This window comes from Pseudomonas sp. GM_Psu_1 (genome assembly GCF_026544185.1).
GTDB lineage: Bacteria > Pseudomonadota > Gammaproteobacteria > Pseudomonadales > Pseudomonadaceae > Chryseomonas > Chryseomonas oryzihabitans.
The window spans coordinates 335930-393600 of sequence record NZ_JALNUX010000002.1 but is presented as its reverse complement, the minus strand read 5'-3'; the positions used below and the strand labels follow the sequence as shown (position 1 = coordinate 393600).

The 57671-nt window shown below is 65.7% G+C and carries 51 protein-coding genes; 34 read left to right on the top strand and 17 right to left on the bottom strand.

What is annotated here, in order from left to right; genetic code table 11:
• Positions 1-131: 131 nt before the first annotated feature.
• Together cysD and cysN are read left to right on the top strand one after the other, a co-directional pair.
• Complete coding sequence (cysD, locus tag OXS31_RS04530) at positions 132-1049, top strand: sulfate adenylyltransferase subunit CysD (protein ID WP_007159501.1); 918 nt, start codon at positions 132-134, stop codon at positions 1047-1049.
• 1 nt (position 1050) lies between these two features.
• Positions 1051-2949 carry a sulfate adenylyltransferase subunit CysN gene (gene cysN, locus OXS31_RS04525; protein ID WP_267398117.1) on the top strand — a complete coding sequence of 633 codons (1899 nt, stop codon included), beginning with the start codon at positions 1051-1053 and terminating at the stop codon, positions 2947-2949.
• A 51-nt stretch (positions 2950-3000) separates the two neighbouring features.
• Here the strand turns inward: cysN and OXS31_RS04520 are convergent, their stop codons facing one another.
• Positions 3001-3315, bottom strand: a complete 315-nt coding sequence (locus tag OXS31_RS04520) for a hypothetical protein (RefSeq protein ID WP_007159499.1) — start codon at positions 3313-3315, stop codon at positions 3001-3003.
• A gap of 211 nt (positions 3316-3526) precedes the next feature.
• Between OXS31_RS04520 and OXS31_RS04515 the strand changes: the two genes are divergently transcribed.
• Positions 3527-5161, top strand: coding sequence for a Na+/H+ antiporter (locus OXS31_RS04515; RefSeq protein ID WP_007159498.1), 1635 nt, complete (start codon positions 3527-3529; stop codon positions 5159-5161).
• Here OXS31_RS04515 and dapC read toward each other — a convergent pair.
• The 3 genes from dapC to map are packed head-to-tail and all read right to left on the bottom strand — an operon-like array spanning position 5158 to position 9868.
• The gene (dapC, locus tag OXS31_RS04510) at positions 5158-6351 is read right to left on the bottom strand and encodes a succinyldiaminopimelate transaminase (RefSeq protein ID WP_181084115.1); all 1194 of its coding nucleotides are present in this window, start codon (positions 6349-6351) and stop codon (positions 5158-5160) included. The two genes, OXS31_RS04515 and dapC, sit on opposite strands and share 4 nt — an antisense overlap.
• A 24-nt stretch (positions 6352-6375) precedes the next feature.
• Positions 6376-9075, bottom strand: coding sequence for a [protein-PII] uridylyltransferase (locus OXS31_RS04505; protein ID WP_027597080.1), 2700 nt, complete (start codon positions 9073-9075; stop codon positions 6376-6378).
• 10 nt (positions 9076-9085) lie between these two features.
• A complete protein-coding gene (gene map / locus OXS31_RS04500) occupies positions 9086-9868 on the bottom strand; it encodes a type I methionyl aminopeptidase (RefSeq protein ID WP_007159495.1) in 783 nt (260 codons plus the stop codon).
• Positions 9869-10154: 286 nt separating this feature from the next.
• Here map and rpsB point away from each other — a divergent pair, with 286 nt between their 5' ends.
• The 23 genes from rpsB to ispD all read left to right on the top strand — a co-directional run bounded on the left by rpsB (position 10155) and on the right by ispD (position 35845).
• Positions 10155-10892: a 30S ribosomal protein S2 gene (gene rpsB, locus OXS31_RS04495; protein WP_007159494.1), complete on the top strand. Its 738-nt coding sequence runs from the start codon at positions 10155-10157 to the stop codon at positions 10890-10892.
• A gap of 131 nt (positions 10893-11023) precedes the next feature.
• Positions 11024-11893 carry a translation elongation factor Ts gene (gene tsf, locus OXS31_RS04490; protein WP_007159493.1) on the top strand — a complete coding sequence of 290 codons (870 nt, stop codon included), beginning with the start codon at positions 11024-11026 and terminating at the stop codon, positions 11891-11893.
• 192 nt (positions 11894-12085) lie between these two features.
• Entirely contained in the window at positions 12086-12829 is a 744-nt protein-coding gene (gene pyrH / locus OXS31_RS04485) for a UMP kinase (RefSeq protein ID WP_007159492.1), read from the top strand.
• The gene (frr, locus tag OXS31_RS04480; protein WP_007159491.1) at positions 12826-13383 is read left to right on the top strand and encodes a ribosome recycling factor; all 558 of its coding nucleotides are present in this window, start codon (positions 12826-12828) and stop codon (positions 13381-13383) included. The genes pyrH and frr overlap by 4 nt, the downstream gene beginning before the upstream one ends.
• 18 nt (positions 13384-13401) lie before the next feature.
• Complete coding sequence (gene uppS, locus OXS31_RS04475; RefSeq protein ID WP_027602572.1) at positions 13402-14151, top strand: polyprenyl diphosphate synthase; 750 nt, start codon at positions 13402-13404, stop codon at positions 14149-14151.
• Positions 14151-14966 carry a phosphatidate cytidylyltransferase gene (locus OXS31_RS04470; RefSeq protein ID WP_007159489.1) on the top strand — a complete coding sequence of 272 codons (816 nt, stop codon included), beginning with the start codon at positions 14151-14153 and terminating at the stop codon, positions 14964-14966. The genes uppS and OXS31_RS04470 overlap by 1 nt, the downstream gene beginning before the upstream one ends.
• Positions 14963-16144, top strand: a complete 1182-nt coding sequence (gene ispC / locus OXS31_RS04465; protein WP_267398114.1) for a 1-deoxy-D-xylulose-5-phosphate reductoisomerase — start codon at positions 14963-14965, stop codon at positions 16142-16144. Before OXS31_RS04470 ends, ispC begins: the two co-directional genes overlap by 4 nt.
• Before the next feature lie 66 nt (positions 16145-16210).
• On the top strand, positions 16211-17563 hold the full coding sequence (gene rseP, locus OXS31_RS04460; RefSeq protein WP_267398113.1) for a sigma E protease regulator RseP: 1353 nt from the start codon (positions 16211-16213) through the stop codon (positions 17561-17563).
• A gap of 73 nt (positions 17564-17636) precedes the next feature.
• Positions 17637-20039, top strand: a complete 2403-nt coding sequence (gene bamA, locus OXS31_RS04455) for an outer membrane protein assembly factor BamA (RefSeq protein WP_267398112.1) — start codon at positions 17637-17639, stop codon at positions 20037-20039.
• 38 nt (positions 20040-20077) lie between these two features.
• Entirely contained in the window at positions 20078-20581 is a 504-nt protein-coding gene (locus tag OXS31_RS04450; protein WP_007159485.1) for an OmpH family outer membrane protein, read from the top strand.
• The gene (gene lpxD, locus OXS31_RS04445; protein WP_169742423.1) at positions 20578-21654 is read left to right on the top strand and encodes a UDP-3-O-(3-hydroxymyristoyl)glucosamine N-acyltransferase; all 1077 of its coding nucleotides are present in this window, start codon (positions 20578-20580) and stop codon (positions 21652-21654) included. The genes OXS31_RS04450 and lpxD overlap by 4 nt, the downstream gene beginning before the upstream one ends.
• 45 nt (positions 21655-21699) lie before the next feature.
• Positions 21700-22140, top strand: a complete 441-nt coding sequence (gene fabZ, locus OXS31_RS04440) for a 3-hydroxyacyl-ACP dehydratase FabZ (protein ID WP_007159483.1) — start codon at positions 21700-21702, stop codon at positions 22138-22140.
• The gene (gene lpxA / locus OXS31_RS04435; protein ID WP_007159482.1) at positions 22137-22913 is read left to right on the top strand and encodes an acyl-ACP--UDP-N-acetylglucosamine O-acyltransferase; all 777 of its coding nucleotides are present in this window, start codon (positions 22137-22139) and stop codon (positions 22911-22913) included. The genes fabZ and lpxA overlap by 4 nt, the downstream gene beginning before the upstream one ends.
• Positions 22897-24057, top strand: coding sequence for a lipid-A-disaccharide synthase (gene lpxB / locus OXS31_RS04430; RefSeq protein ID WP_267398111.1), 1161 nt, complete (start codon positions 22897-22899; stop codon positions 24055-24057). The genes lpxA and lpxB overlap by 17 nt, the downstream gene beginning before the upstream one ends.
• Positions 24057-24692 carry a ribonuclease HII gene (gene rnhB, locus OXS31_RS04425; RefSeq protein WP_007159480.1) on the top strand — a complete coding sequence of 212 codons (636 nt, stop codon included), beginning with the start codon at positions 24057-24059 and terminating at the stop codon, positions 24690-24692. Before lpxB ends, rnhB begins: the two co-directional genes overlap by 1 nt.
• A gap of 76 nt (positions 24693-24768) precedes the next feature.
• The gene (dnaE, locus tag OXS31_RS04420; RefSeq protein WP_145153256.1) at positions 24769-28290 is read left to right on the top strand and encodes a DNA polymerase III subunit alpha; all 3522 of its coding nucleotides are present in this window, start codon (positions 24769-24771) and stop codon (positions 28288-28290) included.
• 140 nt (positions 28291-28430) lie between these two features.
• Positions 28431-29381, top strand: a complete 951-nt coding sequence (locus tag OXS31_RS04415; protein WP_267398109.1) for an acetyl-CoA carboxylase carboxyltransferase subunit alpha — start codon at positions 28431-28433, stop codon at positions 29379-29381.
• A 10-nt stretch (positions 29382-29391) separates the two neighbouring features.
• On the top strand, positions 29392-30708 hold the full coding sequence (gene tilS / locus OXS31_RS04410; protein ID WP_267398107.1) for a tRNA lysidine(34) synthetase TilS: 1317 nt from the start codon (positions 29392-29394) through the stop codon (positions 30706-30708).
• A gap of 142 nt (positions 30709-30850) precedes the next feature.
• Entirely contained in the window at positions 30851-32479 is a 1629-nt protein-coding gene (locus OXS31_RS04405; protein ID WP_267398105.1) for a CTP synthase, read from the top strand.
• A gap of 2 nt (positions 32480-32481) precedes the next feature.
• The gene (gene kdsA / locus OXS31_RS04400) at positions 32482-33330 is read left to right on the top strand and encodes a 3-deoxy-8-phosphooctulonate synthase (RefSeq protein ID WP_017639039.1); all 849 of its coding nucleotides are present in this window, start codon (positions 32482-32484) and stop codon (positions 33328-33330) included.
• A gap of 79 nt (positions 33331-33409) precedes the next feature.
• The gene (gene eno / locus OXS31_RS04395) at positions 33410-34699 is read left to right on the top strand and encodes a phosphopyruvate hydratase (RefSeq protein ID WP_007159474.1); all 1290 of its coding nucleotides are present in this window, start codon (positions 33410-33412) and stop codon (positions 34697-34699) included.
• A 166-nt stretch (positions 34700-34865) separates the two neighbouring features.
• The gene (locus tag OXS31_RS04390) at positions 34866-35144 is read left to right on the top strand and encodes a septum formation initiator family protein (protein WP_007159473.1); all 279 of its coding nucleotides are present in this window, start codon (positions 34866-34868) and stop codon (positions 35142-35144) included.
• A complete protein-coding gene (gene ispD, locus OXS31_RS04385; protein WP_027597069.1) occupies positions 35144-35845 on the top strand; it encodes a 2-C-methyl-D-erythritol 4-phosphate cytidylyltransferase in 702 nt (233 codons plus the stop codon). The genes OXS31_RS04390 and ispD overlap by 1 nt, the downstream gene beginning before the upstream one ends.
• Before the next feature lie 3 nt (positions 35846-35848).
• On the opposite strand, the gene yedF is transcribed toward ispD, so the two are convergent.
• The 4 genes from yedF to OXS31_RS04365 all read right to left on the bottom strand — a co-directional run bounded on the left by yedF (position 35849) and on the right by OXS31_RS04365 (position 39539).
• On the bottom strand, positions 35849-36097 hold the full coding sequence (gene yedF, locus OXS31_RS04380; protein ID WP_267398100.1) for a sulfurtransferase-like selenium metabolism protein YedF: 249 nt from the start codon (positions 36095-36097) through the stop codon (positions 35849-35851).
• Positions 36063-37289, bottom strand: coding sequence for a selenium metabolism membrane protein YedE/FdhT (gene yedE, locus OXS31_RS04375; RefSeq protein WP_267398099.1), 1227 nt, complete (start codon positions 37287-37289; stop codon positions 36063-36065). Before yedE ends, yedF begins: the two co-directional genes overlap by 35 nt.
• Before the next feature lie 71 nt (positions 37290-37360).
• Positions 37361-38527: a hypothetical protein gene (locus OXS31_RS04370; protein WP_077171869.1), complete on the bottom strand. Its 1167-nt coding sequence runs from the start codon at positions 38525-38527 to the stop codon at positions 37361-37363.
• A gap of 106 nt (positions 38528-38633) precedes the next feature.
• Positions 38634-39539 (bottom strand): LysR substrate-binding domain-containing protein, encoded by a 906-nt coding sequence (locus OXS31_RS04365; protein WP_267398225.1) that lies wholly within the window; start codon positions 39537-39539, stop codon positions 38634-38636.
• A 101-nt stretch (positions 39540-39640) separates the two neighbouring features.
• On the opposite strand from OXS31_RS04365, the gene OXS31_RS04360 reads away from it, so the two are divergent.
• The 8 genes from OXS31_RS04360 (at position 39641) to rpoS (ending at position 46787) form a co-directional block, all read left to right on the top strand.
• On the top strand, positions 39641-40753 hold the full coding sequence (locus OXS31_RS04360; RefSeq protein WP_027597065.1) for an S-(hydroxymethyl)glutathione dehydrogenase/class III alcohol dehydrogenase: 1113 nt from the start codon (positions 39641-39643) through the stop codon (positions 40751-40753).
• Positions 40754-40792: 39 nt separating this feature from the next.
• Positions 40793-41647, top strand: coding sequence for an S-formylglutathione hydrolase (gene fghA / locus OXS31_RS04355; protein ID WP_267398098.1), 855 nt, complete (start codon positions 40793-40795; stop codon positions 41645-41647).
• A gap of 66 nt (positions 41648-41713) precedes the next feature.
• Positions 41714-42187, top strand: a complete 474-nt coding sequence (gene ispF, locus OXS31_RS04350) for a 2-C-methyl-D-erythritol 2,4-cyclodiphosphate synthase (RefSeq protein WP_027597063.1) — start codon at positions 41714-41716, stop codon at positions 42185-42187.
• The gene (truD, locus tag OXS31_RS04345) at positions 42184-43242 is read left to right on the top strand and encodes a tRNA pseudouridine(13) synthase TruD (protein ID WP_267398096.1); all 1059 of its coding nucleotides are present in this window, start codon (positions 42184-42186) and stop codon (positions 43240-43242) included. The genes ispF and truD overlap by 4 nt, the downstream gene beginning before the upstream one ends.
• Positions 43230-43985: a 5'/3'-nucleotidase SurE gene (gene surE / locus OXS31_RS04340; RefSeq protein ID WP_267398095.1), complete on the top strand. Its 756-nt coding sequence runs from the start codon at positions 43230-43232 to the stop codon at positions 43983-43985. Before truD ends, surE begins: the two co-directional genes overlap by 13 nt.
• A 38-nt stretch (positions 43986-44023) precedes the next feature.
• On the top strand, positions 44024-44662 hold the full coding sequence (locus tag OXS31_RS04335; protein WP_007159462.1) for a protein-L-isoaspartate(D-aspartate) O-methyltransferase: 639 nt from the start codon (positions 44024-44026) through the stop codon (positions 44660-44662).
• Positions 44663-44832: 170 nt separating this feature from the next.
• The gene (locus OXS31_RS04330; RefSeq protein WP_267398094.1) at positions 44833-45684 is read left to right on the top strand and encodes a peptidoglycan DD-metalloendopeptidase family protein; all 852 of its coding nucleotides are present in this window, start codon (positions 44833-44835) and stop codon (positions 45682-45684) included.
• 110 nt (positions 45685-45794) lie between these two features.
• Positions 45795-46787, top strand: coding sequence for an RNA polymerase sigma factor RpoS (rpoS, locus tag OXS31_RS04325; protein ID WP_007159460.1), 993 nt, complete (start codon positions 45795-45797; stop codon positions 46785-46787).
• Positions 46788-47194: 407 nt separating this feature from the next.
• Here rpoS and fdxA read toward each other — a convergent pair whose 3' ends face one another.
• From fdxA to OXS31_RS04280, 9 genes are all read right to left on the bottom strand, one after another.
• Positions 47195-47518, bottom strand: a complete 324-nt coding sequence (gene fdxA, locus OXS31_RS04320; RefSeq protein WP_007159459.1) for a ferredoxin FdxA — start codon at positions 47516-47518, stop codon at positions 47195-47197.
• Between the two features lie 68 nt (positions 47519-47586).
• Positions 47587-50163 carry a DNA mismatch repair protein MutS gene (gene mutS / locus OXS31_RS04315; protein WP_267398089.1) on the bottom strand — a complete coding sequence of 859 codons (2577 nt, stop codon included), beginning with the start codon at positions 50161-50163 and terminating at the stop codon, positions 47587-47589.
• A gap of 92 nt (positions 50164-50255) precedes the next feature.
• Positions 50256-52205: an ATP-binding protein gene (locus OXS31_RS04310; RefSeq protein WP_144946865.1), complete on the bottom strand. Its 1950-nt coding sequence runs from the start codon at positions 52203-52205 to the stop codon at positions 50256-50258.
• 64 nt (positions 52206-52269) lie between these two features.
• The gene (locus OXS31_RS04305; protein ID WP_007159388.1) at positions 52270-52476 is read right to left on the bottom strand and encodes a hypothetical protein; all 207 of its coding nucleotides are present in this window, start codon (positions 52474-52476) and stop codon (positions 52270-52272) included.
• A gap of 53 nt (positions 52477-52529) precedes the next feature.
• Positions 52530-53513, bottom strand: a complete 984-nt coding sequence (locus OXS31_RS04300) for a D-glycerate dehydrogenase (protein ID WP_027597057.1) — start codon at positions 53511-53513, stop codon at positions 52530-52532.
• A 14-nt stretch (positions 53514-53527) separates the two neighbouring features.
• Complete coding sequence (locus OXS31_RS04295; RefSeq protein WP_042136037.1) at positions 53528-54811, bottom strand: MFS transporter; 1284 nt, start codon at positions 54809-54811, stop codon at positions 53528-53530.
• 43 nt (positions 54812-54854) lie between these two features.
• Positions 54855-55784 carry a sugar kinase gene (locus OXS31_RS04290; RefSeq protein WP_267398082.1) on the bottom strand — a complete coding sequence of 310 codons (930 nt, stop codon included), beginning with the start codon at positions 55782-55784 and terminating at the stop codon, positions 54855-54857.
• Positions 55777-56559: a TIM barrel protein gene (locus OXS31_RS04285; RefSeq protein ID WP_267398080.1), complete on the bottom strand. Its 783-nt coding sequence runs from the start codon at positions 56557-56559 to the stop codon at positions 55777-55779. Before OXS31_RS04285 ends, OXS31_RS04290 begins: the two co-directional genes overlap by 8 nt.
• 57 nt (positions 56560-56616) lie before the next feature.
• Positions 56617-57654, bottom strand: a complete 1038-nt coding sequence (locus OXS31_RS04280) for a substrate-binding domain-containing protein (RefSeq protein ID WP_027597053.1) — start codon at positions 57652-57654, stop codon at positions 56617-56619.
• Positions 57655-57671: the final 17 nt, after the last annotated feature.

The window sequence follows — 57671 nt, the reverse complement described above, 5'->3', positions numbered from 1 at the left end:
CCTGGCGGGCCATAACCGTTGCCTATGGTAAGGTTGAGGTTCGTCCACGGCCCGCTCTGTCCGGTGTGTCCAGTCGACTGGATGCCGCAACGGACATCTCCTAGGCCACCTTTCTGCAATCGTGAGTAGCCATGCTCGACAAACAGACGCACCTCAAACAGCTTGAGGCGGAAAGCATCCACATCATCCGTGAAGTGGCCGCCGAGTTCGACAATCCGGTCATGCTGTATTCCATCGGCAAGGATTCGGCCGTGATGCTGCACCTGGCCCGCAAGGCCTTCTTTCCCGGCAAGCTGCCGTTCCCGGTACTCCACGTGGACACCGGCTGGAAATTCCAGGCCATGTACGAATTCCGCGATCGCATGGTCGCCGACATGGGCCTCGATCTGCTGGTGCACAAGAATCCGGAAGGGGTCGCCCAGGGCATCAACCCCTTCACCCATGGCAGTGCCAAGCACACCGACATCATGAAGACCCAGGGCCTCAAGCAGGCGCTGGACAAGTACGGCTTCGACGCCGCCTTCGGCGGTGCCCGCCGCGACGAGGAGAAGTCCCGCGCCAAGGAGCGCGTCTACTCCTTCCGGGACAGCAAGCACCGCTGGGATCCCAAGAACCAGCGTCCCGAGCTGTGGAACATCTACAACGGCAAGACCAACAAGGGCGAGTCGATCCGCGTCTTCCCGCTGTCGAACTGGACCGAGCTGGACATCTGGCAGTACATCTACCTCGAAGGCATCCCGATCGTGCCGCTGTACTTCGCCGCCGAGCGCGAGGTGATCGAGAAGAACGGCACCCTGCTCATGATCGACGACGACCGCATCCTCGAGCACCTCTCGCCCGAGGAGAAGGCCCGCATCCACAAGCGCCAGGTGCGCTTCCGTACCCTTGGCTGCTACCCCCTGACCGGCGCGGTGGAGTCCCAGGCGACCACGCTGACGGACATCATCCAGGAGATGCTGCTCACCCGCACCTCCGAACGCCAGGGCCGGGTCATCGACCACGATGGCGCCGGATCCATGGAAGAGAAGAAACGTCAGGGGTATTTCTAAGATGTCGCACCAATCCGATCTGATCGGCCAGGACATCCTGGCCTACCTCGCACAGCACGAACGCAAGGAACTGCTGCGCTTCCTCACCTGCGGCAACGTCGACGACGGCAAGAGCACCCTGATCGGGCGCCTGCTGCACGATTCCAAGATGATCTACGAGGATCACCTGGAAGCCATCACCCGCGATTCCAAGAAGGTCGGCACCACCGGCGAAGAAGTCGATCTGGCGCTGCTGGTGGACGGCCTGCAGGCCGAGCGCGAGCAGGGCATCACCATCGACGTGGCCTACCGCTACTTCTCCACCGCCAAGCGCAAGTTCATCATCGCCGATACCCCCGGCCATGAGCAGTACACCCGCAACATGGCCACCGGGGCCTCCACCTGCGACCTGGCGATCATCCTGGTCGATGCCCGTCACGGCATCCAGACCCAGACCCGCCGGCACAGCTACATCGCTTCGCTGCTGGGCATCAAGCACATCGTGGTCGCCATCAACAAGATGGATCTGCTGGGCTTCGACGAGGCGGTGTTCGAGCGCATCAAGGACGATTACCTGGCCTTCGCCCAGCGTATCGACCTCAACGCCAAGGATATCCACTTCGTCCCCATGTCGGCGCTCAAGGGCGACAACTTGGTGAATCGCAGCGAGCAGACGCCCTGGTACAGCGGCAAGCCGCTGATGGAAATCCTCGAGACCGTGGAGATCGCCGCGGATCGCAATCTCGACGATCTGCGCTTCCCGGTGCAGTACGTCAACCGGCCCAACCTCAACTTCCGCGGCTTCGCCGGAACCCTGGCTTCGGGCGTGGTCACCAAGGGCGATGCCGTGGTGGTCCTGCCGTCGGGTAAGGGCAGCCGCATCAAGTCCATCGTCACCTACGAAGGCGAGCTGGAGCAGGCCGGACCTGGCCAGGCGGTGACCCTGACCATGGAAGACGAGATCGACATCTCCCGGGGCGACGTCCTGGTGCATGCCGACAACCGTCCCCAGGTCACCGACAGCTTCGAGGCCATGCTGGTGTGGATGGCCGAAGAACCCATGCGGCCCGGCAAGAAGTACGACATCAAGCGCGCCACCAGCTACGTGCCCGGCTCGCTGCCGAGCATCGTGCACACGGTTGACGTCAATACCCTGGAACGTGGCGCCGCCAGCGAGCTCAAGCTCAACGAGATCGCCCGGGTCAAGGTGGCTCTCGATGCGTCCATCGCCCTGGATGGCTATGGCGTCAACCGCACTACCGGCGCCTTCATCGTCATCGATCGCCTGACCAATGGCACCGTCGGTGCCGGCATGATCATCGCCGACCCGGTGGGCAGGGGCGGTCATGGCCAGGGCGCGCACCAGCTGCACGTCGGCACCAGCGAGCGGGCCGCGCGCTTCGGTCAGCAGCCCAGCACCGTGCTCTTCACCGGCCTGTCCGGCGCCGGCAAGACCACCCTGGCCTATGCCCTGGAGCGTCGCCTGTTCGATGCCGGTCGTGCGGTCTTCGTGCTGGACGGTCAGAATTTGCGCCACGACCTGAACAAGGGTCTGCCACAGGATCGCGCCGGGCGTCGCGAGAACTGGTTGCGTGCCGCCCAGGTAGCCCGCCAGTTCAACGAAGCGGGTCTGATCGCCCTGGCAGCCTTTGTCGCGCCGGATGCCGAGGGCCGCGCCCAGGCCCAGGCGCTGATCGGTGCCGAGCGTCTGCTGACCGTGCACGTCAAGGCGTCGCCCAAGGCCTGCGCCGAGCGTGATCCCCAGGGTCTCTACGCCGCCGGTGGCGACAACATCCCGGGTATCTCCTTCGCCTACGATGCGCCGGAAGATGCCGATCTGGTGATCGACACCGAGCAGCTGTCGGTGGAGGAGGGGGTCCAGCAGATCCTCGACGTCCTGCGTCGGCGCCAGGTGGTCTAGGGCGTCCAGCCATGAAAAAACCCGCCGAGAGGCGGGTTTTTTCATGGGCCCTTACCAGCGCGGGGGCGGGCCGTAGTAGTAGGCGCCGGGCGGCGGGCCGTAGTACACCGGGCGGGGTTCCACCACGCGATATTCGTAGACCGGTGCCGGCTCGTAGTAGACCACGCGCGGCGGCGGAGGCGGCGGGGGGCCTTCGACATAGACCGGCTCGCGGGCGTAGGAATGGGAGACGATGGCTCCGCCGACCACGGCGCCCACTACGGCACCGAGAAAGGCCGGACCGGGACCACGACCGTGGGCGGACGCCTGACCGGCGATGGCGAGGCAACCGGCAAGCACCACGACTTGAGTGATGCGACGTAGCATGATCTTTCTCCTGCGACCCGGGGAGATGAAACCGGGTATGTCTATCAGACCGCAACGGTGGCCAGTCGCCTAGATCGCCTCGGGTAAAGTTTGGGTAAAACCAAATCCGGGGACATCAGTCCCAACAACTCGAGGTCGACGTGTCCCCACTCCCGCGGGATGCATCTCCTGTATCTGGCACCGCGACCGGTGCCCTGACCACGAGACCACCGTGCAGATTCTCTATACCGCTCTGATCCTCTTGCTGATGGTGGGTGCCACCCGACTCAGCGCCCATCTGATTCCCATCCCGCTGCCGCTGATCCAGGTGGTGGTCGGCGCCTTGCTCGCCTGGCCCACCCTGGGGCTGCACGTGGCCCTGGACCCGGAACTCTTCCTGCTGCTGTTCATCCCGGCGCTGCTGTTCTCCGATGGCTGGCGCATGCCCAAGCGCGAATTCTGGCGGCTGCGTCGACCGATCTTCGTCCTGGCCTTTGGCCTGGTGTTCCTCACGGTGCTGGGTGCCGGCTGGTTCCTGCACTGGATGCTGCACCTGCCCTGGGCGGTGGCCTTCGCCCTGGCGGCGGTGCTGTCGCCCACCGATGCCGTGGCAGTGTCCAGCATCGTCCGTGGCCGGCTGCCCAGCGCCCTGCTGCACGTGATCCAGGGCGAGGCCCTGCTCAACGACGCCTCGGGTCTGGTGACCTTCAAGTTCGCCGTGGCGGCGGCCCTGACCGGCGCCTTTTCGCTGAGCCAGGCCAGTCTGGAATTCGTCATCGTCGCGGTGGGCGGCGTGCTGGTCGGTGGCGTGCTGAGCTGGCTGGTCGGGCGGGCGCGCGCCTGGATGGTGGTGAAGCGCGGCTGGAGCGATGCCGCGCCCCATGTGGTCTTCATGCTGTTGCTGCCCTTCGCCGCCTATGTGCTGGCGGAGCGACTGGGCGTTTCCGGCATCCTGTCCGCCGTGGCCGCCGGGATGATGCAGAGCCGGGTCGACATGCTGCCCCGGCAGACCGCCACCCGTTTGCTCAACCACAGCGTCTGGGGACTGGTGGAATTCGCCTTCAACGGCCTGGTGTTCCTGATCCTGGGGCTGCAACTGCCGGACATCCTGGCGGCCGCGCTGCCGGCCTCCCAGGCGCTCTGGCCGGCCGCGGGCTGGCTGACGCTCTATGTGCTGGGTGCCTATCTGGTGATCATGGCCATCCGCTTCGGAGTCATCCTCGGCTATTGGCACCTGACCCAGCCTGGCAGCGGACCCATGACCATCGCGGGCGATCCGCGCCTGATCGCCGCCATCGCCTCCCTCAGCGGGGTGCGCGGCGCCGTGACCCTGGCCGGTGTGCTGTCGCTGCCGCTGCTGCTCTCGGATGGCACGCCCTTTCCCCTGCGTGACGTCCTGGTATTCATCGCCGCCGGGGTGATCCTGCTGTCACTGGTGGTGGCGAGCATCGGTATTCCGCTGCTGCTGGCGCGGCTGCCGGAGCAATCCAACGACCTGCTGGAGCGGGAACGCTGCGAGGTGCGGATCAACGCCGCCCGCGCCGCCATCACGGCACTGGAAGACGTGGAGTCCAGCGATGCCGACGAGCCGGCGCGGGCGGCGCTGCAGGCGGAGATCAAGGCCGGCATCATCGCCGAATTCCGTGACGAGCTGAGTTCCGCCGATGACAGCGAGGATGCCCGTTCCCTGGCGCGTCTGCGGGACACCCTGGATGGCGAGCTGCGCCTGCTCGCCATCCGTGCCCAGCGCCGTGAACTCTATCGGCTGCGTATCGCCGGCGTGATCGATGACCTGGTGGTCACCGAATTCCTCCGGGAGCTGGACATCCAGGAGACCGCGCTGATGCGCGATCAGGGCAACCGCTAGCCCTGGCAGAAGCGGCGGATGCGCTCTGCCGCTTCCACGCATTCGGCCAGAGGGGCGACCAGGGCCATGCGGATCCGTCCGGCACCCGGATTGACGCCCGCGACTTCCCGCGACAGGTAGGAACCCGGCACCACGGTCACGTGTTCGCGGGCGAACAGATCGCGGGCGAAGGCTTCGTCATCGCCCGGCGTCCTCGCCCAGAGATAGAAACCGCCATCCGGCAGTGATACCTCCAGGCTGCCCTGCAGGATGTCCAGCACGGCGGCGAACTTCTGCCGATAGAGTTCGCGGTTCTCGCGGACATGGGTTTCATCGCGCCAGGCCACGGCGCTGGCCTTCTGCACCTGCACCGGCATGGCGCAGCCGTGGTAGGTGCGATAGAGCAGGAAGCGCTTGAGGATGGCGGCATCGCCGGCGACGAAGCCGGATCTCATGCCCGGCAGGTTGGAGCGCTTGGACAGGCTGTGGAAGACCACGCAACGGGCGAAGTCGGTGCGCCCCAGTTCGGCGCAGGCGGTCAGCAGGCCGGGCGGCGGGCTGGCTTCGTCGAAATAGAGTTCGCTGTAGCACTCGTCGGCGGCGATCACGAAGTCGTGGCGATCGGCCAGGGCGATGAGCTTTTTCAGCGTGGCCACCGGCAGCAGGGCGCCGGTGGGATTGCCGGGCGAACAGAGGAACAGCAACTGGCAGCGCTGCCAGACTTCATCCGGCACGCTGTCGAAATCGGGATTGAAACCCTTGTCCGCCAGGCATGGCAGGTAGTGCGGCTCGGCGCCGGCCAGCAGGGCCGCGCCTTCGTAGATCTGGTAGAAGGGGTTGGGGCTCAGCACCAGGCCGGCCTGGCTGCGATCCACCACCGCCTGGGTAAAGGAAAACAGCGCCTCCCGGGTGCCGGTCACCGGCAGCACATGACGCGCCGGATCCAGCCAGCCTGCCGGTACGCCAAAGCGCTGGCCAGCCCAGCTGGCGATGGCCTCGCGCAGCTCGGCGATGCCGAGGGTGGTCGGATAGACAGCCAGCTGATCCAGATTCGCCGTCAGCGCCTCGGCGACGAAGGCGGGGGACGGATGCTTGGGCTCGCCGATCGACAGCGGAATCGGCTTGAGCGCCGCCGGCGGGGTCACGCCGGCGAGGAGGGCGCGCAGCTTCTCGAACGGGTAGGGCTGCAGCAGGTCGAGGGTGGGGTTCATCGTCGGGTGGTCCTTCGTTCGAGGCTAGATGCTGATGCGGCTGAGTGGCGTCTGGCTGTCCGGCTCGCCCAGCTGCTTGATCAGGGCTTGCTGCAGGGCGCTGCACAGACCGGGATCCGCCAGCGGACGGCCATCGGCGTCGGTGACGTAGAAGACGTCTTCCACGCGCTCGCCGAGGGTGGCGATCTTGGCGTTGAGCACGGACAGGTCGAAGTCGAGGAAGATGCGGCCCACCCGTGCCAGCAGACCGGGGCGATCCGGCGCCGTCAGCTCGATCAGGCTCGCCGAGCGCATGGTGTCGGTATAGATGTTCACCTGGGGCGAGAAGGCGAAATGCTTGAGCTGGCGGGTCACGCGCCGGTTGATGATGCTCGGGTATTCCTCGGGATGCTTGAGCGCCTCGATCAGGCCGCCGCGGATCTGGGCGATGCGCGCGGGATTGTTGCCAATCGAGCCACCATCGGTATCCAGCACGATGTAGGTGTCCAGGGTGAACTGGCTGGTGGAGGTGATGATGCGCGCGTCCTGAATGTTCAGGTTGAGCTGGTCCATCACCGCCACGGTCACCGCGAAGAAGTCGTGCTGGTCGGCGGCATAGATGAAGATCTGGGTGCCGCCTTCGGAGTCACGCTGGGTGGTCTCGCGGATCAGCACCAGGGGCTCGGCGGTATCGCCGTGGCCGAGGATGGCCTCGGTGTGCCAGGCGACATCCAGCGCGGTATGCCGCAGGAAGTAGGTGTCACCCAGCTGCGACCACAGCTGCTCGGCGTCATCGGCATCGATGCCGCGACGCATCAGGGTGTCGAGGGCCGATTGCTGGGTGCTGCGGATCTGCTCTTCGCGATTGACCGGATTCTCCAGGCCACGACGCAGGGCACGCTTGGTCTCGGTGTACAGCTGCCGCAGCAGGGTGGCGCGCCAGGAATTCCACAGCGACGGATTGGTCGCGGTGATGTCGGCCACGGTGAGGACGTACAGGTAGTCGAGATGGGTGTGGTCGCCCACCGTCAGGGCGAAGTCGTGGATCACCTGGGGATCGGAGAGGTCCTTGCGCTGGGCGGTGGTGGACATCACCAGGTGGTTGCGCACCAGCCAGCTCACCAGGCGGGTGTCCCACTCCGGCAACTGGTGGCGGCGACCGAAGGCTTCCACGTCTTCCGCCCCCAGTTCCGAGTGATCGCCGCCACGGCCCTTGGCGATGTCGTGGTAGAGACCGGCGACGTAGATCAGCTCCGGCTTGGGCAGCTTGTGGATCACCCGCGTCGCCAGCGGATACTTTTCCGCCAGGACGTCGTAGCTCATCTTGCGCAGGTGCTTGATGAGATTGAGGGTGTGGGCGTCCACCGTATAGATGTGGAAGAGGTCATGCTGCATCTGGCCGACGATCTGGCCGAATTCGGGCAGGTAGAGTCCCAGCAGTCCGTAGCGATTCATCCGCCGAAGATTGCGATGGATGCCGGATTCGCTCTTGAGCAGTTCGATGAACAGGCTGGTGTTGCGAATGTCCTGGCGGAAGGCGTCGTCGATCAGGTGGCGGCTGTCGCGCAACAGGCGGATGGTGCCGGCGCTGGGCCCCTTGATCGCCGGATTCTGCGCCAGCAGGACGAACAGCTCCATCAGGGCGAAGGGGGTGCGCAGGAACACCTGCGGATGCACCACCTCCAGATAGCCGTTGCGGATCTGGAATCTGTTGTTGAGCGGCGTCACCGCGGCGGGCAGCTGCTCGTCGCGCAGATTCACTTCCTCGAAGTGCTGCATCACCACGTCGCTGAGCTGGGAGACGTCCATCACCACCCGGTAGTACTTCTGCATGAAGCGCTCGACCGCCAGCTTGGCGTCGTTGTCCTCGTAGCCGAGCAGGTTGGCGATGCGCCGCTGATGGTCGAACAGCAGGCGATCCTCCGGGCGACCGGCCAGCATGTGCAGGGCGTAGCGGACCTTCCACAGGTATTCCTGGGCGGAGATCAGCAGGCTGCACTCGCTCTCGGTGAGAAAGCCCTGGCCCACCAGGGCCTGCAGATTGAGGGTGCCGAATTGCCGCCGGGCGATCCACAGCAGCGTCTGGATGTCGCGCAGGCCGCCGGGGGAACCCTTGACGTTGGGTTCCAGGTTGTACTCGGTGTCGTTGTACTTGGCGTGTCGGGCACTCTGCTCGGCACGCTTGGCCAGGTAGAAGGCCCGTCCCGGCCAGAGGTGCTCGACGCTGGTGGCCGCCAGCATCGCCTGGCGCAGGTGCTCGGGGCCGGCGAGGGTGCGGCTTTCCATCAGGTTGGTGATCACCGTCAGGTCGGCCAGCGCCTCGGTGGTGCATTCGCGCAGGGATCTGACGCTCTGCCCCACGGCCAGGCCCACGTCCCACAGCAGGGTCAGGAAGCCTTCGATGGAATCGCGGAAGCGCTCCTGCTCTTCTTCGGCGAGCAGGATGAGCAGGTCGATGTCCGAGTGCGGATGCAGTTCGCCACGGCCATAGCCACCCACCGCGAGCAGGGCGATGCCGTCGTCCGGCCAGCTGAAGCGACTCCAGGCCGCGATCAGCATCTGGTCGATGAACCAGGCACGATCCTCGACCAGCCGGCGCACGCTGCGCCCGGCCAGGAAGCGGGCATCGAGGGTGGCGTTCGCGGCCCGGATGAATTTCTTGAAGGCCGCGATGGGGCTGGCTTTCAGCGAAAGCTCAGCCTGGAACTGGCCGGCGTCGAACAACTCCGAATCGACCTGGGGCATGGGCGCTCACTCACGCAGAAACGCGGGGAAAGGTTTCGTCCTTTCTGAGGGTCAGGATCTCGTAACCCTGTTCGGTGACCAGCACCGTGTGCTCCCACTGCGCGGACAGCTTGCGGTCCTTGGTGATGGCGGTCCAGCCATCGCCCAGCAGGCGAGTCTCGTAGCGGCCCTGGTTGATCATCGGCTCGATGGTGAAGATCATCCCGGCCTGCAGCTCGAGGCCGGTGCCGGCGCGACCGTAGTGCACCACCTGCGGCTCTTCGTGGAAGCCCTTGCCGATGCCGTGGCCGCAGTATTCGCGAACCACCGAGAAGCCGTTCTTCTCGGCGTGCTTCTGGATGACCTCGCCGATATCGCCCAGGCGCGCCCCGGGGCGGACCAGGTCGATGCCTTTGTAGAGGCATTCCTGGGTGATCTGGCAGAGGCGCTCGGCCCACTCGGGCACGTCGCCCACCAGGTACATCTTGCTGGTGTCGCCGTGGTAGCCGTCTTTGATCACGGTGATGTCCACGTTCATGATGTCGCCGCTCTTGAGTGGCTTGTCATTGGGAATGCCGTGGCAGACCACGTGGTTCAGCGAGGTGCAGATGGATTTGGGATAGCCCTTGTAGTTCAGCGGGGCGGGGATGGCCTGCTGCACGTTGACGATATAGTCGTGGGCCAGTCGATCCAGTTCTTCGGTGGTGATGCCGGGACGCACGTGCTCGTCCAGCATTTCGAGCACCTCGGCGGCCAGTTGGCCGGCGATGCGCATCTTGGCGATGTCTTCAGGGGTCTTGAGGATGACGGTCATCGGAAATCTCTAGGTATCACGCCGGGTGTCAGCTTTCGATCCGCTATTCTATCAGAGCCGGCGCCCGCACTGTGGTCACCGGCGCGGCCCCGGATCTCCGGTGTCCGGCAATCGCCGCTGGTGGTATCCGGCAAGGCGTGATATAAAGTCGCGCGCTTTTTCGGGGCTCCGCCCTTTAGCGCTCCTAACCCCACACACGCATCGACACGATGACCTGGGTGCTTCCCGATGGGAAGTTGGTCATTGGGATGCGTGGAGGCCCAACCCGACTACGAGGAACATCTAAATGTCTCAAGTCTCCATGCGTGACATGCTGAAAGCCGGCGTGCATTTCGGCCACCAAACCCGTTACTGGAACCCGAAGATGGGCAAGTACATCTTCGGCGCACGCAACAAGATCCACATCATCAACCTCGAAAAGACCCTGCCGATGTTCAACGAGGCCCTGACCTTCGTTGAGCGCCTGGCTTCCGGCAAGAACAAGATCCTGTTCGTCGGTACCAAGCGTTCCGCCGGCAAGATCGTTCGCGAAGAAGCCGCTCGTTGCGGTCAGCCCTTCGTCGACCATCGCTGGTTGGGCGGCATGCTCACCAACTACAAGACCATCCGTGCCTCGATCAAGCGTCTGCGCGATCTGGAAGTCCAGTCCCAGGACGGTACTTTCGACAAGCTGACCAAGAAAGAAGCCCTGATGCGCACCCGCGACCTCGAGAAGCTCGAGCGCAGCCTGGGTGGTATCAAGGACATGGGCGGTCTGCCGGATGCCCTGTTCGTCGTCGACGTCGACCACGAGCGCATCGCCATCACCGAAGCCAACAAGCTGGGTATCCCGGTCATCGGCGTAGTCGATACCAACAGCAGCCCGGAAGGCGTTGACTACGTCATCCCCGGCAACGACGACGCCTTCCGCGCCGTTCAGCTGTACCTGAGCAGCGTTGCTGATGCCGTGATCCGTGGCGGCAACAACGGCGGTGCCAACGAGCAATTCGTCGAAGAAACCGCTGCCGAAGCCGTCGAGGGCTGAGCAGGTCGACCCTAGGGTCGAGCGGTTCGACGTGCGAGAAGGGGGCCTAGCCCCCTTTTTGCCTACTGGCGTTTCATTGGCTCCGTCTCCGTGCGGAGTGACCTCGAAACCGATTCAAGAGGATTTCAAACATGGCAGAAATCACTGCAGCCCTGGTCAAAGAACTGCGCGAGCGCACCGGCCAAGGCATGATGGATTGCAAGAAGGCCCTGGCCGCTGCCGGTGGCGACATCGAGAAAGCCATCGACGACATGCGTGCCGCTGGCGCCATCAAGGCCGCCAAGAAAGCCGGTAACGTGGCTGCCGAAGGCTCCATCGCGGTCAAGGTCGCTGACGACCACAAGGCTGCCGTCATCATCGAAGTCAACTCCCAGACCGATTTCCTGGCTCTGCAGGACGACTTCAAGGGCTTCGTCGCCGCCAGCCTGGACAAGGCCTTCGCCGAGAAGATGAGCGATGCCGCTCCGCTGATCGCCGCTCAGGAAGCCGCCCGTGAGGCCCTGGTCGCCAAGTGCGGCGAGAACGTCAACATCCGTCGTCTGACCCGTGTCGAAGGCGATGTCGTTGGCGCCTACCTCCACGGTCACCGCATCGGTGTGGTCGTTACCCTGCAGGGTGGCACCGCCGAGCTGGCCAAGGAAATCGCCATGCACGTCGCGGCGAGCAATCCCCAGTTCCTGAATCCCTCCCAGGTTTCCGAAGAAGCTGTCGCCAAGGAAAAGGAAATCTTCCTAGCGCTGAACGCCGACAAGATCGCCGGCAAGCCGGAAAACATCGTGGAGAACATGGTCAAGGGTCGTATCAACAAGTTCCTGGCCGAAGCCAGCCTGGTTGAGCAGCCCTTCATCAAGGATCCGGAAGTCAAGGTCGGTGAACTGGCCAAGAAAGCCGGCGCCGAAATCGTCTCCTTCGTGCGTTACGAAGTGGGCGAAGGCATCGAGAAGGCCGAAGTGGACTTCGCTGCCGAAGTGGCTGCCCAGTTGGCTGCCAGCAAGCAGTAAGCCCGGCATCTGCCGTTGACCAGGAGGCCGCCCGCTTCGAGCGCGCGGCCTCTTTGTCAAATTGGAAGGCAGGTCTGATTTCTGCTCTTCCAAGGAGTTTTTTGCCGATTGGAGTGAACGCAACTGCGGTTGCGCTTTCCTATCGCTGGATCAAAATCCCCCGCACATGTTCATCGCCACAGGAGAGAGTGAATGGCACAGCAGATGAGTGGTCGCCAACCCCGTTACAAGCGTATTCTGCTGAAGCTCAGTGGCGAAGCCCTGATGGGAAGTGAAGACTTCGGGATCGATCCGAAGGTGCTGGATCGCATGTCGCTGGAGATCGGCCAGCTGGTAGGTATCGGTGTCCAGGTCGGTCTGGTGATCGGCGGTGGCAACCTGTTCCGCGGCGCGGCCTTGTCCGCTGCCGGTATGGATCGGGTGACCGGTGACCACATGGGCATGCTGGCCACGGTGATGAACGCCCTGGCCATGCGCGACGCCCTGGAGCGTTCCAACATTCCCGCCACGGTGATGTCCGCCATCTCCATGGTCGGTGTGACCGATCAGTACGATCGGCGCAAGGCCCTTCGTCAGCTGAAGGATGGCGAAGTCGTCATCTTCTCCGCCGGTACCGGCAACCCCTTCTTCACCACCGATTCCGCCGCCTGCCTGCGCGCCATCGAGGTCGAGGCCGACCTGGTGCTCAAGGCCACCAAGGTGGATGGTGTATACACGGCCGATCCCTTCAAGGATCCCAATGCCGAAAAATTCGAGCGCCTGACCTACGACGAGGTGCTCGACCGCAAGCTGGGTGTCATGGATCTCACGGCCATCTGTCTCTGCCGTGACCACAGCATGCCCCTGCGGGTTTTCAACATGAACAAGCCCGGCGCCCTGCTCAATATCGTGGTGGGCGGTGGTGAGGGCACCCTGATCGAGGAGGGAGCAGCATGATCAACGAGATCAAGAAGGATGCGCAGACGCGCATGACCAAGACCCTGGAAGCCCTGGGCCACGCCTTTGCCAAGATCCGTACCGGACGCGCTCATCCGAGCATCCTGGATAGCGTCATGGTGTCCTACTACGGCAGCGACACCCCGCTGCGTCAGGTGGCCAACGTCACCGTCGAGGATTCGCGGACCCTGGCCCTGAGCGTGTTCGACAAGAGCATGATCCAGGCGGTCGAGAAGGCCATCATGACCTCCGACCTGGGCCTCAATCCGGCCACCGCCGGGACCACCATTCGCGTACCGATGCCGGCGTTGACCGAAGAGACCCGCAAGGGCTTCACCAAGCAGGCGCGTGCCGAGGCCGAGCAGGCGCGGGTTTCCGTGCGCAACATCCGTCGCGATGCCCTGGCTCAGCTCAAGGATCTGCTCAAGGAAAAGGAAATCAGTGAAGACGAGGATCGTCGCGCTCAGGATGAAGTCCAGAAGCTGACTGATAAATTCGTCGCCGAGGTGGACAAGGCTCTGGAGGCCAAGGAAGCCGACTTGATGGCTGTTTGACAACGGTTGGGACGTAACATGGGCATGAGCAAGCCAGGCAAGGTGGTGCCGCGTCACGTGGCGATCATCATGGATGGGAACAATCGCTGGGCGCGCCGTCGGTTGCTGCCGGGCGTCGCCGGTCACAAGGCCGGAGTGGACGCCGTGCGCGCGGTCATCGAGGTGTGCGGCGATGCGGGCGTCGAGGTACTGACGCTGTTCGCCTTTTCCAGCGAGAACTGGCGGCGTCCGGCCGACGAGGTCGGCGCCCTGATGGAGCTCTTCCTGTCCGCCCTGCGGCGGGAGGCGAAGAAGCTGCACCAGAATGGCATCCGGCTGCGCATCATCGGCGATCGCTCGCTGTTCCATCCGGAACTGCAGGCGGCCATGGCGGAAGTCGAGGCGCTCACTGCCCATCACACCCGGTTCGTGCTGCAGATCGCCGCCAACTACGGGGGGCAGTGGGATATCACCCAGGCCGCCCAGCAGCTGGCGGCGCGGGTCCAGCAGGGTTCGCTGCAGCCGGGTGAGATCACGCCGGAGCTGCTGCAAGGCTGTCTGGCGACCGCCGACCTGCCGCTGCCCGACCTGTGCATCCGCACCGGTGGCGAGCGTCGGGTCAGCAACTTCCTGCTCTGGCAGATCGCCTATGCCGAGCTGTATTTCTCCGACCTATTCTGGCCGGACTTCAAGCACGAGGCCATGCACGCTGCCCTGGCGGACTTTGCCACCCGCCAGCGGCGGTTTGGCCGGACCTGCGAACAGGTGGAAGCGGAGCTACGCGCCTAATGCTGAAGCAGCGAGTTATCACGGCGATGGTGCTCCTGCCCATCGCCCTGGCCGGATTTTTCTGGCTGGAAGGGGCGGCTTTCGCCCTGTTCATCGGTGCGGTCGTGGTCCTGGGCGCCTGGGAATGGGCGCGGCTGGCGGGTCTGGAAGCCCAGCCGCTGCGTTGCGCCTATGCCGCCGTGGTCGCTCTGGCGCTGCTGCTCTGCTGGTGGCTCCCCGCCGGTGCCCATGGCCTGCTGTTCATCAGTCTGGCCTGGTGGCTCTATGCGACGGTGCTGGTGCTTACCTATCCCGACAGCGCTCGCGCCTGGCAGGCCTCCTGGCGGCGCCTGCTGATCGGTCTGGTGGTGCTGGTCCCGGCCTGGCAGGGGCTGATGCTGCTCAAGGCGGCACCGGGTGGCAATCTGCTGATTCTCGAAGTGATGATGCTGGTGTGGCTGGCCGACATCTTCGCCTATTTTTCCGGGCGGGCCTTTGGCAAGCGCAAGCTGGCGCCGGCCGTGAGTCCGGGCAAGAGCTGGGAAGGTCTCTATGGCGGCCTGGCCGCCGCGCTGGTGGCTACTCTGGTGCTTGGTCTGGTCCGTGGCTGGGGCCTGGGCGACCTCCTGCAGGCACTCATCGGCGCCGCCTGCGTGGTGCTGATCTCGGTAGTGGGTGATCTCACCGAAAGCATGTTCAAGCGTCAGGCCGGGCTCAAGGACAGCAGCCAGTTGCTGCCGGGGCACGGTGGCGTGCTGGATCGCATCGACAGCCTCACGGCCGCCGTACCGCTGTTCGCCCTGCTGCTCTGGTGGGCCGGCTGGGGTGTCCAGTGAGTCTCCAGCAGCTTTGTGTCCTGGGTGCGACGGGCTCCATCGGCGCCAGCACCCTGGATGTCGTGGCCCGGTATCCCGATCGCTATCGCATCTTCGCCCTCAGCGGGCATCGTCGGCTGAGCGAGCTGGCAGACCTCTGCCGGCGTTTCCAGCCGGTCTATGCAGCCGTGCCGGATCAGGCCTCCGCAGATCAGTTGGCCGCTTTGCTGCAAGGGGCTGAAGCCCGCCCAGAGATCCTGGTGGGGGAGGGTGGCCTGGAGGCCATCGCGGCACATCCCCAGGTGGATACCGTCATGGCGGCCATCGTCGGCGCCGCGGGTCTGAAGCCCACCCTGGCGGCGGTCAAGGCCGGCAAGCGCGTACTGCTGGCCAACAAGGAAGCCTTGGTCATGAGCGGCGCGCTCTTCATCGAGGCCGTGCAGGCCAGTGGCGCGACCCTGCTGCCCATCGACAGTGAGCACAATGCCATCTTCCAATGCCTGGCCGATCCGGCGACACCCGACCTGGCCCGCAAGGGCGTAAGACGCATCCTGCTCACCGCCTCGGGCGGCCCGTTCCGCGAGACACCGGCCGAACAACTGACTGGGGTGACGCCGGATCAGGCCTGTGCCCATCCCAAGTGGTCCATGGGGCGCAAGATTTCGGTGGACTCCGCGACCCTGATGAACAAGGGGCTGGAGCTGATCGAGGCCTGCTGGCTGTTCGAGGCGACGCCGGAGCAGGTCGAGGTGGTCATCCATCCCCAGAGCGTGATTCATTCGCTGGTGGACTACGTGGATGGCTCGGTGCTGGCCCAGCTGGGCAATCCCGATATGCGCACCCCTATCGCCCACGCCCTGGCCTGGCCCGAGCGCATCGACTCCGGCGTCGCAGCGCTGGACCTGTTCGAGATCGGCCGGCTCGACTTCGAGCGGCCCGACGAAGAACGCTTTCCCTGCCTGCGGCTGGCGCGGGAGGCGGCTCAGGCGGGTGGTTGCATGCCGGCTACGCTGAATGCGGCCAACGAGGTCGCCGTCGAGGCCTTTCTCGAGGGGCGACTGGGCTTTACCGAGATCCCGCAGCTGATCGAAGCGGTGCTCAAGGCTGTCGAGCCATGTCCGGCCAGCGATCTCGACACGGTCTTCGCGGCCGACAGCACCGCTCGGCGGCTGGCTCGGGAGTGGCTGTCGAGACGCTGATCCCGCGCCTCGACACCTGGCCTGCGAGTCCGCAGAATCTGCACACTGAGGTAGCGGAGGCAGCCAATGTCCATCCTTTATACGATTCTGGGAACCCTGATCGCCCTGGGCGTGCTGGTGACCATCCACGAGTATGGCCATTTCTGGACGGCGCGCCGTTGCGGCGTCAAGGTCCTGCGCTTCTCCGTTGGCTTCGGCAAACCGCTGCTGCGCTGGCACGATCGCCAGGGCACCGAATTCGTGGTGGCCGCGATCCCGCTGGGCGGCTACGTGAAGATGCTGGACGAGCGCGAAGCGCCGGTGGCGCCTGAAGAACAGCATGCCGCCTTCAATCGCAAGACGGTACGCCAGCGCATCGCCATCGTCGCCGCCGGTCCGATCGCCAACTTCCTGCTCGCCATCCTGTTCTTCTGGGTGCTGGCCATGCTCGGCTCCCAGCAGCCGCGTCCGGTGGTGGGATCGGTCACGCCTGATACCCTGGCTGCCACCGCGGGTATCCCGGCGGGCGCCGAACTGACCGCGGTCGATGACGCGGCGGTAGACACCTGGTCGGCGGTCAATCTGCGCCTGGTCGATCGCCTGGGTGAAAGCGGTCCGCTACGCCTGAGCTACCGGGTCCCGGGCACCACTGCCGAGCAGAACGCGGTCATCCAGCTCGACGACTGGCTGCGCGGCGCGGAAGATCCGGACCCGATCCAGGCGCTGGGTCTCAAGCCCTGGCGGCCGCAGATTCCGGCCATCTTCGCCGAGCTGGATCCGGCCGGTCCGGCGAAAGCCGCCGGCCTCCAGGCGGGCGATCGCCTCATCGCCCTGAACGATACGCCCATCGGTGACTGGCAGCAGGCCGTGGACTGGGTGCGGGCGCACCCGGATCAGCAGGTCAAGGTGAGCTATGAGCGGGAGGGTCAGCGACGCGAGCTGTCCCTGCGCCTGGGCGCGCGGCGCGTCGATAGCGCCGAGACCGGTTACCTCGGTGCGGGTGTGGCGCCGGTCAAGTGGCCAGCGGAAATGGTTCGCGAAATCAGCTACGGACCCGTGGCGGCCGTGGGCGAAGGTATCAGCCGAACCTGGCAGATGAGCGTGCTGACACTGGTTTCCCTGAAGAAGATGCTCTTGGGAGAGCTGTCGGTAAAAAACTTGAGCGGGCCGATAACCATTGCTAAAGTGGCGGGCGCTTCAGCTCAGTCAGGCCTGGGGGATTTCCTCAATTTTCTGGCGTACCTGAGCATAAGCCTGGGGGTTCTGAATCTGTTGCCTATCCCTGTGCTCGACGGCGGTCATCTGGTCTTCTACTTCGTCGAGTGGATTCGCGGGCGGCCCTTGTCCGAGCGTGTACAGACATGGGGCATGCAGATCGGTATTAGCCTCGTCGTGGGTGTGATGCTGCTGGCCTTGGTCAATGACCTCGGTCGCCTCTGACACTCTGCTGATTGCCGAATCTGCCGCCCCGTGCGGCAGATTCTTTATTTGCCAGTTGGAATAAAAGGGACTCATGAAACGCCTGCTGCTACCTGCGGTAATAGCCGCGCTGATGATCGGCGAGGTACACGCCGAGTCCTTCACCATCTCCGATATCCGCGTCAACGGACTGCAACGAGTATCGTCCGGCAGCGTCTTCGGTGCCCTGCCGCTCAACGTCGGCGAATCCGTCGACGACAACAAGTTGGCCGAAGCCTCCCGCTCGCTCTTCCGTACCGGATTCTTCCAGGACATCCAGCTGGGTCGTGACGGCAACGTCCTGGTCGTGAACCTGGTCGAGCGTCCCTCCATTTCCAGCATCACCCTGGAAGGCAACAAGGCGATCTCCAGCGACGACCTGATGAAGGGGCTCAAGCAGGCCGGTCTCGCCGAAGGCGAGATCTTCCAGCGCGCAACGCTGGAAGGCGTGCGCAACGAACTGCTGCGCCAGTACGTCGCCCAGGGTCGCTACTCCGCCAGCATCGACGCCGAGGTGGTGCCGCAGCCCCGTAACCGGGTGCAGCTGAAGATCACCATCAACGAAGGCGAGGTGGCGACCATCTCCCACGTCAACGTGGTGGGCAACACGGTCTTCGCCGAGGATGACCTGACCTCCTTGTTCGAGCTCAAGCCGAGCAACTGGCTGTCGTTCTTCCGCAACGATGACAAGTACTCCCGGGAAAAGTTGGCGGGTGACCTCGAGCGCCTGCGCTCCTATTACCTGGACCGCGGCTACATCAACATGGACATCACCTCGACCCAGGTGTCCATCACGCCCGACAAGAAGCACGTCTACATCACGGTCAATGTCAACGAAGGGCAGAAGTACACCGTTCGTGAAGTCAAGCTGTCGGGCGACCTCAAGGTGCCGGAGGAAGAGCTGCGCAAACTGATGCTGGTCCAGCCGGGCCAAGTCTTCTCGCGCAAGGTCATGACCAGCACCTCGGACCTGATCACCCGCCGGCTGGGCAACGAAGGCTATACCTTCGCCAACGTCAACGGCCTGCCCGAGCCCCATGACGACGACCACAGCGTGTCCCTGACCTATGTGGTCGATCCGGGCAAGCGTGCTTACGTCAACCGCATCAACTTCCGCGGCAACACCAAGACCGAGGACGAGGTGCTGCGTCGCGAGATGCGCCAGATGGAAGGCGGTTGGGCCTCCACCTATCTCATCGACCAGTCCAAGACCCGCCTCGAGCGCCTGGGCTACTTCAAGGAAGTCAAGGTCGAGACGCCCCAGGTACCTGGCACCGACGACATGGTCGACGTCAACTACAACGTCGAAGAGCAGCCGTCGGGCTCCATCACCGCCAGCATCGGCTTCGCCCAGAGCGCCGGTCTGATCCTGGGCGGCTCCATCAGCCAGAACAACTTCCTGGGTACCGGCAACCAAGTCAGCATCGGTCTGACCCGTTCCCAGTACCAGAGCCGCTACAACTTCAGCTTCACCGATCCCTACTTCACGCCGGATGGCGTGAGCCTGGGCTACAACATCTTCTATCGCAGCACCGACTACAGCAAACTGTACGACAGTGACGTCTCCTACTATTCGATCAACAGCCTGGGTACCGGTGTCACCCTGGGCTATCCGATCAGCGAGACCTCGCGCCTGACCTATGGTCTGAGCGTGCAGAACGACGAGATCAATCCCGGTACCTACAGTGCTGACGAGATCTATGATTTCGTCGAGCGCGAAGGGGACAATTTCACCAACTTCAAGGCCAGCATCGGCTGGTCGAGCTCGACGCTGAACCGCGGCGTCCTGCCGACCCGTGGCGCCTCCCAGAGCATGACCGGCCAGATCACCATCCCGGGCAGTGACCTGAGCTTCTATAAGCTCGACTATCGCGGCCAGCTGTTCACCCCACTGACCGACACTACGGCACTGCGCTTCCATACCGAGCTGGGCTATGGCGACAGCTATGGCAGCACCGATGGCCTGCCGTTCTACGAGAACTACTACGCCGGTGGCTTCAACTCGGTACGGGGTTTCGAGGACAGCAGCCTGGGTCCGCGGACTACACCTCCACGAATCAATCCAGCGACTGGTCAGACCAACTATGGGCCTCAGGGGCAGGGATATCGTGACCGCGACAAGTCAGAGGCGTTCGGTGGCAACGTTCTGATCACCGGCGGCGTGGAATACCTTTTCCCGCTGCCCTTCGTGAAGGATCAGAAGTCGCTGCGTACCGTGTTGTTCTGGGACGTGGGTAACGTGTTCTCGACGGGCAATTGTTACAAGGCGGCTGATGGCGTCGGCGGTACATCGAATTGCGGAGATATCAGCCTCTCCAATATGGCCAGCTCCGTCGGCGTCGGTGTGACTTGGGTTACCGCCCTCGGTCCGTTGAGCTTCAGCCTGGGCGTGCCGGTCAAGAAGCCGAGCAACTCCGATCCGCAGGTCTTCCAGTTCTCGCTGGGTCAGACGTTCTGACCCAGGCTACACCTTTGCGCTTTACGCAGGAGTCAACTGTGCACAAGTACACCCGCTACGCTCTGTTCGCTGCCGTTCTCGTCGCCGCTCCGGTGTTCGCCGATACCAAGATAGCTGTCCTGAACTACCAGATGGCCCTGCTGGAATCCGATGCCGCCAAGAAGTACGCGGTGGATTCCGAGAAGAAGTTCGGTCCCCAGCTGAACAAGCTCAAGGGTCTGGAAAGCTCCGCCAAGGACATCCAGGACAAGCTCAACAAGGGCGGTGACAAGATGGCCCAGGCCGAGCGCACCCGCCTGGAGAACGACTTCCGCCAGAAGGCCCGTGACTTCCAGTTCCAGTCCAAGGAACTCAACGATGCCAAGGCGGCCTCGGATCGCGACATGCTCAAGCTGCTCAAGCCGCGCCTGGACAAGGCCGTGGAAGAGGTGCTGAAGAAGGGCGATTACGATCTGGTGCTGGAGCGTGGCGCCGTGGTGGACGTGAAGCCGCAGTACGACATCACGCGCCAGGTCATCGAGCGCATGAACGCGGGTCGTTGATGAGCCATAGCACCTTTACGCTGGGCGAACTGGCGCAGTGGCTGGAAAGCCGCCAGTTGACCGTGGAGTTACGCGGTTCGTCCGAGCGCCTGGTGACCGGTCTGGCTACCCTGCCCGAGGCCGGTCCTGAGCAGTTGAGTTTTCTCGCCAATCCGCAGTACCGCCGATACCTGGCCGACACCCAGGCCGGGGCCGTGCTGCTGACGGAAAAGGACGCCGACGGCTACGCCGGTGACGCCCTGATCCTGGCGAATCCCTATCTGGCCTATGCGCGCCTTTCCCATCTGTTCGATCGCAAGCCGCGCAGCGCAGCCGGTATCCATCCCACCGCGCTGGTCGCGGCGGATGCCCAGGTCGATCCGACGGCGGCCATCGGTCCCTACGTGGTGATCGAGGCCCAGGCGCGCATCGGCGCCGGTGTCAGTCTGGGCGCCCACTGCGTGGTGGGTGCGCGCAGCGTCATCGGTGCCGACAGCTGGCTGGCACCGCGGGTCACGCTCTATCATGACGTGACCATCGGCGAGCGTGCCGTGGTGCAATCGGGTGCCGTGATCGGCGCCGAGGGCTTCGGCTTCGCCAACGAACGTGGCCAGTGGCAGAAGATCGCCCAGCTGGGTGGCGTACTGATCGGCGACGACGTCGAGATCGGTGCCAACACCACCATCGACCGTGGCGCCCTGGCGAACACGGTCATCAGCAATGGCGTGAAGCTCGACAACCAGATCATGATCGCGCACAACGTCCAGGTCGGTGAGCACACCGCCATGGCCGCCTGCGTCGGCATCTCTGGCAGTACCAAGATCGGCAAACACTGCACCATCGCCGGCGGCGTGGGCATGGTCGGTCATATCGAGGTGTGCGACCACGTGTTCGTCACCGGTATGACCATGGTGACCCGCTCGATTACCGAGCCCGGCGCCTATTCCTCCGGTACGGCCATGCAGCCGGCCGGCGAATGGAAGAAGAGCGCCGCGCGGATTCGTCACCTCGACGACATGGCCCGCCGTCTGCAACATCTGGAAAAAATCGTTGCTACCGTGACCTCGCGGGATGACGCTGCTTCTGATGCTTGATTCTGCATCGGATGTTTCCCCTTTCTGAACAGGCCTTCCCCGACCATGATGGACATCAACGAGATCCGTGAATATCTCCCGCATCGCTATCCCTTTCTATTGGTGGATCGCGTGCTGGAGCTGGATATCGAAGCCAAGCGCATTCGTGCCTACAAGAACGTCAGCATCAACGAGCCCTTCTTCACTGGCCACTTCCCCCAGCATCCGATCATGCCGGGCGTGCTGATCGTCGAGGCCATGGCCCAGGCTGCCGGCGTGCTCGGTTTCAAGATGATGAATTCCTCGCCGGCCGATGGCACCCTGTACTACTTCGTCGGATCGGATAAGCTGCGGTTTCGCCAGCCGGTGACGCCGGGTGATCAGCTGATGCTCGACGCTCGCTTCATCAGCACCAAGCGCGGCATCTGGAAATTCGAATGCCACGCCAGTGTGGACGACAAGCCGGTCTGCTCGGCTGAAATCATCTGTGCGGAACGCAAGCTATGACGTTGATTGACCCCAGGGCTATCGTCGACCCCAAGGCACGGCTCGCCGCCGATGTCCAGGTCGGCCCCTGGTCGATCATCGGACCGGATGTCGAGATTGGCGAGGGGACGGTCATCGGGCCTCACGTCATCCTCAAGGGTCCGACCGTGATCGGGCGTCACAATCGTATCTTCCAGTTCTCGTCGATCGGCGAGGATACGCCCGACCTCAAGTATCAGGGCGAACCGACCCGGCTGCGGATCGGCGATCACAACACCATCCGCGAAGGGGTCACCATCCATCGCGGTACCGTGCAGGATCGGGAAGAGACGACCCTTGGCGATCACAACCTGCTGATGGCCTATGTGCACATCGGCCATGACAGCGTGATCGGCAATCACTGCATCCTGGTCAACAACACGGCCCTCGCCGGGCACGTGCACGTCGATGACTGGGCGATCCTGTCCGGCTATACCCTGGTGCATCAGTTCTGCCGCATCGGCGCCCACAGCTTTTCCGGCATGGGCACGGCCATCGGCAAGGACGTACCGGCCTATGTCACGGTGTTCGGCAATCCGGCCGAAGCCCGCAGCATGAACTTCGAAGGCATGCGCCGCCGGGGTTTCTCGGCCGAAGCCATCAAGGAGTTGCGCCGCGCCTACAAGGTGGTCTACCGCCAGGGCCTCACCGTCGATGACGCCCTGCGCGAGCTGGAGCCGGTGGCTCAGCAGTTTCCCGAAGTGGCGGTGTTCCGCGATTCCATCCTGAGTGCGACGCGTGGCATCACCCGCTGAGTTCGCCCAGCGCCCGCTACGCGTGGCGCTGGTGGCAGGGGAGGCGTCGGGTGATCTGCTCGGCGCCGGTCTGATGCAGGCGCTGCGTGCGCAGCATCCGAATATCTCCTTCATGGGCGTGGGCGGTCCGCGGATGGAAGCCGAAGGGCTGGGGTCCGAATTTCCCATGGAGCGTCTGGCGGTCATGGGGCTGGTCGAGGTACTCGGCCGCCTGCGGGAACTCCTGGGTCGGCGCAAGGCGCTGATCAGTCAGTTGCTCGACGCCCGTCCCGATGTCTTCATCGGCATCGACGCCCCGGATTTCGTCCTCGAGATCGAAGCCCAGCTGCATCGCGCCGGCATTCCGGCCGTGCACTATGTCAGTCCCTCGGTCTGGGCCTGGCGACAGAAGCGGGTGCTGAAGATCCGCGACGGCTGCGACCTGATGCTGACCCTGTTTCCCTTCGAGGCGCGTTTCTACGAAGAACAGCAGGTGCCGGTGCGCTTCGTCGGCCACCCACTGGCCGATACCATCCCTCTGGACAGCGACCGCCTGGCCGCCCGGCAGGCCCTGGGCTTGCCGGAAGAGGGGCAGGTCGTCGCCCTGTTGCCGGGCAGTCGCGGCGGTGAAGTAGGGCGCCTGGGTGCCCTGTTCCTCGACGCTGCCGCCCAGTTGCTGGCCGTACGTCCTGGTGTGCGCTTCGTTCTGCCCTGTGCCAATGCGGCGCGGCGGGCGCAGGTGGAGCAGTTGCTGGAAGGTCGGCCGCCGCTGCCGCTGCTGCTGACCGATGGGCGATCCCATGAGGTGCTGGCCGCCTGTGATGGCGTGCTGATCGCCTCGGGCACCGCGACCCTGGAGACGCTGCTGTTCAAGAGACCCATGGTGGTGGCCTATCGGGTGGCGCCCCTGACCTATCTGATCCTCAAGCAGCTGGTGAAGAGTCCCTACATCTCGCTGCCCAACCTCCTGGTCGGGCGCAAGCTGGTGCCCGAGCTGATCCAGCACGAGGCGACGCCGGAGCGGCTGGTGGCCGAACTCCTGCCGCTGCTGGAGCAGCCGCAGCGGCAGACCGACAGCTTCGCCGCCATTCATCACAGCCTGAGGCGCGATGCCTCGGTCCAGGCGGCCGCTGCCGTGCTGGATCTTCTGCGGCAGCGTGGCTGATGCAGCTGGGCCTGGATTTCAACCTGGTCGAGGCGCTGGTCGCCGGCGTCGACGAAGTCGGTCGAGGTCCGCTGTGCGGCGCCGTGGTCACCGCCGCAGTGATCCTCGATCCGGGCAAGCCCATCCTCGGCCTGAACGATTCGAAGAAGCTGTCGCTGGCGCGCCGCGAAGCCCTGTTCGACGAGATCCAGGAAAAGGCCCTGGCCTGGTGCGTGGCCCGCGCCGAGGTCGCCGAGATCGACCGGCTGAACATTCTGCACGCCACCATGCTGGCCATGCAGCGCGCGGTGGAAGGCCTCCAGGTGCAGCCGCGGCTGGCCCTGATCGATGGCAATCGCTGTCCCAAGCTGGCGGTGCCCAGTGCGCCGGTGGTGAAGGGCGACAGCCAGGTCCCGGCGATCGCCGCGGCGTCCATCCTGGCCAAGGTGACCCGCGATCGCGAGATGCAGGTGCTGGATGCCCTCTATCCGGGCTATGGCCTGGCCGGGCATAAGGGCTATCCCACCGCCGAACATCTCGACGCGCTCCGGCGCCTGGGGCCCACGCCCATCCACCGGCGCTCCTTCGCGCCGGTGCGCGATGCCTGGCACGCCCTCGAGACCCAGGCCTCCACCCAGATCATCGCCACCTACTGACGGCCGTCGCGGCGTTCTGACCCCGGGTCGACAATCCAGTACAATCTCGCGCCTCATGCATCAAGGGGTCTCTGCCATGTCCGCATCCTTCGTCCACCTGCGTCTCCACACGGAATACTCCCTGGTCGACGGGATCGTGCGGGTGAAGGGGCTGGTCAAGGCTGCCGAAGCCGCCGGGATGCCGGCCGTGGCGGTGACCGACCAGGGCAACCTCTGTTCGCTGGTCAAGTTCTACAAGGCGGCCATGGGCGCCGGGATCAAGCCCATCGCCGGCGCCGACATCTGGCTGGCCGGCCGCGAAGGCGACGCGCCCCTGAGCCGCATGACCCTGCTGGTCATGAACGCCAAGGGCTATCGCAACCTCACCGAGCTGCTGTCCCGCGGATTCCAGGAAGGCCAGCAGGACGGTCAGATCGTCATCCAGCGCGACTGGGTGAAGGACGCCAGCGAAGGCCTGATCGCCCTGTCCGGTTCCAAGGAGGGTGAGATCGGCCTGGCGCTGCTCGAAGGCGACCTGGCGCTGGCCGATCAGCTGTTCGAGGAATGGCAGCAGGTCTTTCAGGATCGCTTCTATCTGGAGGTGCAGCGCACCGAGCGAGTCGGTGACGAAGAGCACCTGCATGCCGCCGTGGCCCTGGCCGATCGCTGCGGGGGCGCCCTGGTGGCGACCAACGATGTGCGCTTTCTCAAGGCCGAGGACTTCGAGGCCCACGAGACCCGCGTCTGCATCGGCGAGGGCCGGCCGCTGGACGATCCCCGGCGCGAGCGCAAGTACAGCGACCAGCAGTACCTGAAGTCGGCGGCCGAGATGGCCGAGCTGTTCAGCGACCTGCCCGAGGCGCTGGAAAACACCGTCGAGATCGCCAAGCGCTGCAACATCGAGATCCAACTGGGCAAGTACTTCCTGCCCAACTTCCCGATCCCCAACGGGATGACCATCAACGACTACTTGCGCCACGTCTCCTTCGAGGGCCTGGAAGAGCGCCTGGCCGTGCTTTGGCCGCGCGAGACCACGCCGAACTACGAGGAAAAGCGCCAGGAGTACGTCGACCGACTCAACTTCGAGCTCGACATCATCATCCAGATGGGCTTCCCCGGTTACTTCCTCATCGTGATGGACTTCATCAAGTGGGCGAAGAACAACGGCGTGCCGGTCGGCCCCGGCCGGGGCTCGGGTGCCGGCTCCCTGGTTGCCTACGTACTCAAGATCACCGACCTCGATCCGCTGGCCTATGACCTGCTGTTCGAGCGCTTCCTCAACCCCGAGCGGATCTCCATGCCCGACTTCGACGTCGACTTCTGCATGGACGGTCGCGACCGGGTGATCGAATACGTGGCCGACCTGTACGGCCGCGAGGCGGTGAGCCAGATCATCACCTTCGGCACCATGGCCGCCAAGGCGGTGGTGCGCGACGTGGCGCGGGTGCAGGGCAAGTCCTATGGCCTGGCCGACCGCCTGTCGAAGATGATCCCCTTCGAAGTGGGCATGACCCTGCAGAAGGCCTTCGAGCAGGAGGAGCCGCTGCGCGACTTCCTGGCGACCGACGAGGACGCCAAGGAAATCTGGGACATGGCCTTGAAGTTGGAAGGCATCACCCGCGGCACCGGCAAGCACGCCGGGGGCGTGGTGATCGCGCCGACCAAGCTGACCGATTTCTCGCCCATCGCCTGCGACGAAGACGGCAATGGCCTGGTGACCCAGTTCGACAAGGACGACGTCGAGCAGGCCGGTCTGGTCAAGTTCGACTTCCTCGGGCTGCGCACCCTGACCATCATCAAGTGGGCGCTGGAGACCATCAACCGCACGGAAGTGGAAGAGGGGCGCGAGCCGCTCAACATCGACTTCATCCCGCTGGACGACAAGCCGACCTACGCCCTGCTGCAGAAGGCCGAGACCACCGCCGTCTTCCAGCTGGAATCCCGCGGCATGAAGGAGCTGATCAAGAAGCTCAAGCCGGACTGCCTGGAAGACCTCATCGCCCTGGTGGCGCTGTTCCGCCCGGGTCCGTTGCAGTCGGGCATGGTGGACGACTTCATCAACCGCAAGCACGGCCGGGCCGAGCTGGCCTATCCGCATCCGGACTACCAGTATGAAGGCCTGCAGCCGGTGCTGGCGCCCACCTACGGCATCATCCTCTACCAGGAACAGGTGATGCAGATCGCCCAGGTCATGGGCGGCTACACCCTGGGCCAGGCGGACATGCTGCGCCGCGCCATGGGCAAGAAGAAGCCCGAGGAGATGGCCAAGCAGCGCGGCGGCTTCATCGAAGGCTGCGCCAACAACGGCATCGATGCGGACCTGGCCGGCAACATCTTCGACCTGGTGGAAAAATTCGCCGGCTACGGCTTCAACAAGTCGCACTCGGCGGCCTATGGTCTGGTGTCCTACCAGACCGCCTGGCTGAAGACCCACTATCCGGCGCCCTTCATGGCCGCGGTGCTGTCGGCGGACATGCACAACACCGACAAGGTGGTGATCCTCATCGAGGAATGCCGCCACATGAAGCTGCGCATCGACACGCCGGACGTGAACATTTCCGAGTTCAAGTTCACCGTCAACGACGGCGGGCGCATCGTCTACGGCCTGGGGGCGATCAAGGGTGTCGGTGAGGGCCCGGTGGAGGCCATCGTCGAGGCGCGTGCCGAGGGACCGTTCAAGGATCTCTTCGACTTCTGTGCCCGGGTCGACCTCAAGCGCATCAACAAGCGCACCCTGGAAGCCCTGATCCGCTCCGGTGCCCTGGACCGCCTGGGTCCGCACTACCATGACGAGCTCAAGGCCTATCAGGCGACCATCGACCAGAATCGCGCCGTGCTGCTGGCGGCCATGGAAGAGGCCATCGCCTCGGCGGAGCAGACCGCCCGCAGCCACAACAGCGGCCATGTCGATCTCTTCGGTGGCGTCTTCGCCGAACCCGAAGCCGACGTCTATGCCAACCACCGGCGCGCCCGCGAGCTCAATCTCAAGGAGCGCCTGCGCGGGGAAAAGGAAACCTTGGGGCTGTACCTGACCGGTCACCCCATCGAGGAATACGAAGGCGAGGTGCGCCGGCTGGCGCGCCAGCGCATCGTCGACCTCAAGCCGTCGCGCGAGACCCAGACCGTCGCCGGGCTGATCGTCAACCTGCGGGTGATGAAGAACAAACGCGGCGACAAGATGGGCTTCGTCACCCTGGACGACAGGTCCGGGCGCATCGAGGCCTCGCTGTTCGCCGAAGCCTTCAACGCCGCCCAGGCGCTCTTGCAGACCGACGCCCTGGTGATCGTCGAGGGCGAGGTCAGCCAGGACGATTTCTCCGGTGGCCTGCGCCTGCGCGCCAAGCGCGTGCTGGGTCTGGAAGAGGCCCGGACCGCCCTGGCGGAAAGCCTCAGGATCGCGGTGCGCAGCGAGGCGCTGGCCGGCGACCGGTTGCGCTGGCTGGGCGAGTTGTGCGGCCGTCATCGCGGCGCCTGTCCGGTCACCATCGACTACCAGGGCCCCACCGCGCGGGCGCTGCTGCAGTTCGGCGAGAACTACCGGATCGACCCGGCCGATGGCCTGATTCAAACCCTGCGTGACCAGTTCGGCAGGGAGAACGTCTTTCTGAACTATCGTTAAGTCCGAGCGCCGCGTGCGCTTCGTCCCAACCCTCGCCAGCGGCGGGCGCCGGTGACGTGGCAGGAGTCTCGACCTGTCCCGTCCGATCCCTTAAGGTAGGCGCCCCGGCCCTTGGCTCTAGATTGCACTAACGGATGCCCATGAACCCGAACTATCTCGATTTCGAACAGCCCATCGCCGATCTCCAGGCCAAGATCGAAGAACTTCGACTGGTCGGTAACGACAATGCGCTGAACATCAGTGACGAGATCGCCCGGTTGCAGGAGAAGAGCCAGGCGCTCACCAAGAGCATCTTCAGCGACCTGTCCAGCTGGCAGGTGGCTCGTCTGGCGCGTCATCCGCTGCGTCCCTACACCCTCGACTACATCAACTACCTGTTCAGCGATTTCGAAGAGCTGCACGGCGACCGCCACTTCGCCGACGATCCGGCCATCGTCGGTGGCATCGCCCGTCTGGAAGGCCGTCCGGTGATGGTCATCGGTCACCAGAAGGGTCGTGAAGTCCGCGAGAAGGTCCGTCGCAACTTCGGCATGCCGCGTCCGGAAGGCTATCGCAAGGCCTGCCGCCTGATGGAAATGGCCGAGCGTTTCAAGATGCCGATCCTGACCTTCATCGATACCCCCGGCGCCTACCCGGGCATCGACGCCGAAGAGCGTGGCCAGAGCGAGGCCATCGCCTGGAACCTGCGTGTCATGGCGCGCCTGAAGACCCCCATCATCGCCACCGTGATCGGCGAGGGTGGTTCCGGTGGCGCCCTGGCCATCGGCGTCTGCGACCAGCTCAACATGCTGCAGCACTCCACCTACTCGGTGATCTCGCCGGAAGGTTGCGCCTCCATTCTCTGGAAGACCGCCGAGAAGGCGCCCGATGCCGCCGAGGCCATGGGCATCACCGCCGAGCGACTGAAGAGCCTGAACATCGTCGACCAGGTGATCGACGAGCCCCTGGGTGGTGCGCACCGCGATCCCCAGGCCATGGCCAACAGCCTGCGCACCGCGCTGCTGGAACAGCTGGACGAACTCAAGGGCTACGACATGCCGGCGCTGCTGGAACGTCGCTACGAGCGCCTGATGAGCTACGGCATCGCCTGATCCCGCCCCTATGAGTCTGCTGGATCGGCTGCGCGCCCGCCTGGAGCGGCAGCCGCCCACCCGTCACTGGCGGGTGGGCTTTTCCGGCGGACTCGATTCCACCGTTCTCCTGCACCTCTTCGCGCGACTGCGCGAGCGCGGCCTGTTCGCCGATCTGCAGGCGGTGCATGTGCACCATGGTCTGCAAGCCGCGGCGGATGCCTGGGTCTCGCACTGCACCCGGGTCTGCCAAGCGCTGGCCATTCCTCTAGATATCCTGCACGTCCACATCGATGGCGCCGCCAGTCTCGAACGGGCTGCCCGCGAGGCGCGCTATGCCGCCTTCGCCCGGGTGCTGCCCAGGGAGGGCTGCCTGGTGCTGGGCCAGCATCGCGACGATCAGCTGGAGACCCTGCTGCAGCGGCTGGTGCGCGGCGCGGGGGTCAAGGGCCTGGCCGGCATGCCCGAGACCCGTTCCTTGGCCGCCGGTCGGCTCTGGCGACCGCTGCTGGACGAGCCGCGGCGCGCGCTGCTGGCCTATGCCGAAGCTGAGGGGCTGGACTGGATCGAGGATCCCAGCAATGCCGATACCCGGCTGGATCGCAATTACCTGAGGCACCAGGTGCTGCCGCGGCTACGCGACCGCTGGCCGGGCGTCGATCAGGTCATGGCGCGCAGTGCCCGGCATCTGGCCGAAGCCGACGAATTGCTCGGCGAACTGGCCAGCCTGGATCTGCAGCAGGCCCGGCGGGCCGAACAGCCTTTCCCCTGGATCCCCTTGCCCAGTCTGGCCCTGGCGCCCTTGCAGTCCCTGAGCGAGGCACGCCAGCGCAATGCCCTGCGGGTCTGGCTGGACAGCTTCACCCGCCAGCCCGACAGCGCCCACTGGGCCGGTTGGCAGGCATTGCGCGAGGCGGGCGAGGCCGGCGATCCCGTCTGGCGTCTCGAAGGTGGCAGTCTGCGCCGGGGGGCAGGGCGGATCTGGTGGGTGCCTGCGGCCTGGCAGGTCACGCCGTCACCCCAGGTCATTAACGGGCAGGAAACCACCCTGGAACTCCAAGGGAATGGTCGCCTGCGATTCAGCGTACCGGTCGTCGTATCCGGCTGGCGAATCGGCTATCGCCAGGGTGGCGAGCGGCTGGTCATACCGGGTCGCGGCAGCCGCGATCTCAAGCGTCTGCTCAACGAACAGGGGGTGCCGCCGTTCCTGCGCGGCCGATTGCCGCTGCTCTGGGGCGGCGACGAACTGCTGGCGGTGGCCAACCTGCCCGGTCTGGATGGCCTGCCGGGGGGAGGGCGGCTTGAGTGGCAGCCCGCAGACGGCATGGGCGGGTTTGAGCTGGGATGACCTTTAGGCTAGACTACGCTCCCGTCTTATATCGCATTTTCCGCTCGCCCCGAGTGGACGGTGTGCATTGGTCCGGCGCCAGGCCGACCGCTCTCGCTTTCATCGGCGGCTCTCCGCCTCAACGCAGATTCTAGGAATTTTCATGACGCGCTTTATTTTCGTCACGGGCGGTGTTGTTTCTTCTTTGGGGAAAGGCATCGCCTCGGCCTCCCTGGGCGCCATTCTGGAAGCGAGAGGGCTGAAGGTCACCATGCTCAAGCTGGATCCCTACATCAACGTGGATCCCGGCACCATGAGCCCCTTCCAGCACGGCGAGGTGTTCGTCACCCATGACGGCGCCGAGACCGATCTGGATCTGGGTCACTACGAGCGCTTCATCCGCACCACCGTGACCCAGAACAACAACTTCACCACCGGTCGCATCTACATGGACGTCCTGCGCAAGGAGCGTCGTGGCGACTACCTGGGCGCCACCGTGCAGGTGATCCCGCACATCACCGACGAGATCAAGAGACGCATCATCAAGGGCGCCGGCGATGCCGACGTGGCCCTGGTGGAGATCGGCGGCACCGTCGGCGACATCGAGTCGCAGCCCTTCCTCGAAGCCATCCGCCAGCTGCGGGTGGAGATCGGCGCGCGCCGCGCCATGCTGATGCACCTGACCCTGGTGCCCTACATCGCCACCGCCGGCGAGACCAAGACCAAGCCGACCCAGCATTCGGTCAAGGAACTGCGCTCCATCGGCCTGCAGCCCGATGTGCTGATCTGCCGTTCCGACCACACCGTCGACAGCTCTTCCCGCCGCAAGATCGCCCTCTTCACCAACGTCGAAGAGCGCGCGGTCATCTCCCTGGAAGACGTCGACACCATCTACCGCATTCCCTCCGTGCTGCACGCCCAGGGCCTGGACGAATTCGTCGTCGAGCGCTTCGGCCTGGAGTGCAAGCCGGCCGATCTGTCCGAGTGGGATCGCGTGGTGGACGCCAAGCTCAACCCCGAGCAGGAAGTCACCATCGCCATGGTCGGCAAGTACATGGAGCTGCTCGACGCCTACAAGTCGCTGATCGAGGCCATGACCCACGCCGGTATCCAGAGCCGCACCAAGGTCAACCTGCGCTATATCGACTCCGAGTACATCGAGCAGCAGGGCACCCATCTGCTCAAGGGCGTCGATGCCATCCTGGTGCCCGGCGGCTTCGGCCTGCGCGGCGTGGAAGGCAAGATCGCCACCGTGCAGTACGCCCGCGAGAACAAGATCCCCTACCTGGGCATCTGCCTGGGCATGCAGGTGGCGGTCATCGAATTCGCCCGTAACGTGCTGGGCTGGAAAGACGCCAACTCCACCGAATTCGACAAGGCCAGCGGCCACCCGGTGGTCGGCCTGATCACCGAATGGCAGGATTCCACCGGCGCCACCGAGATCCGTACCGAAGGCTCCGACCTGGGCGGCACCATGCGCCTGGGCGCCCAGGAGTGCCAGCTGATCGGCGGTACCCAGGTGCACGACTGCTATGGCCAGGACGTCATCGTCGAGCGCCACCGTCACCGCTACGAGGTCAACAACAACCTCCTACCGCAGATCGAGGCCGCCGGCCTGAAGATCTCCGGTCGCTCGGGCGACGGCGCCCTGGTCGAAGTGGTGGAAGCCCCGGATCATCCCTGGTTCGTCGCCTGCCAGTTCCACCCGGAGTTCACCTCCACCCCGCGTGACGGCCATCCGCTGTTCAGCGGCTTCGTCAACGCCGCCCTGCGTTACGCCAAGAAGGATTGATCATGACCGCTCAGAAGATCGTCCGCGTCGGCAACATCGAGATCGCCAACGACAAGCCCTTCGTGCTGTTCGGCGGCATGAACGTGCTGGAATCCCGCGACCTGGCCATGCAGGTGTGCGAGCAATACGTCAAGGTGACCGAGAAGCTGGGCATCCCCTACGTCTTCAAGGCCAGCTTCGACAAGGCCAACCGCTCCTCCGTGACCAGCTATCGCGGTCCGGGCATGGAAGCCGGCCTGCGCATCTTCGAAGAGCTCAAGGCCACCTTCGGCATGCCGGTGATCACCGACGTCCACGAGCCCTACCAAGCGGCGCCAGTGGCGGCGGTGTGCGACATCATCCAGCTGCCGGCCTTCCTCTCGCGGCAGACCGATCTGGTGGTGGCCATGGCCAAGACCGACGCCGTGATCAACATCAAGAAGGCGCAATTCCTCGCGCCCCAGGAGATGAAGCACATCCTCGCCAAGTGCGAAGAAGCCGGCAACGACCAGCTGATCCTCTGCGAGCGGGGCTCCTCCTTCGGCTACAACAACCTGGTGGTCGACATGCTCGGCTTCGGCATCATGAAGAGCTTCGGCTACCCGGTGTTCTTCGATGTCACCCATGCCCTGCAGATGCCGGGCGGGCGTGCCGATTCCGCCGGCGGCCGCCGCGCCCAGGTCACCGACCTGGCCAAGGCCGGCATGAGCCAGGGCCTGGCCGGTCTGTTCCTCGAAGCCCATCCGGATCCCGAACATGCCAAGTGCGACGGCCCCTGTGCCCTGCGCCTGGACAAGCTGGAGCCCTTCCTGGCCCAGCTCAAGGCGCTGGACGAGCTGGTGAAGTCGTTCACGCCGATCGAAACTGCCTAAGCGGCGGCTGAACCAAAAGGCCCAGGCGCAGCCGAAGGCTGATCCGTCAATGACCGGTAACATGGAGATCGATACAAAAATGGCTAACATCGTCGACATCAAGGGACGTGAGGTCCTGGATTCCCGCGGCAACCCCACCGTTGAAGCGGACGTGATCCTGGACAATGGTATCGTCGGTCGCGCCACCGCGCCGTCCGGCGCGTCCACCGGTTCGCGCGAGGCACTGGAGCTGCGCGACGGCGACAAGAGCCGTTACCTGGGCAAGGGCGTCCTGAAGGCCGTGGGCAACATCAACGGCCCGATCCGTGACCTGTTGCTGGGCAAGGATCCGAGCGACCAGAAGGCCCTGGACCGCGCCATGATCGAGCTGGACGGTACCGACAACAAGGCCAAGCTGGGCGCCAACGCCATCCTGGCCGTGTCCCTGGCGGCCGCCAAGGCCGCTGCCGAAGACCAGGACCTGCCGCTCTACGCCCACATCGCCAACCTGAACGGCACCCCCGGTCAGTACTCCATGCCGGTGCCGATGATGAACATCATCAACGGCGGCGAGCATGCCGACAACAACGTCGACATCCAGGAATTCATGGTCCAGCCGGTTGGCGCCAAGAGCTTTGCCGATGCCCTGCGCGTGGGTGCCGAGATCTTCCATCACCTCAAAGCCGTGCTCAAGGCTCGTGGCCTGAGCACCTCCGTGGGTGACGAAGGCGGCTTCGCGCCCAACCTGGCCTCCAACGCCGACGCCCTGGCCGCCATCGCCGAAGCGGTTAAGAATGCCGGTTACGAGCTGGGCACCGACGTGACCCTGGCCCTGGACTGCGCCTCCAGCGAGTTCTACAAGGACGGCCAGTACGACCTGTCCGGCGAGGGCAAGGCCTTCGACGCCAACGGTTTCGCCGACTACCTGGCCGGGCTGACCGAGCAGTTCCCGATCATCTCCATCGAAGACGGCATGGACGAGTCCGACTGGGCTGGCTGGAAGGCCCTGACCGACAAGATCGGCAGCAAGGTGCAGCTGGTGGGCGACGACCTGTTCGTCACCAACACCAAGATCCTCAAGGAAGGCATCGAGAAGGGCATCGGTAACTCGATCCTGATCAAGTTCAACCAGATCGGCTCCTTGACCGAGACCCTGGAAGCCATCCAGATGGCCAAGGCCGCCGGCTACACCGCGGTGATCTCCCACCGCAGCGGCGAGACCGAAGACTCCACCATCGCCGACCTGGCCGTGGGCACCGCCGCCGGTCAGATCAAGACCGGTTCGCTGTGCCGTTCCGATCGCGTCTCCAAGTACAACCAGCTGCTGCGCATCGAAGAGCAGCTGGGTGCCAAGGCGCCTTACCGCGGTCGTGCCGAGTTCCGCAGCTAAAGGTTGCGCGACCGGGGAGGCGAGGACAGAGGTCGTCGCCTTCCGCCACGTCCGACGGACCACAGGATAGATGCCCAGTTTACAAGCGTAGAGCCGGGCTTCTATCCTGTTTTCGTCTCTGCCGCCGCCTTTGCGGCATCCGCCGTCCGCGAATCCGTTATCTCCCATGCGAAGTCCCTACTGGCTGTTCCCCTTCCTGCTCCTGCTGCTTGGCGGTCTTCAGTATCGCCTGTGGGTCGGTGATGGCAGCTTCGCCCAGGTGCGCGAACTCAAGCAGCAGATCGCCGACCAGAATGGTGAGAACAAGCGCCTGCTGGAGCGCAACGAGATCCTCGAAGCCGAGGTCGTCGAGCTCAAGAAAGGCATGGAGACCGTCGAGGAGCGTGCCCGCCACGAACTCGGCATGGTCAAACAAGGCGAAACCCTCTTCCTGCAATCCAAATAATGTCCCTTCTGCCTTCCTTCTGGGCGGTCATTCCCGCCGCGGGTGTGGGTGCGCGGATGCGTGCCGACCGACCCAAGCAATACCTCGATCTGTGCGGCCGCAGCCTGCTGGAGCGCACCCTCGACTGTTTTCTTGACCATCCGCGCCTGCGCGGGCTGGCGGTGAGCCTGGCGGCGGAAGATCCCTGGTGGCCGACGCTGGCCTGTGCCCGCGACGCCCGCATCCTGCGCGCCCCGGGTGGGCGTGAGCGCGCCGACTCGGTGCTGGGTGGCCTGCTGCTGCTGAGCGAGCAGGGCGCCAGCGATGGCGACTGGGTGCTGGTGCACGATGCTGCCCGGCCCAATCTCTGCCGCGCCGATCTGGATCGGCTACTGGCCGAACTGGCCCAGGACCCGGTGGGTGGTCTCCTGGGCGTGCCGGCGCGGGATACCCTCAAGCGCGTTGGCCGCGATGGCCGGGTGAGCGAAACCGTGGATCGCAGCCAGGTCTGGCTGGCCTACACGCCGCAGATGTTCCGCCTCGGTGCGCTGCGCGACGCCCTGAGCGCCGCTCTGGCCGCGGGCGCCGCCATCACCGACGAGGCCTCGGCCATGGAGTGGGCGGGGCATGCGCCGCGCCTGGTCGAAGGCCGCGCGGACAACATCAAGGTCACCACCCCCGAAGACCTGCAGCGACTGCAAAGTGTCTTCGCCGAGGCCTAGCCCTCAGGCCCGCAGCGGCACCTCGATGAGAAAGCGGAACAGCGCGCCATGCTGTTCCACCGCCTGACAATCGTAGCCCTGGCGCCGGGTATCTTCCGGAATGCCGTGGATCGACTGGGCGCAATCGGTGATCACCTCCAGGAGATCGCCGGGCCGCAGGGTCTGCAAGGTCTCCAGGGTGGCGATGGCGTTGTAGGGGCAGTGTTCGCCCCGTAGATCAAGCGACAGCGTCGGCGTCTTGGCGAGCGTCATGGACAGGCTTCCCGGGGCGAGTGAAACGGCGGGCGTTGAGTTGGACCAGCAGCAGGCAGAGGGCCAGGCCGGCAAAGGTCAGCAGCAGGCCGCTGCCGGGGCCTGCCTGCTGCAGCAGATTTATCCTGGGATAGGGCAGGGCGAGGGCGCTGCCCAGGCGGTCCCAGTAGACCGCCACCAGGGTCCCGCCGATGACGTTGCCCAGGCCCACCACCCAGAAATGCAGCTGGCCTTCCACCGCGCGGTACATCCAGCCGGTCTCGCAGCCACCGGCGAAGACGATACCGACGCCAAACAGCAGGCCACCGATCACGGCGTTGGGGCCCATCCAGAAGATCTTTGGCGCCATGCCCAGCTGGATGGCGCCAAAGGTGCCGAGGCAGGCCACCGCCATGCCCAGCAGGATGCCGGTCGCCGCCTGGGTACGGCTGGTGGTCCAGAGGTCGCGGGCGGCGCTGGTGAAGCAGATCTGCGCCCGCTCGATCAGGCCGCCGAAGACCAGGCCGAAGAGGGTAGCCAGACCCAGTACCAGGGAGACCTCGAAGCGCCAGGCGGCGAAGAGCAGCGCCACCACCAGCACGGCGAGACCCAGCCGCGCCTGGCGACGCGCGCGCCGGGCCAGTTGCCCGGCATCGGGCAGGACGGCGGCGTGGGCGGTGACCTTCAGCGGAATGCGCAGCCAGGGCAGCAGGGTCAGCTTCACGCCAAGCCAGGCGCCGGCCCCCGTGGCCAGCATGAAGGCCCAGGCATGCAGCGAGAACATGGGGATGCCGGTAAAGAAGGCCGCCAGGTTGCAACCCATGGCCAGGCGGGCACCGAAGCCGGCGATGATGCCGCCGGCCAGGCCCTGGAGCAGCCGGCGGCGACTGGTGGGCCAGCGCAGGCCGACGTTGCCGGCCCAGAGGGCGCAGGCCAGGGCGCCCAGCAGCATGCCGATGATCATGACGCCATCGATGCGATCCAGGGGCGTGCCCTGCAGGCCGATCAGCCGGAAATAGCTCCAGTCCCTTACCGGGACGCCGAACCAGGCCAGCACATGGCCGCCCCAGCGGGTGAATTCGCCAGTCACGGCCCAGAAGGTTCCGGTCAGGGCGAAGTAGTAGGCCGAGGCGACGCCGAGGGCGATCAGCGTGGGCAGGGGCGCCCAGAAGCGCAGCAGATAGCGCTCGCGAAAGGCGGCTAGGGCAGACATGGTTACAACCTTGGCAGGGGCGGATTGGCGCTGAAGTCTAGTTCAAGCGCCAATCCGGTCCAGCGCAGCGGCTAGTAGCGATAGATGGCCGCCACGCCGGTGCCGCCCGGCATCCGCTCGCGCGGCAGGACCAGCACCTCGCCACCTTGCTGCAGGGCCTGGAAGCTGAGTTCGTCCAGCAGGTCGTCGGCATTGGCGCCCTCCGGCTTGGCGGGGACCAGCAGGCGCCGTTCCAGGTCCAGATAGCCCGGGATATGGCGATCGGCTTCCACCAGCAGGGTGTCGACCCGGGCGTCCAGCAGGGCGCCGCCGATGTCTTCCAGGCGATCCGAGGCCAGCCCCTGCCCATGACGCTGGGCGTAGGTATCCAGCAGGTCGTCGAGTCGCTGTTCCATGCGGGGCGCCATCACCGCCCAGGCCCTGGCACGCAGGGCGTCGTTGTCCAGGGGACCGGGATCACCGGCGATGCCTTCGGGCAAGAGATGGGGATTCTGGCTCAGGCGGCGAAAGGCGGCCTGGTGCTCCGGCAGCGCGGCCAGCACCAGGGGCAGGCGAGCGGTGTTGCTGTGCACCCGGGTCAGGGCGCGGTCCAGGGCCAGGAAGTAGCGCTCGCGGTCGGCGTCCTGCTCGTCATGCTTGCTGATGCCGCCGGCGTTGTGCTGCATGGAGTCGCCACGCTCGCCGGCCCGGCTGAAGCCCTGGGGCAGGCCGCGCTGGTTGCCTTCGGTCAGCTCGGTGCCGAGGGCGTCTTCCAGGGTGCGCGGCACCCCTTCGCCCAGCTCCACCTCCACCAGGTTGTCGCGGTTGCCTTCGAACAGGTGCGCCTGGTTGCGGGTCAGGCACAGCACCTGATAGCGATCCCGCGCCTGGGCCAGGCGCAGCAGCGGCTGCAGCTGGAAGTGGTGGTTGACCCGGGCGGTCTCTTCCAGGGGATCCAGTACCTTGAGCACCCGGAGCTGATCGCGGTCGCGCAGGATGGCCAGGCCGCCGCGCGGGTAGTGCCAGAAATCGGCGTTGTCCACCAGGGTCTGCAGCGGCGCCAGCAGCGCGGCGTGATCGGCTTCGGGAAAGCGCTCGACGAGATCCGCTTCCAGCTGCCGCAACAGATTCTTAAAGCGGATGACATTCTGCTCACGCTGCGGAAAGGCGCGCTCGGTGGGCATGTAGAGAGACAGGCATGGTGGGGTCGCCTCCTTCATCCAGGTGGCGAGTGCGTGATGATCGAGGGTGTCGTTCATGGGACCTCCGGCTGCAGGAGTCGCCGTGACGCCACCGGCAGGGCGGGGTCAGGACGACCGACACCCTTTCGAAGGCCGCTCGAAAGACCCGGTTCCTCCGCTGCGCTCAGCTTCCGGATGGGTGGCGAGCGCCTGGGCGCGGGGTGCTCAGGCCCTGTTTGAGGTGTTCCACCAGCAGGCGGATCTTCGGCGAGAGAAAGCGCCGCTGCGGGTAGAGCGCCCAGACCGCGCTGTTGGGCGGCTGGCGATTGTCCAGCAGGGCGCGCAACTCGCCACGGGCCAGGTGCGGCAGCACGTAGTAGTCCGGCAGCTGGCACAGGCCGAAGCCACGCAAGGCGGCGTCCAGCACCGCCTGGCCGCTGTTGCAGCGCCAGGAACCCTGCACCCGGTGGAGGATTTCGCGTTCGTTCTCGCGAAAGCTCCAGATATCGCTGGTGCCCACCAGGCAGCGATGGCGCCCGAGTTCCGACAGGGTATGGGGTGCGCCGAAGCGCTCCAGGTAGCTGGGCGCGGCGCACAGATAGAGCTCCCGCGGCGCCAGCCGCGTCGCCACCAGCCGCGAGTCGGCTAGGCGACCTAGGCGGATCGCCAGGTCGTAGCCTTCGTGCAGGAGATCGACGGTGCGATTGGTCAGGTCCAGTTCCAGGCTGACCTCGGGATAGCGGGCGAGGAAGTCGTTGACCAGGGGCACGACGAAGCGCTCACCATAGGTCACGGCGCAGGTCATGCGGATCAGCCCCTTGGGCTGGCTGGAGAGATCGCTGACCTCGCGCAGGGCTTCGTCGCGCGCCTCCTGCAGCCGGCGGCAGTGCTGCAGAAAGGTGTGGCCGGCTTCGGTGAGGGCGACGCTGCGGGTGCTGCGATAGAGCAGGCGCGCCTGCAGCCGTTCTTCCAGTCGGGCCACCTGCCGGCTCACGTGAGAGGTCGAGGTGCCGAGGCGATCGGCGGCCTGGCCGAAGTGCAGGGTGCTCGCCACGGCGACGAATTCGTCGATGCCCTCCCAGCTCATGATTGTTTCCCTGTGGCAAAAATGAATTCCAGTATGCCCGATTGTTCCAGGAATTCTGGCGTCTAAACTGGTCCTCTCGTTTTTTCGCCCCTCTGGAGTCGACCATGATCAAGTCCCGCGCCGCCGTAGCCTTCGCGCCCAACGAGCCCCTCAAGATCGTCGAAGTGGACGTGGAGCCGCCCAAGGCCGGTGAGGTGCTCATCCGCATCGTCGCCACCGGTGTCTGCCACACCGATGCCTACACCCTCTCGGGTCAGGATTCCGAAGGGGTCTTTCCCTGCATCCTCGGTCACGAGGGCGGTGGCATCGTCGAGGCGGTGGGCGAGGGCGTGACCTCGGTCGCCGTGGGCGATCACGTCATCCCGCTGTACACCGCCGAATGCGGTCAGTGCAAATTCTGCAAATCCGGCAAGACCAACCTCTGCAGCTCGGTACGCGCCACCCAGGGCAAGGGCCTGATGCCCGACGGCACCACCCGTTTCTCCTACAACGGCGAGCCGATCTACCACTACATGGGTTGCTCCACCTTTTCCGAGTACACGGTGCTGCCGGAGGTCTCGGTGGCCAAGATCCCCCAGGAAGCGCCCCTGGAGAAGGTCTGCCTGCTGGGTTGTGGCGTGACCACCGGCATCGGCGCCGTGCTCAACACCGCCAAGGTGGAAGAGGGCGCCACCGTCGCCGTCTTCGGCCTGGGCGGCATCGGCCTGGCCGCCATAATCGGCGCCAAGATGGCCAAGGCCAGCCGCATCATCGCCATCGACATCAATCCGTCCAAGTTCGACATCGCCCGTGAGCTGGGCGCCACCGACTTCATCAATCCCAAGGATCACCAGAAGCCGATCCAGGAGGTCATCGTCGAGCTGACCGATGGCGGCGTCGACTACAGCTTCGAGTGCGTCGGCAACGTCAACCTGATGCGTGCAGCGCTGGAGTGCTGCCACAAGGGCTGGGGAGAGTCGGTGATCATCGGCGTGGCCGGGGCCGGCCAGGAAATCAGCACCCGCCCGTTCCAGCTGGTGACCGGGCGCGTCTGGCGCGGCAGCGCCTTCGGCGGCGTCAAGGGCCGCAGCGAGCTGCCCGGCTATGTGCGCAAGGCGCAGAGCGGCGAGATCCCGCTGGACACCTTCATCACCCACACCATGGGCCTGGAGCAGATCAACGAGGCCTTCGAGCTGATGCACGAAGGCAAGAGCATCCGCACCGTCGTCCACTACTGATCGCCAGGCGGGCGCCCAGGGGCGCCCCCTGTCCGGGAGATGACCATGAGTCTCGAACTGCTCTCCAGCAACAAGAGTTTCGGCGGCTGGCACAAGCGCTATCGCCATCGCGCCCGCAGTCTCGACTGCGACATGACCTTCGCCGTCTACCTGCCGCCCCAGGCGGAGGCGCGCAGCGACCTGCCGGTGCTCTACTGGCTGTCGGGGCTGACCTGCACCGACGAGAACTTCATGCAGAAGGCCGGTGCCCAGCGCCTGGCCGCCGAGCTGGGCCTGGTGCTGGTGGCGCCGGACACCAGTCCGCGCGGCGAAGGCGTACCGGACGACCCCGAAAAGGCCTGGGATTTCGGCCTGGGGGCGGGGTTCTACGTCAACGCCACTCAGCAGCCCTGGGCCCGGCACTACCGCATGCACGACTATGTGGTGGAAGAATTGCCGGCGCTGATCGAGGCCAATTTTCCGGTCTCGGATCGTCGCGGCGTCAGCGGTCACTCCATGGGCGGCCACGGTGCCCTGATCTGCGCCTTGCGGCATCCCGGTCGTTATCGCTCGGTGTCGGCCTTCTCACCCATCGTCAATCCGCTGGATTGTCCCTGGGGGCACAAGGCGTTCTCCAACTACTTGGGCGAGGACCGCAGCACCTGGGCCGAGTGGGACGCCTGTGCACTGCTGGCCAAGGCCGAGGAGCGCCTGCCGCTGCTGGTCGACCAGGGCGAGCAGGATAGCTTCCTCGCCGAACAGCTCAAGCCCCAGGCGCTGCAGCGCGCGGCGGAAGCCGTGGGCCATCCGCTGGAACTGCGTCTGCAACCGGGGTATGACCACAGCTATTTCTTCGTCGCCAGCTTCATCGACGACCATCTGCGGCATCACGCAGCGGCGCTCACGACCCCCTGAGGGCGACGGGAGCTGTCCCCAGCCGGTAGAATCGACGCCCTGTCAGTCTCAAGGGCGTCTCTCTTCATGCGCATAGGTCACGGTTTCGACGTTCACGCCTTTGGCGAGGGCGACTTCATCACCCTCGGTGGCATTCGTATTCCCCACCACCGTGGCCTGGTCGCCCACTCCGACGGCGACGTGCTGCTGCATGCCCTGGCCGATGCCCTGCTGGGCGCGGCCGCCCTGGGCGACATCGGCAAGCATTTCCCCGATACCGATCCGCGCTTCAAGGGCGCCGACAGTCGGGTGCTGCTGCGTCATGTGGTCGGCCTGGTCCGCGAGCAGGGCTGGCAGGTCGGTAACGTCGACGGCACCATCGCCGCCCAGGCGCCCAAGATGGCGCCGCACATCGAAGCCATGCGCCAGGCCATCGCCGAGGATCTGCAGGTCGAGCTGGGGCAGGTCAACGTCAAGGCCACCACCACCGAACGCCTGGGTTTCGTCGGGCGCGAAGAGGGCATCGCCGTGCACGCCGTGGCCCTGCTGCTGCCGCTATGACCGAAGACCAGCTGCTCGGGCCGCGCGCCCATGGCGAGCCCTGCGGCCAGGCGATCCTCAAGGCCAGCGCCGAGGACTTCCAGGTGGACGAGGTGCTGGACATCCCGCTCAGCGGTGATGGCGAGCACCTCTGGCTGTGGGTCGAGAAGCGCGGCCTCAACACCGAGGAAGCGGTGCGCCGCCTGGCGCGCGCCGCCGGGGTGCCGCAGCGGGCGATCAGCTATGCCGGTCTCAAGGATCGCCAGGCCCTGACCCGCCAGTGGTTCAGCCTGCACCTGCCCGGCAAGGCCGATCTGGATCTGTCGGCCGCCTGTGACGAGACGCTGGTGATCCTCCAGCAGGGTCGCCACCGCCGCAAGCTGCAGCGCGGCGCCCATGCCGCCAACGGCTTCCGCCTGCGGCTGACCGGGCTCCAGGCCGATCCGGTGGCGCTGGAGGCGCGGCTGCAGGCCATCGTCGCCGGCGGCGTGCCCAACTATTTCGGTCCGCAGCGCTTCGGCTATCAGGGCGGCAACCTGGCGGACGCTCAGCAGTGCGCCCGCGAGCAGCGCCTGCCCGAGCAGCGCAATCGGCGCTCGCGCACCCTGTCCGCCGCGCGCAGCTGGCTGTTCAATCAGGTGCTGGCCGGGCGCATCGCCGATGGCTCCTGGAAGCGGGCGCAGGAGGGCGATCTGCTGGCCTTCACGGACAGCCGCAGCCACTTTCCGGCCACCGCCGCCGATCTGACCGATCCGCGCCTGGCGGCGCTCGATCTGCACCCCACCGGCCCCCTGTGGGGCGCCGGCGAGTCGCCGGTGCAGGGGCCGGCCGCAGACCTGGAGCGGCAGGTCGCAGAGGCCGCCGGAGAGCTGCCCGCCTGGCTGGCCGGTGCCGGCCTCTCGCATGAACGGCGCATCCTGCGCCTCCCCATCGGCGGCCTGACGTGGCATTATCCCGCTCCTGACATTCTGCAACTCGAATTCGTCCTGCCGGCCGGCTGTTTCGCCACCGCAGTGGTTCGCGAGCTGGTAACGCTTGGCGAGGCAGGGCAGACGGAACATCCATGCGACTTCTGATCGCCAACGACGATGGGGTGCTGGCCCCCGGTATCGCCGCGCTGCATGCCGCGCTCTCCGCCCGTGCGGAATACGAGTGCCAGGTAGTCGCGCCGCTCTATGACATGAGCGGTGTGAGCAGTGCCCTGACGCTGGACCGCCCCCTGCATCCGCAGCGCCTGCCCAATGGCTTCCTGGGCGTCAACGGCACGCCTACCGATTGCGTTCACCTCGGCCTCAATGGCCTGCTGGAAGAGACACCGGACATGGTGGTGGCCGGCATCAACCTGGGTGCCAACCTGGGCGACGACGTCCTCTATTCCGGCACCGTGGCCGCGGCCATGGAAGGACGGTTCCTCGATCGGCCGGCGCTGGCCTTCTCGCTGGTGTCGCGCAGTGCCGACAACATGGCGGTGGCGGCCGAGATCGCCGCCCGCATCGTGGCCCTGCACGAACGCTTCGATCTGCCGCCGCGCACCGTGCTCAACGTCAACATCCCGGATCTGCCGCTCGAGCAGATCAAGGGCCTGCAGCTGACCCGTCTGGGGCACCGGGCCCAGGCCAAGCCGCCGGTGCGCGAGATCAATCCGCGCGGCAAGGCCGGTTACTGGATCTCGGTTTCCGGCGATGCGGTGGATGGCGGACCGGGTACCGACTTCCACGCCGTGCTGGAAGGCTATGTCTCGGTGACGCCGCTGCAGTTCGATCGCACCTTCCGCGAGGGCTTCGCCGGCCTGTCGGCGCTGACGGAGCTGCTGGCATGACTCAGGGGCAAGAGCATATGCAAAGACACGGCATCGGCATGACCTCCCAGCGTACCCGGGAGCGGCTCATCCAGCGCCTCTACGAAGAGGGGCTGTCCAACGCCCAGGTGCTGGAGGTGATCCGCCGTACGCCGCGCCACCTGTTCGTCGACGAGGCCCTGGCCCATCGCGCCTACGAAGACACGGCGTTGCCCATCGGCCACAACCAGACCATCTCCCAGCCGTTCATGGTGGCGCGCATGACCGAGCTGCTGCTCGCCGGCGGGCCGCTGGACAAGGTCATGGAGATCGGCACCGGCTCCGGCTACCAGACCGCCATCCTGGCGCAGACCGTGGAGCGGGTGTTTTCCGTGGAGCGTATCCAGTCGCTGCAGGATCGGGCCAAGGAGCGTCTGCTCGAACTCAACCTGCGCAACGTGGTGTTCCGCTGGGGCGATGGCTGGGAAGGCTGGCCGGCACTGGCACCCTACAACGGCATCATCGTCACCGCCGCCGCGCGGGAAGTGCCCCAGGCGCTGCTCGACCAACTGGCCCCTGGCGGTCGCCTGGTGATCCCGGTAGGCGTCGACGAGGAGCAGAAGCTCCTGCTGATCGTGCGCGAGGCCGAAGGCTTCGTCCGCCACGAACTCAACGCCGTCCGTTTCGTGCCCCTGCTCAACGGACCTCTGGCCCAGTGAGAGACAGGGAACGTTACCCCGGTACCGCGCTCCAAGGCTGCCTGACGGCAGCGGCCGCTTGAGGCCGGCAGGATGGCCGGACGGTAGATGATCAGACTCTGCGGGAGGAACGGGTGAAGGCCCGAGCGCAAGGATTTCCAGGACGAGGGCGTTCAAGCTGGCTGGCGACGTTGCTCGTGGCCCTGCTGCTGACGGGTTGTTCGAGCAACGGCTCGCGAGCGCCGGTGGTCGACCGCGGCGATGGCCGCAGCAGCGTGCCCCAGGTCACCTCCGGCCAGTATCGCGTCAAGCGAGGAGACACCCTGTTTTCCATCGCCTCGCGCAACGGCTGGGAATGGCGCGCCCTGGCGGCCCAGAACGGCCTCGCTGCGCCCTATGTCATCCATGTCGGCCAGGTGATCCGCTTCGGCAATGGCGGCAGCGCCACGGGTTCCAGTCGTATCATCCGCCGGCCGGCCACGGGCTCGGCCACCCCTGTCGCTTCCGCGCCGGCACCCGGCAATCCGGTGGCGACCCCGGTACCCATTCCGCCGCCCGTGACCTCCAATCCCACCGCCGCCACCCCGGTGGTGACTCCGAATCTGCCCGCGGCACCGCCGCCGACGCCGGTGACACCGGCCCAGACGCCGACCCGTGACGTCCCCCAATCCGCCGCCGGTTGGGCCTGGCCGACGAAAGGTACGTTGATCAGTCGCTTCTCGGCCAGCAGCAGCCTAAACAAGGGAATAGACATCGCCGGCCAGGAAGGTCAGCCCGTGATGGCCGCCGCCGATGGCACCGTGGTCTATGCGGGAAATGGTCTACGGGGTTATGGTGAACTGGTTATCGTCAAACACAGCGAAACCTACGTCAGTGCCTACGGTCACAATCGTAGGTTGCTGGTTCGGGAAGGTGAGCGTGTCAAGATAGGGCAGACGATTGCCGAGATGGGTTTGACCGGGACCGACCGCGTCAAGCTCCATTTCGAGATTCGCCGTCAGGGCAAGCCGGTGGATCCCTTGCAGTTTTTGCCCAATCGCTGATTCGCTAGGCGCCGACTCGATCCCGCAGCTCTTTGGGGGCGAGTCATGGCGCATCGGCAACGTATCGATACGCCCTGGCTCGAAGCACAGACGAGCAAGGGTTACTCAAGATGATCCAGAACAAACAAGAAACCGAGTACGATCTCGGCGACGATGTCCTGCTTCTCGATTCCAATCCCTTCGGTGAGGAATCCGCCGATACCGCCATGACCAAGGCCCTGTCCGGGCGCGGCAACCAGGTCCTGCGCGGTGCCAAGCTGGCCGACTATGGCCGTGCACTCGACGCCACTCAGCTCTATCTCAATGAAATCGGCTTCTCGCCACTGCTGTCACCGGCAGAAGAGGTGCATTTCGCCCGTCTCGCGCAGCGCGGCGATCCCGCCGGTCGCAAGCGCATGATCGAAAGCAACCTGCGTCTGGTGGTCAAGATCGCCCGGCGCTACATCAACCGTGGCCTGTCGCTGCTCGATCTGATCGAAGAGGGCAACCTGGGCCTGATCCGCGCGGTGGAGAAATTCGATCCCGAGCGGGGCTTCAGATTCTCCACCTATGCCACCTGGTGGATCCGGCAGACCATCGAGCGGGCGATCATGAATCAGACCCGCACCATTCGCCTGCCGATCCATGTGGTCAAGGAGCTCAATCTGCACCTGCGCGCCGCGCGGGAGCTGACCCAGAAGCTCGATCACGAACCTTCCCCTGAGGAAATCGCCGCCCTGCTGGAAAAACCGGTGGCGGACGTGAAGCGGGTGATGGGCCTCAACGAGCGGATCAGCTCGGTGGACATGGTCCTCGGCCCCGATTCCGACAAGACCCTGCTCGATACCCTGACCGATGATCGTCCCACCGATCCCTGCGAACTGCTGCAGGATTCGGATCTCAACCAGAGCATCGACCAGTGGCTGCTGGAGTTGCCGGAAAAGCAGCGCGAAGTGGTGATCCGGCGCTTCGGGCTGCGCGGTCACGAAGCCTGCACCCTGGAAGAGGTAGGGCAGGAGATAGGCCTTACCCGCGAGCGGGTCCGGCAGATCCAGGTCGAGGCGCTCAAGCGGTTGCGGGAAATCTTCGAACGCAACGGCCTGTCCAGTGATTCGCTGTTCTGATCGCGCCTAGCTGAATGTCAGCCAAACGGAGCCCGGATTTTTCCGGGCTTTTTTCTGCGTGTTCTTGTAAGCCAGGGCTTACAGCCTGCGTAAGCCTGTATCGCTTGGAGCTGCCAGAAAGCATCGCTTGATCAGCGCGAGAAGACGCCAAGTACCTGCTACATAACGTTTTTCTGTTTCCGGTCGAAGCGCGAGGCGAGATCGAAAGGCGCGCTATGGCAGATTGCCAGCCTTCAGGAGAAGCGTACTATCGGCGCTGTGTCTGGGACGACACGGATCGGCAGGACGCGGATCAGGAACACCTCAGGACGAGGTTCACCAGGACGGTGGCAGGATTACAGGGACAGGGACGAAGGGGGCGGAGCGATCCGCCCCCTTTTTTATTGCCTGGAGATTCCAGGCAAGGCCTAGCGTTCGAGCTGGGGGAGCTTGTTGGGCTTGCCATCCCACTCGGCGGCGTCAGGCAGGGCGTCCTTCTTCTCGGTGATGTTCGGCCAGATGTTGGCCAGTTCACTGTTGAGTTCGATGAAGGCTTCCTGGCCGGCCGGCACCTCGTCTTCCGAGAAGATCGCCTGGGCTGGGCATTCGGGTTCGCACAGGGCGCAGTCGATGCACTCGTCCGGGTGGATCACCAGGAAGTTGGGGCCTTCGTAGAAGCAGTCCACCGGGCAGACTTCCACGCAGTCGGTATATTTGCATTTGATGCAGTTGTCAGTGACGACGAAGGTCATCTGCTCGTTCTCCTCAGGCTAAGGCGGCGGATTCTAGCAGCATTGCCGGAACCCTCGTATCCGTTAACTCAGATACGCTTTTTCCATTCGTAGATAAGCTCCAGGGCCCGTCTGGGTGTGATGTCGTCCGGCTGCAGGCGTTCCAGTTCCTCGATGAGAGGATGGACGGCGCTGGCGAACAGATCGGCCTGTAGCGGACGATCCTTGGCTGGCGCGCTCACCGGCAGCGGCGTACCCACCTCACCGTTGAAACTGGCCGCTTCCAGGCGGGCGAGATGCTCGCGCGCGCGCAGGATGACGTCTTCCGGCACTCCGGCCAGCTGCGCCACGGCCAGGCCGTAGCTCTGGCTGGCCGGGCCGGGCAGCACATGGTGCAAGAAGACGATGCGGTCGTTGTGCTCGGTGGCGTTGAGGTGGACGTTGGCCACGCTCGGCTGGCCGTCCGGCAGCACGGTCAGCTCGAAGTAGTGGGTGGCGAACAGCGTCCAGGCGCGCAGTCGCGCCAGTTGCTCGGCGGCGGCCCAGGCCAGCGACAGGCCGTCGAAGGTGCTGGTGCCGCGACCGACCTCGTCCATCAGCACCAGGCTGTGTTCGCTGGCGTTGTGCAGGATGTTGGCGGTCTCGCTCATCTCCACCATGAAGGTGGAACGGCCGCCGGCCAGGTCGTCGCTGGAACCGATGCGGGTAAAGATGCGATCCACCAGCGACAGCTCGCAACTGGCCGCCGGGACGAAGCTGCCGACATGGGCCAGGAGCACGATCAGCGCGGTCTGGCGCATGTAGGTGGACTTGCCGCCCATGTTCGGACCGGTGATCACCAGCATGCGGGTGTCGTTGTCCAGGGTGACGTCGTTGGCGACGAAGGGCGTTTCCAGCACCTGTTCCACCACCGGGTGGCGCCCCTGGCCGATCTTCAGGCAGGGCTCCTCGACGAAGCGCGGCTTGTTCAGGTCCAGGTTGAGGGCGCGCTCGGCGAAGTTGGCCAGGACGTCCAGTTCGGCCAGGGCGGCGGCGCTGTCCTGCAACGGCGCCAGGTGGCCGATGAGCTCGTCGAGCAGGGCTTCGTAGAGCGCCTTCTCGCGGGCCAGGGCGCGGCTTTGCGCCGACAGCGCCTTGTCTTCGAAGGCCTTCAGCTCCGGGGTGATGAAGCGCTCGGCGCCCTTGAGGGTCTGGCGGCGGATGTAGTCGGCCGGGGCCGATTCGGCCTGGCGGCTGGGGATCTCGATGAAGTAGCCGTGGACGCGGTTGTAGCCGACCTTGAGGCCCTGCAGGCCGGTGCGGGCCTTTTCCCGGGCCTCTAGGTCCATGAGGAACTGGCCGGCGTTCTCGCTCAGGGTCTGCAACTCGTCCAGCTCGCTGTCGTAGCCGCGCTTGATGACGCCGCCATCGCGGATCACCGCGGGCGGGTTGTCGATGATGGCGCGGGCCAGGGTGGCGGCCAGCTCCGGATAGGTCTGGATGCTCCGGGCCAGGTCGAGCAGGTGCGGGGCGATCATCTGCGTCAGCCCGTCCTGCAGCGCCGGCAGCGCGGCCAGGGCATCGCGCAGGCGGGCGAGATCGCGCGGGCGGGCGTTGCGCAGGCCGATGCGGGCGAGGATGCGTTCCAGGTCGCCGATGTCCTTGAGCTGCGGTTGCAGCGACTCGAAGCGATAGCCTTCCAGCAGGCAGGTGATGGCGTCCTGGCGGGCTTCGATGATGGCGCGATTGCGCAACGGGCGATTCAGCCAGCGGGTCAGCAGGCGACTGCCCATGGCGGTCTGGCAGCGGTCCACCACCGATTGCAGGGTGTTGTCGCGACCGCCGGCCAGGTTGATGTCCAGTTCCAGGTTGCGGCGGCTGGCGCCGTCGAGGATGACGGTGTCGTCCAGGCGCTCGTGGCGGAGGCTGCGCAGGTGTGGCAGGGCGGTGCGCTGGGTTTCCTTGGCATAGGCCAGCAGGCAGCCGGCGGCGCCGAGGGCCAGGCCCAGCTTGTCGCAACCGAAGCCCTTGAGGTCACCGGTGCCGAATTGCTGGCAGAGGCTCTTGAGCGCCGAATCGCAGTCGAAATCCCAGGGCGCCCGGCGACGTACGCCGCGGCGCTTCTCGGCGGGCAGGCCGGCGGGCCAGTCGTCGGGGATCAGCAGCTCGGCGGGATTGAGGCGATCCAGCTCCGCCAGCAGGGTTTCCCAGCCGGCCAGTTCCTGCACGGTGAAGCGACCGCTGGCGATGTCCAGCACGGCCAGGCCGAACAGGCGTTCGTCGCCCAGCACGGCGGTCAGCAGGTTGTCGCGGCGCTCGTCGAGCAGCGCCTCGTCGCTGACGGTGCCGGGGGTGATGATGCGCACCACCTGGCGTTCCACCGGGCCCTTGCTGGTGGCCGGGTCGCCGATCTGCTCGCAGATCACCACGGACTCGCCGAGCTTGACCAGCTTGGCCAGGTAGCCTTCGGCGGAATGGAAGGGGATGCCGGCCATGGGGATGGACTTGCCGGCCGAGGCGCCACGGGCGGTCAGGGTGATGTCGAGCAACTTGGCGGCACGCCGGGCGTCGTCATAGAACAGCTCGTAGAAATCGCCCATGCGATAGAACAGCAGCTGTTCGGGATGCTGATGCTTGATCTTGAGGTACTGCTGCATCATGGGCGTGTGCGCGGAGAGGTCGCTCATGCGGGTGTTTCGATCCGGTTGCCTGTGGATAGCCGCGTATTGTCCATCAACTGGCGGCGTTTGTCGGCCCCGCTCGGCTCAGGGCAGCGGCATCAGGCCTGCGGTCGTTGTTCGCGGGCGGCCAGCAGCAGATCGATCTGGGTCATGAGCCTTTCCAGGGTAAAGGGCTTGGCCAGCACCTCGACGCCGGGCACCGGCAGGGGCTGACCGGGCAGGTCCGCCTCGGCGTAGCCGGTGATCAGCAGGGTCATCAGGCCGGGGCGGCGTTCACGGGCCAGGGCGGCGAGCTGGCAGCCGCTCAGCCCGCCTGGCAGGCCGACATCGGCGATCAGCAGGTCCAGCGGCGTATCCGATTCCAGCACCTGCAGGGCGGTGGCGGCATCGGTCGCCTCCAGGGTGCGGATACGGTGTTCGCGCAGGGCCTCGTCCACCAGCGCCCGCACCAGCGGTTCGTCGTCCACCACCAGCACCGTCATGCCAGCGGGATAGCGCAACGGCGAGGTGCGCAGCGTCTCGACCGACGGCGGCGGGGCGTCCACCAGGCGCGGCAGATAGAGGGTAACGGTAGTGCCCCGCTCGGGTGCCGAGACGATATGGGCGACGCCGCCGGACTGTTTGGCGAAGCCATAGATCATCGACAGACCGAGGCCGGTGCCCATGCCCACCGGCTTGGTGGTGAAGAAGGGATCGAAGGCGCGTGCCAGGACCTCGGGTGGCATGCCGGTACCGGTGTCGAGCACCGCCAGGGTCACATAGTCGCCAGGCGGCAATTCCAGGGCGGCAGCCTGGGCGTCGTTGAGCCGGCGATTGGCGGTGACGATGCGCAGCGTCCCACCCTCGGGCATGGCATCCCGAGCGTTGATGCACAGGTTGAGCAGGGCGTTCTCCAGCTGGTGGGGATCGCACAGGGTGGGATTCAACGCCTCGGCCAGTTCGATGTGGATCTCGACCTGGGGACCGACCGAGCGGCGGATCAGTTCTTCCATGCCCAGCACCAGGGCGTTGGTCTGGGTGGCGGTGGGGTCCAGCGCCTGGCGGCGGGAAAAGGCGAGCAGGCGGTGAGTCAGGGCCGCGGCGCGTTCGGCGGCGCCCTTGGCGCCCGTGGCATAGCGTTCGAGATCGGTGTAGCGGCCCTGGGCGAGTCTCAGGCTGAGCATGTCGAGACTGCCGATCACGCCGGTCAGCAGGTTGTTGAAGTCATGGGCGATGCCGCCGGTCAGCTGGCCCACGGCCTCCATCTTCTGACTCTGGCGCAACTGTTCCTCGGTCTGGCGCAGGGCTTCCTGCTGCTCGCGGATGGCCGTCACCTCGCGTACCGCGGAATAGATGAGGCCATCCTGCAAGACCGAATTCCACGACAGCCAGCGATAGCCGCCTTCGCGATGCCGATAGCGATTCTCGAAGCCGAACACGGGTTCGCCAAGCGTCAGGCGTTCCAGCGCCGCCTCGGTGCGGGCGCGATCCTCGACGTGGACGAAGGCCATGAAGGGTTCGTGGCGCAGTTGCTCTGCGCTCCAGCCCAGGGTGCTGGTCCAGGCCGGATTGAGGTCCAGCAGTTGGCCTTCGAGGGTAGCCGTGCAGAGCAGGTCGGGGCTGGCCTGCCAGATGAGGTCCCGCTGCCGGGTGCGCAGGGCCACTTCTTCGCCGAGATTGCCGGCGAAGCGATGGAGGGACTCCAGGCTGCGGCGCTGGGCCGCGCAGACCATGGCCATGATGACGTTGACCAGCACGAACAGCGCATGGGACACCCAGCGTTCGGAGAACAACGCGAAATAGGCCGGGGCCTTGACGAAGAGGGTCTCGGCCAGCAGCACCGACAGCAGGGTGGCGAAGATCCCGGGACCGAGGCCGAACCAGAAGGCCCCGGCCATGATGAAGGGAATGAACAGCAGATAGGGCAGGCTGTCGATCCCCAGGCTCAGGCGAATGCCGGCCGCGACGGCGATGAGCAGGGCCGCGCCCAGATAGCGCAAGGGGGCGGGGGCGTCCCGCGGGGCCAGCTTGAGCAACCGGCCGAGCAGGATGTAAGGGGCGATGGGCACTGGCGCTAGACCTCGGGACGCGGGTCCGTCACGGTAGCGAAAGGCTGCACGAGCGGAAGGCCGATCAGGTGCCCTCGTGTCGCTCGAATTCCTCGACGGCACGCGCTACCTCGGCATTGTCCGCCGCCGTGCTGCGGGCCTGGCGCTCGAAGGCGGTGGCCAGTTCGTTGACCAGCTGCAGCAGGCGCGGGATGTCGCCGCTGCGCTCGGCATCGGCGGCCTGCTCGCGCACGCGGTTGACGAAGGCTTGGGGATCGTCGAAGGCGGTCATGGGGCGTTCTCCGTGGGGATGATACTTGTCTGACCACAAATGACGGCCAAGGCTCACTCGCGCCGCTGCCAGACCTCGGGATTCACCAGATTCGCCGGTCGTTGACCGCCCAGGGCGGCCAGCAGATTGTCCACCGCGCAGCGGGCCATGGCTTCACGCGTCTCCCGGGTCGCCGAGCCCAGGTGCGGCGTAGGCACCACGTTGGGCAGTTGCAGCAGGGGCGAGTCCGCTGCCACGGGTTCCTGATCGAAGACATCCAGGCCGGCGCCGCGCAGGCGGCCTTCCTGCAAGGCCGTGATCAACGCGGCCTCGTCGATCACCGGTCCGCGCGAGACGTTGATCAGGATGGCGTGGGCCGGTAGCCGCGCGAGCTCGGCGGCGCCCAGCAGGTGATGGGTCTCCTCGCTCAGGGGCACGGTGACGCAGAGAAAGTCGCAGCTCGCCAGCAACTCGGGCAGCGGCAGGAAGCGCGCGCCGAAGCGCTCGTCCACCTCGGGCTTGGCGGCGTGGGCGGTGTAGTTGACCTGCATGCCGAAACCCAGGTGGGCGCGGCGGGCGATGGCCTGGCCGATGCGGCCCATGCCCACCAGCCCCAGGGTCTTGCCATGGACGTCGCAACCGAAGTGCGCCTCGCCCAGGCTGGCTTGCCACTGGCCGGCGCGCACCCAGTCGGCCAGCTCGACGATGCGCCGCGCGGTGGCGAGCAGCAGGGCGAAGGCGGCGTCGGCCACGCTTTCGGTCAGGACATCCGGGGTGTTGCAGAGCAGGATGCCGCGCCGCTGCAGATAGGGCAGGTCATAGCTGTCGAATCCGACCGAGACGCTGGCGATGGCTTCCAGCCGGGGCGCCAGATCCAGCAACTCGGGCGTCAGCTTGAAGCTGGAGCCGAGCAGGCCCTGAGCCTCGGGCAGACGCTCGCGCAGCCGGGCTTCGCCGCCCGGCGCCTTGACGTCGACGTATTCCAGGTCGAAGGCCTCTTCCAGGCGCGCGGTGAGCGCCGGGGACAGGGCCTTGTAGTGGATCACCTTCTTTTTCATGGACAGCGTTTCCTCTAGTGACTGGCAGCGGGCTTGAGCGCCGCGGCGCGGGCGACCGGCTCCTGGCGCAGCAGCAGGGTCAGGACCACGGCCACCAGCAGGGCGCCGCCCATGAAGCCGAAGGACGCCCCGGGACCGCCGGTCACGCCATTGAGATAGCCCACCAGGTAGGAGCCGGCAAAGGAGCCCAGGGCACCCATGCTGTTGATCAGCGCCATGGCGCCACCGGCCACGTTGCCGGGGAGGATTTCCGGGACGATGGCGAAGAAGGGGCCGTAGGGGGCGTACATGCAGGCACCGGCCACCACCAGCAGGGCATAGGACCACCAGAAGTGCTGGGTGCCGAGGGCGAAGGAGCCGAGGAAGGCCAGGGCGGCGATCAGTAGCGGCGGCCAGACGAACAGCTTGCGATTCTGCAGGCGATCCGACGCCCAGGACACGCCGACCATGGCCAGCACGGCGGCGAGGTAGGGCAGCGAAGACAGCCAGCCGGCCTGGACGATGTCCAGTTGGGCACCCTTGCGCAGGATCGAGGGCAGCCAGATGACGAAGCCATAGACGCCGATGCTCCAGCAGAAGTACTGCAGCGACAGCAGGATGACCTTGGGGGAGCGGAAGGCTTCGGCGTAGTTCTTGACCGGCTTCATGCCCTGCTGCTCGGCCTTCAGGGCCTCTTCCAGGCGGGCCTTCTCGGCCTGATCGAGCCACTTGGCGTCCTTGGGCCGCTCGTCGGCGATCCGCCACCAGATAAAGGCCCAGATCACCGCCGGCAGGCCTTCGATGATGAACATCCAGCGCCAGTCCAGGGCATGGATCAGATAACCCGAGACCACCGACATCCAGAGGATGGTCACCGGATTGCCGAGGATCAGAAAGGTGTTGGCCCGGGAGCGCTCGCGCTTGGTGAACCAGTGGCAGAGATAGACCAGCATCGCCGGCATCACCGCGGCTTCCACCACACCGAGCAGGAAGCGGATGGCGATCAGCAGGGTGACGTTGGGCACCATGCCGGTCAGGGTCGCCAGGCCGCCCCAGCCGATCAGGCTCCAGAAGATCAGCCGCTTGACGCTGCGCTTCTCGGCGTAGATGGCGCCAGGCACCTGGAAGAAGAAGTAGCCGAGAAAGAACAGTGCGCCGAGCAGCGACGACATCGCCGGAGTGATGCCCAGGTCGTCGGCCATGCCCGAGGCGGCCGCGAAGCCATAGTTGGCTCGATCGAGATAGGCCAGGCTGTAGGTGATGAAGACCACCGGCATCAGATACCACCAGCGGCGTGGAGCGAGAGAAGAGGCGTTCATGGGGTCACCTGCTTGATTGTTCTTGTCAGGGGGTTGGGATCGATCAGGGGAGTTCGTGACGGTAGGGCAGTCCTTCCATGTCGCCGACCACCTGCACGGCGCGGGCGCCGATCCAGTTGCCACGGGCGACGGCGGCAGCGACGTCGAGACCGTCGAGCAGGGCGCTGACGAAGCCGGTGGCGAAGCCATCGCCGGCGCCGACGGTGTCGACCACCTCGGCCACGGGCACACCGGGGACCTCGCCCTCGGCGTCGGGCGTGCGCCAGTAGCCGCCCTCGGGGCCGAGCTTGATGGCCACGGCCTTGGCGCCACGGTCGAGGTAGAAGGCGGCGATGTCCGCCGGGGTGTCGTAGCCGGTCAGCAGGCGGCCCTCGGCCAGGCCGGGCAGCACCCAGTCGGCCAGGGCGGCGAGGTCGTTGAGTTCACGGCGCATCTGGTCTTCGCTGTCCCACAGCGACGGCCGCAGGTTGGGATCGAAGGAGATGCTGCGGCCGGCGTCGCGCATGGCCTGCAGCAGGTGCCGGCTGAAGGCGCGGGCGCTGGGCGACAGCGCTGGCGGAATACCGGTGGCATGCAGGTGACGCGCCCGCAGCAGGCTGGGGTCGAAGTCTTCCTCGATGTTGAGGTGGCTGGCCGCCGAGCCGCGGCGGAAGTACTCGACCACCGGGTCGCTGCCATCGGTGGCGCGAGACTTGAGCTGAAAGCCGGTGGGGTGCCGGGGATCGATCCTGAGGCGGCGGCAGTCCAGCCCCTCGGCTTCGAGACTGGCGCGCACGAAGCGGCCAAAGGAGTCATCGCCGACCCGCGACAGCCAGGTGACCTTGAAGCCCAGGCGGCTCAGGCCGATGGCCACGTTGTTGTCGGCGCCGGCGATGCGCTTGCCGAACTGGCCGACCGTGGCCAGCTCGCCCGGCGTCTCGGCGACGAACATGGTCATGGTTTCGCCAAAGGCGAGGATGTCGATGTCAGCCATGCCGGCGAGTCTCCTGAACCTGGGCATCCAGGGTGCGCAACGCCGCCACCTGGCGACGGGTCTCGGCCAGCAGATCCGCACCCATCAGGGGAAATTCGATGGCCCGCCGCAGGCCGCTGGGGAAGTGCGTCATCAGCCCCTGCCAGGCCAGCAGGTCCGCGGCCTCCGGCGGCACCGCATGCAGGCCGCCGGCACGCCGGCGCACCGCCTTGCAATGCAGGTAACGGACGTCCGGGCCGAGCAGGCGGGCGGCCTGCAGCGGGTCTTCGTCCTGCCAGCGCCAGTTGCCGACATCGAAGGTCAGTCCCACCGGCAGCTGCGCTGCCCGCGCCGCCTGGATGAAGGCGCGCAGCGGTTCGATCCGACCACCCTGGGCGGTCTGGTCGTTTTCCACCAGCAGTTGAGGGCCCGCGTCGGTCAGCAGGGGGGCGAGCGCCGCCAGATCGGCTGCGGCGCGATAGTGCCCGAGGGACACCTTGAGCGTGTCGGCGCCCAGCAGGCGGGCCTCGGCGAGGGCGGCGGGGAGGCGCGGCGAGAGCGCGGCGTCGGTCTCGGGCCAGAGCTCCAGGGGGACGGAATAGATGCAGCCCAGGCCGGCGGCCCGGATGGCGGCGCCCAGGGCCGCGAAGTCGGGGGCCTCGGTAAAGAGTTCGGCGCGGATCTCCACATGGGAGGCTCCCGCGGCGGCGATCAGATCGAGCCAGGCGGCCTGACCCTGGGCACGGACCCCGTCGGCGCCAAAGGCCGAGGTGGTGATGGCGATCTCCGGTGGCATTGTTATTCTCCTGAAACCGGTTTCAAAGAAAGACGGGCAAAAAGACGAAAGGTGCCCCTAGGTCCTGGCGCGAGTCGACTGGCGGATACGCAACTCCGCGCCGAAGGTCTGCTGCACCGGAGCGCTGCGATCGCCGTCGATACGCCGCTGCAGGCGCTCGAAGGCGGCCACGCCCAGGGCATGGGTCGGTTGGGCCAGGGCGCTGATACCGCCGCCCACCAGGGGAAACCAATCCAGATCATCCAGGGCCAACAGACCGAAGCGCTCGAACAGGGGCTCGCCCAGGGCCTGCAGCGCCAGGGTGGTGGCCAGGGTCGCCACGCCGTTGGCGGTGAGCAGCGCCTTGGGACCGGGACCGGGAGCGGCGAGGAAGGTGGCGAGGGCGGTCTGCAGCGCCAGGGCATCGTCAGCCTGGGCGCAATGGGTACCACGGCAGCCGGGGTGTTCGGCCAGTGCCGTGTCGAAGGCCGTCAGGCGCTGGCGACGGGAGCTGGTGCCGTCCAGGGGTTCGCTGACCAGCAGCAGGTCGCGATAGCCCTGGCGTTGCAGGTGGGCGACCCCGGTGGCGATGGCCTGGTGGTTATCGAGGCCGACCAGATCGGCCTCGACGCCGGGCAGTTCGCGGTCCAGCAGCACCAGCGGCAGGCGGCTGCCCAGCTGGCGCAGGTCGGCGGCGTGCTGGCCGAAGGTGTTCACGATCAGGCCTTCGATGCTGTAGGACTGCAGCGCGGCCAGTTGTTGGCGCTCCTGGCGGGCGTCCTGGTCGGTGTTGCAGATCAGCAGCGAATAGCCCTGCTGGCGGCAGGCGGTTTCGACGCCATGCATGACCGCGGTGGAGTAGGGGTTGAGCAGGTCGGCCACCAGCATGCCGATCAGGCGACTGCGACCGCGCTTGAGGCCGCGGGCCATCTGGTTGGGCTGGAAATCGAGGGCGACCACGGCCTGCTCGATGCGCGCGGCGAGGGAGTCGGACAGCAGGCGGCGATCACCGCTGATGTAGCGGGACACGCTGGCCTTGGACACGCCGGCGGCGGCGGCCACTTCGGCGATGGTCGCACGGGTGGCGCGCGGACCGGGGAGGTAGACATCGTTCATGGCGTACCGCTGTTAGA

Excerpts from the sequence above, each read along its gene's own strand:
- cysD (WP_007159501.1), top strand. The coding sequence starts at position 132 with ATGCTCGACAAACAGACGCACCTCAAACAGCTTGAGGCGGAAAGCATC.
- cysN (WP_267398117.1), top strand. The coding sequence starts at position 1,051 with ATGTCGCACCAATCCGATCTGATCGGCCAGGACATCCTGGCCTACCTC.
- OXS31_RS04520 (WP_007159499.1), bottom strand. The coding sequence starts at position 3,315 with ATGCTACGTCGCATCACTCAAGTCGTGGTGCTTGCCGGTTGCCTCGCC.
- dapC (WP_181084115.1), bottom strand. The coding sequence starts at position 6,351 with ATGAACCCCACCCTCGACCTGCTGCAGCCCTACCCGTTCGAGAAGCTG.
- OXS31_RS04505 (WP_027597080.1), bottom strand. The coding sequence starts at position 9,075 with ATGCCCCAGGTCGATTCGGAGTTGTTCGACGCCGGCCAGTTCCAGGCT.
- map (WP_007159495.1), bottom strand. The coding sequence starts at position 9,868 with ATGACCGTCATCCTCAAGACCCCTGAAGACATCGCCAAGATGCGCATC.
- rpsB (WP_007159494.1), top strand. The coding sequence starts at position 10,155 with ATGTCTCAAGTCTCCATGCGTGACATGCTGAAAGCCGGCGTGCATTTC.
- tsf (WP_007159493.1), top strand. The coding sequence starts at position 11,024 with ATGGCAGAAATCACTGCAGCCCTGGTCAAAGAACTGCGCGAGCGCACC.
- pyrH (WP_007159492.1), top strand. The coding sequence starts at position 12,086 with ATGGCACAGCAGATGAGTGGTCGCCAACCCCGTTACAAGCGTATTCTG.
- frr (WP_007159491.1), top strand. The coding sequence starts at position 12,826 with ATGATCAACGAGATCAAGAAGGATGCGCAGACGCGCATGACCAAGACC.
- uppS (WP_027602572.1), top strand. The coding sequence starts at position 13,402 with ATGGGCATGAGCAAGCCAGGCAAGGTGGTGCCGCGTCACGTGGCGATC.
- OXS31_RS04470 (WP_007159489.1), top strand. The coding sequence starts at position 14,151 with ATGCTGAAGCAGCGAGTTATCACGGCGATGGTGCTCCTGCCCATCGCC.
- rseP (WP_267398113.1), top strand. The coding sequence starts at position 16,211 with ATGTCCATCCTTTATACGATTCTGGGAACCCTGATCGCCCTGGGCGTG.
- bamA (WP_267398112.1), top strand. The coding sequence starts at position 17,637 with ATGAAACGCCTGCTGCTACCTGCGGTAATAGCCGCGCTGATGATCGGC.
- fabZ (WP_007159483.1), top strand. The coding sequence starts at position 21,700 with ATGATGGACATCAACGAGATCCGTGAATATCTCCCGCATCGCTATCCC.
- lpxA (WP_007159482.1), top strand. The coding sequence starts at position 22,137 with ATGACGTTGATTGACCCCAGGGCTATCGTCGACCCCAAGGCACGGCTC.
- rnhB (WP_007159480.1), top strand. The coding sequence starts at position 24,057 with ATGCAGCTGGGCCTGGATTTCAACCTGGTCGAGGCGCTGGTCGCCGGC.
- dnaE (WP_145153256.1), top strand. The coding sequence starts at position 24,769 with ATGTCCGCATCCTTCGTCCACCTGCGTCTCCACACGGAATACTCCCTG.
- OXS31_RS04415 (WP_267398109.1), top strand. The coding sequence starts at position 28,431 with ATGAACCCGAACTATCTCGATTTCGAACAGCCCATCGCCGATCTCCAG.
- tilS (WP_267398107.1), top strand. The coding sequence starts at position 29,392 with ATGAGTCTGCTGGATCGGCTGCGCGCCCGCCTGGAGCGGCAGCCGCCC.
- OXS31_RS04405 (WP_267398105.1), top strand. The coding sequence starts at position 30,851 with ATGACGCGCTTTATTTTCGTCACGGGCGGTGTTGTTTCTTCTTTGGGG.
- kdsA (WP_017639039.1), top strand. The coding sequence starts at position 32,482 with ATGACCGCTCAGAAGATCGTCCGCGTCGGCAACATCGAGATCGCCAAC.
- eno (WP_007159474.1), top strand. The coding sequence starts at position 33,410 with ATGGCTAACATCGTCGACATCAAGGGACGTGAGGTCCTGGATTCCCGC.
- OXS31_RS04390 (WP_007159473.1), top strand. The coding sequence starts at position 34,866 with ATGCGAAGTCCCTACTGGCTGTTCCCCTTCCTGCTCCTGCTGCTTGGC.
- ispD (WP_027597069.1), top strand. The coding sequence starts at position 35,144 with ATGTCCCTTCTGCCTTCCTTCTGGGCGGTCATTCCCGCCGCGGGTGTG.
- yedF (WP_267398100.1), bottom strand. The coding sequence starts at position 36,097 with ATGACGCTCGCCAAGACGCCGACGCTGTCGCTTGATCTACGGGGCGAA.
- yedE (WP_267398099.1), bottom strand. The coding sequence starts at position 37,289 with ATGTCTGCCCTAGCCGCCTTTCGCGAGCGCTATCTGCTGCGCTTCTGG.
- OXS31_RS04370 (WP_077171869.1), bottom strand. The coding sequence starts at position 38,527 with ATGAACGACACCCTCGATCATCACGCACTCGCCACCTGGATGAAGGAG.
- OXS31_RS04360 (WP_027597065.1), top strand. The coding sequence starts at position 39,641 with ATGATCAAGTCCCGCGCCGCCGTAGCCTTCGCGCCCAACGAGCCCCTC.
- fghA (WP_267398098.1), top strand. The coding sequence starts at position 40,793 with ATGACCATGAGTCTCGAACTGCTCTCCAGCAACAAGAGTTTCGGCGGC.
- ispF (WP_027597063.1), top strand. The coding sequence starts at position 41,714 with ATGCGCATAGGTCACGGTTTCGACGTTCACGCCTTTGGCGAGGGCGAC.
- truD (WP_267398096.1), top strand. The coding sequence starts at position 42,184 with ATGACCGAAGACCAGCTGCTCGGGCCGCGCGCCCATGGCGAGCCCTGC.
- surE (WP_267398095.1), top strand. The coding sequence starts at position 43,230 with ATGCGACTTCTGATCGCCAACGACGATGGGGTGCTGGCCCCCGGTATC.
- OXS31_RS04335 (WP_007159462.1), top strand. The coding sequence starts at position 44,024 with ATGACCTCCCAGCGTACCCGGGAGCGGCTCATCCAGCGCCTCTACGAA.
- rpoS (WP_007159460.1), top strand. The coding sequence starts at position 45,795 with ATGATCCAGAACAAACAAGAAACCGAGTACGATCTCGGCGACGATGTC.
- fdxA (WP_007159459.1), bottom strand. The coding sequence starts at position 47,518 with ATGACCTTCGTCGTCACTGACAACTGCATCAAATGCAAATATACCGAC.
- mutS (WP_267398089.1), bottom strand. The coding sequence starts at position 50,163 with ATGAGCGACCTCTCCGCGCACACGCCCATGATGCAGCAGTACCTCAAG.
- OXS31_RS04305 (WP_007159388.1), bottom strand. The coding sequence starts at position 52,476 with ATGACCGCCTTCGACGATCCCCAAGCCTTCGTCAACCGCGTGCGCGAG.
- OXS31_RS04300 (WP_027597057.1), bottom strand. The coding sequence starts at position 53,513 with ATGAAAAAGAAGGTGATCCACTACAAGGCCCTGTCCCCGGCGCTCACC.
- OXS31_RS04295 (WP_042136037.1), bottom strand. The coding sequence starts at position 54,811 with ATGAACGCCTCTTCTCTCGCTCCACGCCGCTGGTGGTATCTGATGCCG.
- OXS31_RS04290 (WP_267398082.1), bottom strand. The coding sequence starts at position 55,784 with ATGGCTGACATCGACATCCTCGCCTTTGGCGAAACCATGACCATGTTC.
- OXS31_RS04285 (WP_267398080.1), bottom strand. The coding sequence starts at position 56,559 with ATGCCACCGGAGATCGCCATCACCACCTCGGCCTTTGGCGCCGACGGG.
- OXS31_RS04280 (WP_027597053.1), bottom strand. The coding sequence starts at position 57,654 with ATGAACGATGTCTACCTCCCCGGTCCGCGCGCCACCCGTGCGACCATC.